53 protein-coding genes (2 of these 53 cut by a window edge) are annotated in these 57,671 nt (G+C 47.8%); 42 read left to right on the forward strand and 11 right to left on the reverse strand.

Going from position 1 to position 57,671, the window contains the following annotated elements; translation table 11 throughout:
* From BM082_RS03530 to BM082_RS03590, 13 genes are all read left to right on the forward strand, one after another.
* Nucleotides 1-472, forward strand: partial view of a formate--tetrahydrofolate ligase gene (locus tag BM082_RS03530; RefSeq protein WP_074925328.1) — the 3' portion only. The gene continues 1,259 nt to the left of window position 1, outside the view; only the last 472 of its 1,731 coding nucleotides appear in the window; the start codon falls outside the window, past its left edge; its stop codon occupies nt 470-472.
* A 151-nt stretch (nt 473-623) separates the two neighbouring features.
* Nucleotides 624-1,802: a sterol desaturase family protein gene (locus tag BM082_RS03535; RefSeq protein WP_074925330.1), complete on the forward strand. Its 1,179-nt coding sequence runs from the start codon at nt 624-626 to the stop codon at nt 1,800-1,802.
* Between the two features lie 150 nt (nt 1,803-1,952).
* Nucleotides 1,953-2,945 carry a dipeptidase gene (locus tag BM082_RS03540; protein WP_017010992.1) on the forward strand — a complete coding sequence of 331 codons (993 nt, stop codon included), beginning with the start codon at nt 1,953-1,955 and terminating at the stop codon, nt 2,943-2,945.
* 67 nt (nt 2,946-3,012) lie between these two features.
* The gene (locus BM082_RS03545) at nt 3,013-3,543 is read left to right on the forward strand and encodes a DUF5943 domain-containing protein (RefSeq protein ID WP_074925333.1); all 531 of its coding nucleotides are present in this window, start codon (nt 3,013-3,015) and stop codon (nt 3,541-3,543) included.
* Between the two features lie 223 nt (nt 3,544-3,766).
* Nucleotides 3,767-5,827 (forward strand): NADH:flavin oxidoreductase, encoded by a 2,061-nt coding sequence (locus BM082_RS03550; RefSeq protein WP_074925336.1) that lies wholly within the window; start codon nt 3,767-3,769, stop codon nt 5,825-5,827.
* Nucleotides 5,828-5,847: 20 nt separating this feature from the next.
* The gene (locus BM082_RS03555) at nt 5,848-7,743 is read left to right on the forward strand and encodes a (Fe-S)-binding protein (RefSeq protein WP_074925339.1); all 1,896 of its coding nucleotides are present in this window, start codon (nt 5,848-5,850) and stop codon (nt 7,741-7,743) included.
* Nucleotides 7,744-7,748: 5 nt separating this feature from the next.
* Complete coding sequence (locus BM082_RS03560; protein WP_074925400.1) at nt 7,749-9,023, forward strand: electron transfer flavoprotein subunit alpha/FixB family protein; 1,275 nt, start codon at nt 7,749-7,751, stop codon at nt 9,021-9,023.
* On the forward strand, nt 9,013-9,783 hold the full coding sequence (locus BM082_RS03565; RefSeq protein WP_074925341.1) for an electron transfer flavoprotein subunit beta: 771 nt from the start codon (nt 9,013-9,015) through the stop codon (nt 9,781-9,783). The genes BM082_RS03560 and BM082_RS03565 overlap by 11 nt, the downstream gene beginning before the upstream one ends.
* 112 nt (nt 9,784-9,895) lie before the next feature.
* The gene (locus BM082_RS03570; RefSeq protein WP_017017008.1) at nt 9,896-10,141 is read left to right on the forward strand and encodes a glutaredoxin family protein; all 246 of its coding nucleotides are present in this window, start codon (nt 9,896-9,898) and stop codon (nt 10,139-10,141) included.
* Nucleotides 10,142-10,245: 104 nt separating this feature from the next.
* Nucleotides 10,246-10,590 (forward strand): metalloregulator ArsR/SmtB family transcription factor, encoded by a 345-nt coding sequence (locus BM082_RS03575; protein WP_017015231.1) that lies wholly within the window; start codon nt 10,246-10,248, stop codon nt 10,588-10,590.
* Nucleotides 10,591-10,659: 69 nt separating this feature from the next.
* Entirely contained in the window at nt 10,660-11,673 is a 1,014-nt protein-coding gene (arsB, locus tag BM082_RS03580; RefSeq protein ID WP_017015232.1) for an ACR3 family arsenite efflux transporter, read from the forward strand.
* A 364-nt stretch (nt 11,674-12,037) separates the two neighbouring features.
* The gene (locus tag BM082_RS03585; protein ID WP_017015233.1) at nt 12,038-12,958 is read left to right on the forward strand and encodes an arginase family protein; all 921 of its coding nucleotides are present in this window, start codon (nt 12,038-12,040) and stop codon (nt 12,956-12,958) included.
* A 160-nt stretch (nt 12,959-13,118) separates the two neighbouring features.
* The gene (locus BM082_RS03590; RefSeq protein WP_017017007.1) at nt 13,119-14,735 is read left to right on the forward strand and encodes a CHASE domain-containing protein; all 1,617 of its coding nucleotides are present in this window, start codon (nt 13,119-13,121) and stop codon (nt 14,733-14,735) included.
* 248 nt (nt 14,736-14,983) lie between these two features.
* On the opposite strand, the gene BM082_RS03595 is transcribed toward BM082_RS03590, so the two are convergent.
* A complete protein-coding gene (locus BM082_RS03595; RefSeq protein ID WP_017017006.1) occupies nt 14,984-16,216 on the reverse strand; it encodes a DEAD/DEAH box helicase in 1,233 nt (410 codons plus the stop codon).
* A gap of 219 nt (nt 16,217-16,435) precedes the next feature.
* Between BM082_RS03595 and BM082_RS03600 the strand changes: the two genes are divergently transcribed.
* The 5 genes from BM082_RS03600 to BM082_RS03620 all read left to right on the forward strand — a co-directional run bounded on the left by BM082_RS03600 (nt 16,436) and on the right by BM082_RS03620 (nt 22,017).
* Nucleotides 16,436-17,905 (forward strand): glutamate-cysteine ligase family protein, encoded by a 1,470-nt coding sequence (locus BM082_RS03600; protein WP_017015236.1) that lies wholly within the window; start codon nt 16,436-16,438, stop codon nt 17,903-17,905.
* A gap of 51 nt (nt 17,906-17,956) precedes the next feature.
* The gene (locus tag BM082_RS03605) at nt 17,957-18,967 is read left to right on the forward strand and encodes a M14 family metallopeptidase (RefSeq protein ID WP_017015237.1); all 1,011 of its coding nucleotides are present in this window, start codon (nt 17,957-17,959) and stop codon (nt 18,965-18,967) included.
* Nucleotides 18,968-19,006: 39 nt separating this feature from the next.
* Nucleotides 19,007-19,327: a hypothetical protein gene (locus BM082_RS03610; RefSeq protein WP_017010359.1), complete on the forward strand. Its 321-nt coding sequence runs from the start codon at nt 19,007-19,009 to the stop codon at nt 19,325-19,327.
* A gap of 493 nt (nt 19,328-19,820) precedes the next feature.
* Nucleotides 19,821-20,375, forward strand: coding sequence for a TFIIB-type zinc ribbon-containing protein (locus tag BM082_RS03615; RefSeq protein WP_017015238.1), 555 nt, complete (start codon nt 19,821-19,823; stop codon nt 20,373-20,375).
* Between the two features lie 700 nt (nt 20,376-21,075).
* Nucleotides 21,076-22,017, forward strand: coding sequence for a class I SAM-dependent methyltransferase (locus tag BM082_RS03620; RefSeq protein ID WP_017017005.1), 942 nt, complete (start codon nt 21,076-21,078; stop codon nt 22,015-22,017).
* Nucleotides 22,018-22,169: 152 nt separating this feature from the next.
* Here the strand turns inward: BM082_RS03620 and BM082_RS03625 are convergent, their stop codons facing one another.
* Together BM082_RS03625 and BM082_RS03630 are read right to left on the reverse strand one after the other, a co-directional pair.
* Nucleotides 22,170-22,787: a histidine phosphatase family protein gene (locus tag BM082_RS03625; RefSeq protein WP_017015240.1), complete on the reverse strand. Its 618-nt coding sequence runs from the start codon at nt 22,785-22,787 to the stop codon at nt 22,170-22,172.
* 59 nt (nt 22,788-22,846) lie between these two features.
* Nucleotides 22,847-24,547 carry a Na/Pi cotransporter family protein gene (locus BM082_RS03630; protein ID WP_017010363.1) on the reverse strand — a complete coding sequence of 567 codons (1,701 nt, stop codon included), beginning with the start codon at nt 24,545-24,547 and terminating at the stop codon, nt 22,847-22,849.
* Nucleotides 24,548-24,822: 275 nt separating this feature from the next.
* On the opposite strand from BM082_RS03630, the gene BM082_RS03635 reads away from it, so the two are divergent.
* From BM082_RS03635 to BM082_RS03680, 10 genes are all read left to right on the forward strand, one after another.
* Nucleotides 24,823-25,602: a DeoR/GlpR family DNA-binding transcription regulator gene (locus BM082_RS03635; RefSeq protein WP_229491708.1), complete on the forward strand. Its 780-nt coding sequence runs from the start codon at nt 24,823-24,825 to the stop codon at nt 25,600-25,602.
* Nucleotides 25,599-26,618 carry an ABC transporter ATP-binding protein gene (locus BM082_RS03640; protein WP_017010365.1) on the forward strand — a complete coding sequence of 340 codons (1,020 nt, stop codon included), beginning with the start codon at nt 25,599-25,601 and terminating at the stop codon, nt 26,616-26,618. Before BM082_RS03635 ends, BM082_RS03640 begins: the two co-directional genes overlap by 4 nt.
* A gap of 96 nt (nt 26,619-26,714) precedes the next feature.
* Complete coding sequence (locus BM082_RS03645) at nt 26,715-27,980, forward strand: ABC transporter substrate-binding protein (protein WP_074925344.1); 1,266 nt, start codon at nt 26,715-26,717, stop codon at nt 27,978-27,980.
* Nucleotides 27,981-28,074: 94 nt separating this feature from the next.
* Nucleotides 28,075-28,968, forward strand: a complete 894-nt coding sequence (locus BM082_RS03650) for a carbohydrate ABC transporter permease (RefSeq protein WP_017015243.1) — start codon at nt 28,075-28,077, stop codon at nt 28,966-28,968.
* A complete protein-coding gene (locus tag BM082_RS03655; RefSeq protein WP_017010368.1) occupies nt 28,965-29,774 on the forward strand; it encodes a carbohydrate ABC transporter permease in 810 nt (269 codons plus the stop codon). The genes BM082_RS03650 and BM082_RS03655 overlap by 4 nt, the downstream gene beginning before the upstream one ends.
* Nucleotides 29,775-29,786: 12 nt before the next feature.
* The gene (locus BM082_RS03660; protein WP_017015244.1) at nt 29,787-30,587 is read left to right on the forward strand and encodes a phosphodiesterase; all 801 of its coding nucleotides are present in this window, start codon (nt 29,787-29,789) and stop codon (nt 30,585-30,587) included.
* A 205-nt stretch (nt 30,588-30,792) separates the two neighbouring features.
* Nucleotides 30,793-31,218: a GFA family protein gene (locus BM082_RS03665; protein ID WP_026025000.1), complete on the forward strand. Its 426-nt coding sequence runs from the start codon at nt 30,793-30,795 to the stop codon at nt 31,216-31,218.
* Between the two features lie 355 nt (nt 31,219-31,573).
* Complete coding sequence (locus BM082_RS03670) at nt 31,574-32,704, forward strand: S-(hydroxymethyl)glutathione dehydrogenase/class III alcohol dehydrogenase (RefSeq protein ID WP_017015246.1); 1,131 nt, start codon at nt 31,574-31,576, stop codon at nt 32,702-32,704.
* 140 nt (nt 32,705-32,844) lie between these two features.
* Nucleotides 32,845-34,101, forward strand: coding sequence for a dicarboxylate/amino acid:cation symporter (locus BM082_RS03675; RefSeq protein WP_017017001.1), 1,257 nt, complete (start codon nt 32,845-32,847; stop codon nt 34,099-34,101).
* A 601-nt stretch (nt 34,102-34,702) separates the two neighbouring features.
* Nucleotides 34,703-35,233 (forward strand): hypothetical protein, encoded by a 531-nt coding sequence (locus BM082_RS03680; RefSeq protein WP_017015247.1) that lies wholly within the window; start codon nt 34,703-34,705, stop codon nt 35,231-35,233.
* Between the two features lie 270 nt (nt 35,234-35,503).
* Here the strand turns inward: BM082_RS03680 and BM082_RS03685 are convergent, their stop codons facing one another.
* Both BM082_RS03685 and malI read right to left on the reverse strand, forming a co-directional pair.
* The gene (locus tag BM082_RS03685) at nt 35,504-36,586 is read right to left on the reverse strand and encodes a site-2 protease family protein (RefSeq protein WP_017015248.1); all 1,083 of its coding nucleotides are present in this window, start codon (nt 36,584-36,586) and stop codon (nt 35,504-35,506) included.
* A 69-nt stretch (nt 36,587-36,655) separates the two neighbouring features.
* Nucleotides 36,656-37,702: a Mal regulon transcriptional regulator MalI gene (gene malI, locus BM082_RS03690; RefSeq protein WP_074925347.1), complete on the reverse strand. Its 1,047-nt coding sequence runs from the start codon at nt 37,700-37,702 to the stop codon at nt 36,656-36,658.
* A 199-nt stretch (nt 37,703-37,901) separates the two neighbouring features.
* Between malI and malX the strand changes: the two genes are divergently transcribed.
* The 5 genes from malX to BM082_RS03715 all read left to right on the forward strand — a co-directional run bounded on the left by malX (nt 37,902) and on the right by BM082_RS03715 (nt 45,046).
* Nucleotides 37,902-39,485, forward strand: a complete 1,584-nt coding sequence (malX, locus tag BM082_RS03695) for a maltose/glucose-specific PTS transporter subunit IIBC (protein WP_074925350.1) — start codon at nt 37,902-37,904, stop codon at nt 39,483-39,485.
* 121 nt (nt 39,486-39,606) lie between these two features.
* Entirely contained in the window at nt 39,607-40,788 is a 1,182-nt protein-coding gene (locus BM082_RS03700; RefSeq protein ID WP_074925353.1) for a MalY/PatB family protein, read from the forward strand.
* A gap of 314 nt (nt 40,789-41,102) precedes the next feature.
* Entirely contained in the window at nt 41,103-42,731 is a 1,629-nt protein-coding gene (locus BM082_RS03705) for a carboxypeptidase-like regulatory domain-containing protein (protein ID WP_244275920.1), read from the forward strand.
* Nucleotides 42,732-42,983: 252 nt separating this feature from the next.
* Nucleotides 42,984-43,715 (forward strand): glycosyltransferase family 2 protein, encoded by a 732-nt coding sequence (locus BM082_RS03710; RefSeq protein WP_017015253.1) that lies wholly within the window; start codon nt 42,984-42,986, stop codon nt 43,713-43,715.
* A 53-nt stretch (nt 43,716-43,768) separates the two neighbouring features.
* On the forward strand, nt 43,769-45,046 hold the full coding sequence (locus BM082_RS03715; protein ID WP_017015254.1) for an LssY C-terminal domain-containing protein: 1,278 nt from the start codon (nt 43,769-43,771) through the stop codon (nt 45,044-45,046).
* A 101-nt stretch (nt 45,047-45,147) separates the two neighbouring features.
* Here the strand turns inward: BM082_RS03715 and BM082_RS03720 are convergent, their stop codons facing one another.
* Nucleotides 45,148-46,491 carry an ATP-binding protein gene (locus BM082_RS03720; protein WP_017010381.1) on the reverse strand — a complete coding sequence of 448 codons (1,344 nt, stop codon included), beginning with the start codon at nt 46,489-46,491 and terminating at the stop codon, nt 45,148-45,150.
* Nucleotides 46,481-47,140, reverse strand: coding sequence for a response regulator transcription factor (locus BM082_RS03725; protein ID WP_017010382.1), 660 nt, complete (start codon nt 47,138-47,140; stop codon nt 46,481-46,483). Before BM082_RS03725 ends, BM082_RS03720 begins: the two co-directional genes overlap by 11 nt.
* 294 nt (nt 47,141-47,434) lie before the next feature.
* On the opposite strand from BM082_RS03725, the gene BM082_RS03730 reads away from it, so the two are divergent.
* On the forward strand, nt 47,435-47,902 hold the full coding sequence (locus tag BM082_RS03730; protein ID WP_017010384.1) for an Sbal_3080 family lipoprotein: 468 nt from the start codon (nt 47,435-47,437) through the stop codon (nt 47,900-47,902).
* Nucleotides 47,903-47,974: 72 nt separating this feature from the next.
* Here BM082_RS03730 and BM082_RS03735 read toward each other — a convergent pair whose 3' ends face one another.
* The gene (locus tag BM082_RS03735; protein ID WP_017010385.1) at nt 47,975-48,442 is read right to left on the reverse strand and encodes a DUF2846 domain-containing protein; all 468 of its coding nucleotides are present in this window, start codon (nt 48,440-48,442) and stop codon (nt 47,975-47,977) included.
* Nucleotides 48,443-48,677: 235 nt separating this feature from the next.
* Complete coding sequence (locus BM082_RS03740; protein ID WP_017010386.1) at nt 48,678-50,084, reverse strand: tryptophanase; 1,407 nt, start codon at nt 50,082-50,084, stop codon at nt 48,678-48,680.
* Nucleotides 50,085-50,718: 634 nt separating this feature from the next.
* Here BM082_RS03740 and BM082_RS03745 point away from each other — a divergent pair.
* Nucleotides 50,719-51,777 (forward strand): GTPase family protein, encoded by a 1,059-nt coding sequence (locus BM082_RS03745; RefSeq protein WP_017010387.1) that lies wholly within the window; start codon nt 50,719-50,721, stop codon nt 51,775-51,777.
* A 62-nt stretch (nt 51,778-51,839) separates the two neighbouring features.
* A complete protein-coding gene (locus BM082_RS03750) occupies nt 51,840-52,799 on the forward strand; it encodes a GTPase (RefSeq protein WP_017010388.1) in 960 nt (319 codons plus the stop codon).
* Nucleotides 52,800-52,948: 149 nt separating this feature from the next.
* Here the strand turns inward: BM082_RS03750 and BM082_RS03755 are convergent, their stop codons facing one another.
* Nucleotides 52,949-53,974, reverse strand: coding sequence for an ion channel (locus tag BM082_RS03755; RefSeq protein WP_017010389.1), 1,026 nt, complete (start codon nt 53,972-53,974; stop codon nt 52,949-52,951).
* A gap of 257 nt (nt 53,975-54,231) precedes the next feature.
* Here BM082_RS03755 and BM082_RS03760 point away from each other — a divergent pair, with 257 nt between their 5' ends.
* From BM082_RS03760 to BM082_RS03785, 6 genes are all read left to right on the forward strand, one after another.
* The gene (locus BM082_RS03760; protein WP_017015257.1) at nt 54,232-54,600 is read left to right on the forward strand and encodes a YkvA family protein; all 369 of its coding nucleotides are present in this window, start codon (nt 54,232-54,234) and stop codon (nt 54,598-54,600) included.
* Nucleotides 54,601-54,621: 21 nt separating this feature from the next.
* A complete protein-coding gene (locus BM082_RS03765) occupies nt 54,622-55,014 on the forward strand; it encodes a cupin domain-containing protein (RefSeq protein WP_017015258.1) in 393 nt (130 codons plus the stop codon).
* Nucleotides 55,015-55,130: 116 nt separating this feature from the next.
* A complete protein-coding gene (gene rlmF, locus BM082_RS03770; protein ID WP_074925355.1) occupies nt 55,131-56,165 on the forward strand; it encodes a 23S rRNA (adenine(1618)-N(6))-methyltransferase RlmF in 1,035 nt (344 codons plus the stop codon).
* A gap of 407 nt (nt 56,166-56,572) precedes the next feature.
* Nucleotides 56,573-56,788, forward strand: coding sequence for a DUF4177 domain-containing protein (locus BM082_RS03775; protein ID WP_017010393.1), 216 nt, complete (start codon nt 56,573-56,575; stop codon nt 56,786-56,788).
* Nucleotides 56,789-56,814: 26 nt separating this feature from the next.
* The gene (yidD, locus tag BM082_RS03780) at nt 56,815-57,015 is read left to right on the forward strand and encodes a membrane protein insertion efficiency factor YidD (RefSeq protein WP_258186763.1); all 201 of its coding nucleotides are present in this window, start codon (nt 56,815-56,817) and stop codon (nt 57,013-57,015) included.
* On the forward strand, nt 57,015-57,416 hold the full coding sequence (locus BM082_RS03785) for a hypothetical protein (protein ID WP_017010394.1): 402 nt from the start codon (nt 57,015-57,017) through the stop codon (nt 57,414-57,416). The genes yidD and BM082_RS03785 overlap by 1 nt, the downstream gene beginning before the upstream one ends.
* Nucleotides 57,417-57,513: 97 nt before the next feature.
* Here the strand turns inward: BM082_RS03785 and BM082_RS03790 are convergent, their stop codons facing one another.
* Nucleotides 57,514-57,671, reverse strand: partial view of a DUF3087 domain-containing protein gene (locus BM082_RS03790; protein WP_074925359.1) — the final stretch only. It continues 349 nt past the right edge of the window; 158 of the gene's 507 nt are visible here — the last part of the coding sequence; the start codon falls outside the window, past its right edge — the gene reads right to left on this strand; it ends in the stop codon at nt 57,514-57,516.

A 57,671-nucleotide genomic window follows, 5' to 3' on the forward strand; every position in this document is an offset into this window, starting at 1 on the left:
TGCACCCGTTGAAGAAGCTCAACACTGGGCGGAAGGTGGCCTCGGTGCCAAAGCTGTCGCGGAAGGTGTGAAAGCCATGTTGGATGGCGAAAAGCCCGACGTAAAATTCCTCTACGACAATGCACTGCCGATTGACGACAAAATTCGCACTGTCGCGACGAAACTCTACGGCGCTTCAGACGTGCAATTTAATATCGCCGCACAAAAGCAACTGGACGAAATCCAGGCGCTAGGCTTTGGTGATTTGCCGATTTGTATCGCCAAAACGCCTTACAGTTTCTCTGCTGACCCCACACTTTTGGGTGCGCCAAGCGACCATATCTTGCCCGTGCGCGAGCTTCGCTTAATGGCAGGCGCGGGTTTTGTGGTCGCCATCTGCGGCGATGTCATGACCATGCCTGGCCTACCAAGAAAACCTGCAGCGTTGAGTATCTCGTTGGATGACAACGGGGAAATTGTTGGGTTGTTCTAAACCCATCTAAAACGTCTTCGCCAATATTGCTACAAAAGTGACAAATAGCGCGACGAGAGGTCGCGCTTTTTGTTACTTGGCTTTTGCCGGTGTTTGTCAAAGCTTCAAGCATGTAGAGTGCTCCCAAATCAAGAAGTAATGGGGAGATGTTATGTGCAAAAAGGAAAGGCCGTATCAATATCGTGAGCGAAACGTCGAGTTAGATGCCGATCGGGCATTTCGATTTGGTGAAGGGAAAATCAGTGGGTATTTGTCTGTATTTCTCGGTGCTTTATCGCTTCTTGCTGTGCTTGCTTATCTGTTTCCTTCCTACCTAACAACCACTGAACTTCGCAAAGCGTATGACGCTGAAAGCCTGCAACAGGTCTTAAAATACGGCATGTACTTCTCCCTCTTTTTCGGTGCAATGACCCATTTTTTAAAGAAGTACCGTCGCCTCGGATGCACGGGCATGTTGCTGACATTGATCGCGTTTGGTCTTGGCGGTTACACCGTCCCGGTTGGGCCAGTAGAACCCAAATCGCTGTCACTTGGTGTTGATTGGCTCATTCTGGCGTTTTTAGGCTCGGCATTAGTCTTTATTACGCTAGAGAAGCTGTTGCCTAAATACAAAAACCAAGTGATTTTACGCGAAGAATGGGAGACGGATTTCTTTTACTTCTGTTTCAATCATCTCGCGATTTCCGCCATTTTGATTTATGCCAACTACCATACCAGCCACTTTAGTTGGGCGGTGAGCGGCTCTTTTCAGGAAACCATTCAATCTCTGCCAACGATTGTGCAATTCGCGATGATCGTGATTGCGGCTGATTTCGTGCTGTATTGGGAACACCGTTTGTTCCATGAAGTGAAGCTACTGTGGCCAATACATGCTGTGCATCATTCCGTGAAGAATCTCGATTGGTTGGCAGGGTCGCGTGGGCATTTTCTCCAAGTGTTCTCTGAGCGCGCAATGGTCATGGTGCCATTGTATTTATTGGGTCCGTCTGAAAGTGCGTTGAATGCATACGTCATCTTCGCTGCGCTCCAAGCGGTACTGATCCACTGCAACACACGTATGCATTTTGGTGTGCTCAAATACATCTTCGTCACGCCGCAATTTCATCATTGGCACCACAGCTCTGAAAAGCCGGCGATTGATACCAATTACTCTGCGCACTTGGTTCTGTTTGATTGGTTGTTTGGCACCATGCACATGCCCACTCAACATTGGCCAGCGGAATATGGCACAACAAAGCCGTTGCCGAAAACCATCATTGGACAATTGTTATATCCCATTAATGTATTGAGAAATATAACAAAAAACGAAGAAGACGAACGCGTAAATTAAAGGCAAATTCTCTGGAATTTTCACGGCATCGTAGAGTGTGTTTTTCCCTGACGCATTCCCGCCATAAGTTGTCGCAATCGTGTCGCTGAAATTAGAGCTTGTTGGTTAACTTGGAGGACATACAAGGATAAAACTAACAAGGACAGCGCAATGTCGGACATCAATCCAGCCGCGGCGAAACTTCATAGTGACTCTATCATCATTGATGGACTCATCATCGCCAAGTGGGACCGGGCTCTGTTTGAAGATATGGCCAAGGGCGGCTTAACGGCCGCCAATTGTACTGTATCTGTATGGGAAGGCTTTCAAGGCACCATTGATAACATCGTTGAATTTAATCAACTCTTTCAAGAAAACAGCGACTTAATTCGTCCTGTTCATACCACGCAAGACATCCTCCGTGCGAAAGAAGAAGGAAAGACGGGGGTTATCCTCGGCTTCCAAAACGTACACGCTTTCGAAGATAAACTGGGCTACATCGAGATCTTCAAAAAGCTCGGTGTGGGCATCGCGCAAATGGCGTACAACACCCAAAACTTGGTTGGCACAGGCTGTTACGAACGTGATGGTGGCTTATCGGGGTTTGGCCGTGAAGTCGTTGCTGAAATGAACCGTGTTGGCATCATGTGTGACCTTTCACACGTTGGGCCAAAGACATCGGAAGAAGTCATCCTCGCATCGAAAAAGCCTGTCTGTTATTCCCACTGTCTGCCGCTGGGTTTGAAAGATCATCCTCGAAACAAGTCTGATGAAGAACTTAAGTTTATTGCCGATCACGGCGGCTTTATCGGCGTCACCATGTTTGCTCCTTTCTTGAAAAACGGCATTAACTCAACGATTGAAGATTACGTCGAAGCCATCGATTACATCGTGGATCTGGTGGGTGAAGATTGTGTTGGTATCGGCACCGATTTCACGCAAGGTCACGGGCAAGATTTCTTCGAATGGATCACACATGACAAAGGCTACGCCAGAAGACTGGTGAAGTTCGGTGAAATCATCAACCCGAAGGGGATGCGCACTGTGGGTGAGTTTCCAAATCTCACGGAAGCCTTGCTTGCCAATGGCTGGTCACCAGAAAAAGTACAGAAAGTGATGGGCGGGAACTGGGTCAATGTCCTTAAGGATGTATGGGGCGAATAAGTTCGTCGCATGACCTGTTGAATTTAACCAAGCCAAACCGGAATAACCAACTTATAAGGAAAGTACCATGGGGCATCATCCACCAGAATTACCCATCAACGTCGATGACGAAACCGGCGTTTGGAGTACCGATGGGCTACCCATGCTGTATGTGCCGCGCCACTTTTTCATCAACAATCATGCGGCGGTTGAAGAAGCATTAGGCGCAGATGTCTACGCTGATTTGCTCTACAAGGCGGGCTACAAATCCGCTTACTTTTGGTGTGAACAAGAAGGGGCAACCCACGGTATTTCAGGCGCTGAAGTGTTTGATCACTACATGAAGCGTTTGTCGCAACGCGGCTGGGGGCAGTTCTTTATCGAACAACTTGATGTGTCCCAAGGCACAGCGCGAGTGCGTCTCGAGAATTCCGCATTCGTGTATTACTACGGAAAAAATAACCGCAAAGTGGATTACATGTTCACGGGGTGGTTCGCAGGCGCGATGGATCAAGTGTCTGAAAGTGTTGGATTCCCATTGAAAACGCAAGCAGTCCAATTGCAAAGCGGCTCAGAAGAAGGCTGTGATGTTGGGGTGTTTGAGGTGAAGCCGATTTAAAAGCAGGTGCGAGAGAGGGTAGAGAAAGAGCAGAGTTGAGGTACGAGAAAAAGCAAAAGCAAAAGCTACAGAGCTTGAGTCGATGCGTGGCTTCAACACACTCTTTCGAAACTCGAAACTCGAAACTCGAAACTCGAAACTCGAAACTCGAAACTCGAAACTCGAAACTCGAAACTCGAAACTCGAAACTCGAAATCTGCATTCAAAATAATAAGGAAGTGCAATGTCCCAGTTTGATGCCATTTTTCAACCGCTTGCTATCAACAAGCTGATGATCAGAAATCGCGTGATCAGTACGGCCCACGCCGAGGTGTATTCGACGGAAAATGGCATGCCGACTGAGCGCTATATCCAGTATTACGAGGAAAAAGCCAAGGGCGGTATTGGACTGTGTGTCTGTGGCGGTTCTAGCCCTGTGTCGATTGACAGCCCCCAAGGTTGGTGGAAATCCGTCAACATGGCCTCTGACGATGTGGTTCCTCATTTACAAAATCTTGCAGATGCCATGCACAAGCATGGCGCGGCGATCATGATTCAAATTACGCACATGGGGCGTCGCTCGCGGTGGGATGGTGGCGAATGGCCATCATTGATGAGCCCTAGTGGCATTCGTGAGCCAGTGCACCGTGCGACGTGTAAAACCATTGAGCCGGAGGAAATTTGGCGCGTTATTGGCGACTTCGCAAAAGCCACCAAACGTGCAAAAGATGGCGGTTTAGATGGCGTAGAGCTCTCGTTTGCTCACCAACATCTCGTTGACCAGTTTTGGAGCCCGCGTGTCAATAAGCGTACAGATGAATGGGGGGGCAGTTTCGAAAACCGCATGCGCTTTGGTGTTGAAGTGCTAAAAGCCGTGCGCGACGAAGTTGGGCCCGATTTTGCGGTCGGCATTCGTATGACGGGCGATGAGTTTCACCCTGATGGTCTCAACCAAGACGACATGAAAGAGATTGCCGCTTATTACGATAGTCTGGGCATGATCGATTTCTTTAGCATCGTGGGATCAGGGTGTGACACCCACAACACGCTTGCGAACGTTATTCCGAACATGACGTACCCGCCAGAGCCGTTTATTCACTTGGCAGCAGGCATTCGTAGTGTCGTTAATGTGCCAGTGATGCATGCGCAAAACATCAAAGATCCAGTACAAGCGGCGCGTGCCTTAGAGAGCGGCTTGATTGATTTTGTGGGTATGACCCGTGCCCACCTTGCCGACCCCCACCTCATCACCAAAGTGAAACTGGGACAGACAGATCAAATTCGCCAATGTGTCGGCGCGAATTACTGCATCGACCGCCAGTACCAAGGCATCGATGTGCTTTGTATTCAGAATGCCGCGACCTCTCGCGAGCAAACCATGCCGCACATCATCCAAAAAACAGACGGTCCAATTCGCAAGGTAGTGATTGTTGGTGGTGGCCCTGCGGGCATGGAGGCGGCACGCGTCTGTGCGGAGCGTGGGCATCAAGTGACGCTGTTTGAGAAAAACAGCGAGCTAGGCGGGCAGATCACCATTGCAGCACAAGCGCCACAGCGCGAACAAATTGCGGGTATTACGCGTTGGTTTGATCTTGAACTTCGCCGCCTTGGTGTGAACTTAGTGTTTGATGTGACCGCTGATGAAACGATGATCTCGGCAGAAAATGCTGACGTGGTGTTACTCGCTGTGGGCGGTAAACCTTTCGTGAATCAGATGCCTGAATGGGGCGCAGACGATGGTTTGGTCGTGAGCAGCTGGGATGTGCTCAGTGGTGCGGTTGAGCCGGGTAAAAACGTCGTAGTGTATGACACGATTTGTGAATTTAGTGGCATGTCAGTAGCGGATTTTCTCGCCGCCAAAGGGGCACAAGTTGAAATGGTCACTGATGACATTAAACCCGGGGTGGCAGTGGGAGGCACCAGCTTCCCTACCTACTACCGTAGCCTCTATACCCGAGATGTCGTGATGACCTCTGATTTGATGTTAGAGAAAGTCTACAAAGAAGGCGATGCCTTGATCGCGCACTTTGAAAATGAGTACACGGGTGTGAAAGAAGAACGTGTGGTTGACCAAGTGGTGATTGAAAACGGGGTTAGGCCGGATGAAGCACTTTATTACGCGTTCAAAGACGGTTCACGCAACAAAGGGCAAATCGACATTGAAGCGCTGTTTGCAGCGCAGCCTCAGCCTACTTTTTCCGAACAAGGCGAGGGCTATTTGTTGTACCGTTTGGGTGATTGCAACGCGCCGCGTAATATTCATGCGGCGATTTACGACGCCTTACGCCTTTGTAAAGACCTGTAGCATTTGGCGAGGTGAGCGATATGTCCGCAGCGCTAATTGGTCCTCTTCTCCTCCTTGTGATCGTGCTTGCTGCGATTGGCGCAGGGAGAAGAATCAACATGTGGCGTCAGGGTAAGCCTGATCACATTCCCTTTTTTAAAGCCATCACCGCCATTCTGCCTCGTTATCTTCATGACTTGCATGATGTGGTGGCGCGAGACAAAAAATTTGCCAATACCCACGTGGCAACGGCGGGGGGCTTTGTTGCCTCCGTGCTTGTCATGCTGGTGGTGTATGTGTTTGGCGGTGACGCGTCAATAACCTATGGCTTGCTGGCGGTGACCTTTTCTGTCATGAGTGTTGGCGCGTATCAGGTCAAAAAACGCCGCGAAAACCCGCCGCCGAATTTGTCTAAAGGTGCTTGGCAACGCCTTCCTTATAGCTTGTTGGTGTTCTCACTCTCAGGCCTTTGTATCTCCATCATCCAACTTCTTGGCTTCGTCAATATATCCATTGTCGTCACCTTCTTTTTGATTGCGGGTGTACTGCTTGGCTTAACGGAACTGATATTTGGCATGACGTGGGGGGGCCCGATGAAGCATGCCTTCGCGGGTGCGCTTCACTTAGGTTTTCACCGACGCCAAGACCGTTTTGCGGAAGGACGTTCCACAGGGCTTAAACCCATTGATTTGAATGAAAGCAAACTCGGCGTCGAAATGGCGACGGATTTCCATTGGAATCAGCTATTGGGGTTTGATGCCTGTGTGCAGTGTGGGCGCTGTGAAAAAGTCTGCCCTGCGTTTGCAGCAGGTCAGCCGCTTAATCCGAAAAAGCTGATCCAAGATCTCGTGGTGGGCATGGCGGGTGGCGATACTTCTCACTATGCCGGTAGCCCTTATCCAGGAAAGGAGGCGAGCAAAGAAAGCGCGAAATGTGGCGCACCGGATACGCCGTTGTTTGAAAGCTTGTTGGACACAGACACCGTGTGGTCTTGCACCACATGTCGTGCGTGTGTTGAAGAGTGTCCGATGATGATTGAGCATGTTGATGCCATCGTGGACATGCGCCGTCATTTGACCTTGGCCAAAGGTGAAACCGCAGGGAAGGGGTCGGACTCGCTCGATAATTTGATCGCGACGGACAACCCGAACGGTTTTTCTCCATCGAATCGCGCCAACTGGTCAATTGATTTGAAGCTTGATGCGATGTCAGACGTGGGTCGTGCCGATGTCCTCTTGTGGGCGGGAGACGGCGCGTTTGATTTAGCCTATCAGCGCACACTTCGCGCCGTGGTGGCACTGCTTCGCCAAGCCAAGGTGAACTTCGCCATTTTAGGCAATGAAGAACTAGACAGCGGCGATCTTGCGCGTCGATTAGGCGACGAAGCAACGTTTCAGCGTCTCGCAAACGCTAACGTTAACACCCTGAATAAATACAGCTTTGAAACCATAGTCACGCCTGATCCTCATGCCTTTCATGTGTTGAAAAATGAGTATGGCGATTTTGGCGGCGACTATCAGGTCATGCACCATACCGAGTTTCTAGCCGAACTGGTAAAAACCAACAAACTGACGCTCACCGAAGCCAAAACGCAAGACGTCACCTATCACGATCCTTGTTATCTTGGCCGTTACAACGGTGGCTATGACGCACCACGATATCTGCTCACCGCCATGGGGTTTACCCTTAATGAGATGGAACGATCAGGTTTTCGTTCACGCTGCTGTGGTGGTGGCGGTGGTGCGCCAATCACGGACATTCCTGGCGAGCATCGCATCGCTGATATGCGCATGGACGATGCACGAGAAACGGGGGCGGATCTGGTCGCCGTTGCTTGCCCTCAGTGTGCAGTGATGTTGGAAGGTGTGGTGATGCCACGACCAGAAGTGAGAGACGTGGCCGTGATGCTGTTGGATCGCATTGAGAAAGAGGGGTAGCTGTGATGAGCGATGATACAAAACCAAGCGTACCTCTGAGGCGTAATCGACGACTCGAATGCATCGCGCGTAATCGCCTGCATCCCGAACATGCCGCCCTCATGGCATCGCAAAACATCATGCTCGGCGGCACAAACCGAAAAGATCCGCACCATGTTGGGTTCTTTACCCCTGAAGGCATTAAGCGTATTGATCGATCTGGCGAGACGTCAGCGGGTGCGGGCATCGCGGCAAAATCGGTTGAACAAAGTTTGCCAAGAAAACACATCGCATCGCCGTCGGGTTATGTGGTGGTGGTGTCAGATGGCGACAGCGAAAAACTGTCAACGCTCGATAAAGACATGCTGGGTTTGGCGCAGCAATTGGCGGCGCGACACGGCGATGATACCGCCGTGTTGTTGGTCACTGTTTTTGCGCGACACGATGATTTTTCAGCAGCGGGCGCTGACCGTGTATTGGCGCTCAATGCCCCTGCCACTTACTCTCCTGAGCAGTGGCTTTCAGCGTTACTTTCGCTTGAATCGTCTCTTATGCCCGTTCACTGGATTTTCCCCGATTCGGGCTTGGTGGGCGGTGATTTAGGGCGAAAACTCAGTGTCGAATTCAATGAAAGACCCGCTACGCGCGTTCGAGGCTTGGTAGACACACAAGCAGAGAATGTGCAGATCGAGTGTGGTAGCGGTGATGCAGGGCGAACGGTGACCCGACAACTCGCTCGCGTCTTGTTGGTAGAAGAACAGGTGGCAGATCCGATTTCCGGCTACGTCACGGATGCGTCGTCAATGGAATCATCACTGATAGACACTTTACTAAAGATCGCCTTTGACACTGATCAGGCTTGTGCCATTGAAGATGCTGGCAGCGTGGCGGTTGATCCCAAAAACATCCCGCTGCCCGAAACAGGTTTTATCCTTTCTGGCGGAAACGGCGTGCGAAATTGGGCGTTGTTTCATCAATGTGCAGACGCGTTAGGCGCAACCGAAGGGGCAAGCCGCGTAGCGGTCGATAATGGGCATATGCCCAGAACGACACAAGTGGGCGCATCAGGGACTTATGTTAATGCCAAGGTGTATATCGCAGTAGGTATTTCTGGCGCTATCCAGCATCTTCAAGGGATGACACAGTGCGATACGGTCATTGCGATAAATGCAGATCCTGCTTGTGACATGGTAAAACGCGCAGACCTTAGCATCATTGCGGATAGCTCTGAGGTGATGCAAGCCCTCGTGGATGCGGTTCAAGGTTCGACAACCAGCAAGGAGCTCAGTGATGCAAGTTAGTGACGACATCATGGTGTTGGTTTCCTGCGGGCATCACCCGCTTTCTGGCAGAGAACGACGTGCTGAGAGAGATGCAAAAGCGCTCGACATCGCGCTGCAATATACGGCTTCACCACGTGTGGTGTTTGCGGGTGATCCCGAATGCTCGGCATTACGTGACTATTTGGGCATGGGCGTGCCTGAAATCGATGTGCTCTCCCAAAAGGCAGATGCCGATGTGAGTGTTGCGCTTGCCAGTTACGTACATCAAAAGTCACCGCGTCTAGTCCTATGCGGTCATCGTGCAGAGCAAGGTGAATCGTCGGGAATGGTGCCGTATTTGGTGGGAAAACGTTTGAATGCCGCAGTGGTGCCAGACGTGGTTGATATTTTGGCTCAACATGCAGAATCCGTTGAAGTGTTGCAAGCGCTCGCGGGTGGTCAACGCCGCCGATTACAGGTTCAACTTCCCGCCGTGTTGATTGCCAGCGCATCCGCACCTGCGGCGCGGCAAAGTGCGTTTACTAAGGCGAGAGATGGCGTGATTCATTCATTGAGTGTGGTTGAAATTGAAGACGCAGAGTTGAATACGTGGCACTGGCAAGTGGCAAAAAAACGGGCCAAACGTGTAAAAACAGTGGCAGCAGCTTCATCGAGCCGGGATCGATTTCGCGCGGCAACAGCAGCGCCTGCTTCATCCGGTGGGAAGGTCATGCACAACCCCACACCTGAAGAAGCTGCTGAATCAATCATGCAGCTACTCAAAGAAAAGGGCGTCTAGGTCGCCTTGAATAAACTGTCGTGTTCTTTGCTGTAATTCATTAGACTTTCGCAATTCCCAGCCAGCCTTGATGAGCGCATCTTCAGGTTGCTTGGGGTTGCATTTGAACATGATGAATTCTGGAGGCCGCGTGAAGCGCATTACAATATATACCAGCCGACAATGTGCGCACTGCAACGCGGCGAAACAATTTTTTGATAGTAAGAAAATTGCTTATCGAGAATGCGATGTAGGCACACCTCGTGGGAAAAAAGAACATGCAGCATTGGGTGCACGCGGTGTACCCGTGATAAAAATCGGCGATAAAGTACTGCATGGATTCTCCCCAAAAGCTGTCGAACAAGCCCTTAAATCGTAACCCTCTTCTGCCCCTAATCTTTCTGCTGCAATGTAATCGTCACTTTACATATGGAAAAACATATATAAAGTGACGTTATTCAATCAAATAATCCCGAAGGCCTCATGTCTCCTGTCAATTTCTATAAATGCTTAGCTGATGAAACGCGCTTGAAAACCCTGTTGTTGTTGGAGCGAGAAGAAGAGTTGTGTGTCTGTGAATTGATGGCAGCGTTGGATGAGAGTCAGCCTAAAGTGTCTCGTCATCTTGCCCAACTGCGAAAGTGTGGCCTTTTGACAGACAGACGCCAAGGTCAGTGGGTGTTTTATCGAATCAACGCTGATTTGCCTGCCTGGGCAAAAGATGTATTAACGACCACGATGAAAGCTAACGCTACGTTTTTAGAAGACGACATGGCGCGTTTATGCCGCATGGGTGATCGCCCAGCGCGCGCTTCCGCATGCTGCTAAAAAATTTGAATTGATATATATGAAAAATCATATATATCGGATTAATGAGATAAAAATGAGGACGATGTAATGGGAATGTTTGAACGCTACTTGTCGGTTTGGGTAGCGACGTGTATTGCTGCTGGGGTGATACTGGGGAACCTTGTTCCTTCTGTGTTTGCATCTATCGCCAGTTGGGAGTTTGCACACGTAAATCTTGTTGTCGCTGTGCTTATTTGGGTCATGATTTTTCCCATGATGGTTCAAGTCGACTTCAGTGCGGTGAAAGATGTCGGGAAAAAACCAAAAGGGCTTGTGCTGACGCTGATCATTAACTGGTTAGTGAAACCTTTTACGATGGCCGCGTTAGGTTGGTTGTTCTTCAAAGGAATATTTGCTGATTGGGTCGACCCGCAAACCGCCAGTGAATACATCGCCGGGATGATCCTGCTTGGCGTCGCGCCGTGTACCGCGATGGTGTTCATATGGAGTCAGCTTACCAAAGGGGATGCAAACTACACCTTGGTGCAAGTGTCGGTGAATGACATCATTATGGTGTTTGCGTTTGCGCCAATAACAGCATTGCTACTCGGTGTCAGCGATATCTCTGTGCCTTGGCAAACCCTCACCAGTTCCGTGTTTCTTTATGTTGTGCTGCCTCTAGTGACAGGCGCGATTGTTCGCAAAAACCTGCTTGGCAAGGGTGAGGAGACGCTCAACACGTTTCTTGCTGCCACAAAGCCTTGGTCGATTGTCGGATTGCTGGGAACCGTTGTGCTGCTCTTCGGGTTTCAGGCCGAAACCATTGTTAGCCAGCCACAATCTATCCTCTTGATTGCCATTCCTTTGTTGATTCAAACCTATGGCATTTTTGCCATTACCTATGGCGTTGCAAAGTGGATGAAGTTACCGCATAACATTGCCGCCCCCGCAGGTATGATTGGCACATCAAATTTCTTTGAATTGGCGGTCGCCGTCGCGATTTCTCTCTTTGGCTTACATTCCGGCGCCGCGCTTGCAACCGTTGTGGGTGTGCTGGTGGAAGTGCCAGTGATGCTGTCATTGGTGTGGTTTGCGAATCGGACGCGCCACTGGTTTGTCTAGCATGAAATGCCAACACCAAGGATTTTCGTCATGTTGAAATGTGCGTAATGCCTGTGTGAAAAGTGTACTAAGCCCCAAATTCTTGGGGCTTTTTTGTCTCTATGAATGAGGGGAGTGGTGAATGTGAAGGGCTATTTGCGTATCACTTCACGATTGTTGGATTTTGTTACTTATAACGCTATCAATGTCTTTTGAATAGGTGGTAATTCTGATTATTCGGCAATATATCAGTAGCTTATGCCTTGTATTGTAAATTGACAAAGTCATGTCATTTAGCGGGCTCATTGAATTTTTCACTGCCGAACACATCAGAATCTCAAACAAAAAAATCCCAAAAATAAAAAGACAACTACAGGAATTCACTATGAAACGATCCTTCGATCTTATCGGCGCACCTTTCAATCAGTTTGGCTCTGTAAAAACAGAGAAGAACACGCTGGAAGCGTTGCGACGATTGGACGAAGAGCGTTGGTTAGGTCTTTCTGAATGGCTCGAAATGCGAAACAAACGCTGGGAAGCCGATATCGAAGACAAAGGTGATGTATTACCTGATGACGAGGCAAAATTTCTCGTGAACCATGGTGAAGATCTGCAAGGATTAACGCGCTACTGTGAACAATTGAAAACCACGGTGTTGGATTCGTATCGTGCTGGCCGAACCCCGGTTGTGGTGGGCGGCGATCATGCCGTCACGCTTGGCACCATGCAAGCCACATTGGAGTACTTTCAAAAAGAGCAAGGCGAACATGTTGCTGTTGTGTGGGTGGATGCACATGCCGATTGCAACACAGGACGTGGAAATCTGCACGGTAAGCCTCTCGCGTTGTTGATGGACAAATACCCTCATGACAATTGGTCTGTACCCGCCGACATTCGTTTATCGCCCCAAGACATCTACTACGTAGCGGTTCGTGATTTGATGTTGCCAGAAGCGGAACTGATCAAAGCGGAGGGAATTGATCTCAATAGCCCAGAAGTGATCGATGCGATTGGTTTTCGAACCATGCTCGACAGGCTGATCGCCGAACTTGAAGGCAACTACGACCGCTTTTTCGTTTCGTTTGATTATGATGCACTTGATGGTGCGATTTTCCGCGCATGCGCAACACCGAATGTGGGTGGTTTGTCTGCGCGAGAAGCACTCACACTCGTGCATGAATTGGCGGCGCACCCTAAGTTTGTCGGCATTGATTTTCTTGAGTATTTACCGGAGAAAGATCCTGAGGGAATATCGAAGGAGATGATGATCAAGTTGATTGATGCTGCGTGGGGTTATCGTATCTAAGCGACGCATTGTCTTCGTTAGCACGCAAGTTTACGCCTCGATTTTTGGTCGGGGCGTTTTTTTTATGCAAAAAGTAACGCTATTACATATCATAATTTATTTGTCTCACAAATGATTCAAACATTAATGTGTCGAATTTTTTATGTTTAGGAGGTGAAGCATGGCGCTGCTCAAGCGACGTTACATTAGGATGTTCGTCGTCATTATCGGAATCGTATTTTCCGCCAGTCTCTCTGCCCTTTTTAGCGCCTCTGAACATGAAAACATTGTGTCTGATTTTGAATTTGAGGTTGAAAGAAAAGCCGCTGCATTCTCTCAAACGTTAGATATGAACTTCGAAGCGCTTCAATCGATTAGCACGCTTTTTAGAACTTACCCCGATACCGGGTATTTGATGTTCAAGCAAGAAGCACAACGTGTTTTGCAAAGGCACTCGGGTATCCAAGGCCTTGAGTGGGCGCCACGTATTTTTCAAGAGGAACGTACAGACGCTGAACGTGTGATGCAACTTCACTTTCCTGAATTCTCGTTTACGCATATTTCGCCTCACGGCAACATGGCGATCGCCAAAGAAAGCCAAGAATACTACCCCATTTATTATGTAGAGCCTTATTTCGGGAATGAAAAAGTCTTAGGTTTCGATCTTGGATCAAACCCTCGTCGGATGTCGACGCTAATTGAGGCAAGGGATTCCGGTCAAGCTAAGGCAACCGCCAGTATTCGATTGATTCAAGAAACCGAGAACCAACGTGGTTTTTTGACCATGGTACCTATCTACCAAGGTGCCGTATCAACCCTCGCGCACAGACAAAAGAACATCATTGGCATCGTGCTTGCTGTGAATCGCATTGGCGATATCTTTGTTATGTCCCAACATGGGGAACTGCCTACAGATCTATCCATTCGGCTGTTCGATATCACTAACCCCAAGCAGGTGGAGTTGCTGTTTGATAGGACTCCGAAAGACGCCATCTTATCTGACGATTTACGTTACACCACGTCATTGCCCACGGTTCTTGGGCGTCAATGGAAAATGGAAGTGACCGCCACCAAAGCATATCTTGCGGGAAAAAAGAGCATGACTCCGATCATTGTTTTCGCTTCTGGCATTATGTTGACGGCCTTTTTTACTGCCTATTTAAGCTTGATGTTTCGCCATTCTGGGTTGGTTGAGAAAGAGGTGATTGAACGGACCAAAGACCTCGATTTTGCTAACAATGAACTGAGGAAATTGTCGCAGAATGATGCTCTGACAGGGTTGTATAATCGGCGCTATTTTGATGAGTATGCGAGTCGAGAGTGGTTACGTGCCCAGCGCACGCAAACCCCTTTGTCGCTCCTCCTGATTGATGTCGATCACTTTAAAAGATACAACGATTGTTATGGGCACCACGCGGGAGACGTGTGTTTAAAGCAAATCGCATCTGCGCTTCAACATGCGCTAATGCGTTCGCAGGATATTGTGTGTCGTTATGGGGGGGAAGAATTTGTGATCGTATTACCGGATACCACAGAGCCCGGTAATGTGGCGGAACGCTGTCGCGCGAAAATTGCCGCGCTCGGGATTGAGCACAACGGAAATGAAGACAAAGGAAAAGTCTCAATCAGTATTGGGGCTGCAACTGCGGTACCACGCGGTGCTAATCAGTTTCAAGATCTCTTTAATGCCGCAGATGAAGCGCTGTATGAGGCCAAATCTAGTGGGAGAGATTGCACGGTGATTCGAACGGGCGATGTTGAGAGCGATCCTTTGCCTGATGAAGATTTGAGAGCGTAGAACAGACAATGCCCCGATATCGGGGCATTGTCCTTCGTCGCTCTTGTATTTACCGGAAGATTCGCGTCAAACAGTGTTCACCTGTCGTGAAACGTTTTCGATAAAAGCACGAATATCCACTCAAACTGCGAGTGCGTTGTCGCTTAAGCTGTGCGGCACATCCGCATCGGCTTTACATCCGCGACTACCGAATTCGCCGAGTCTGGCAAGGCGCGTTCTATGGCAGAACAACTCCGACTTTCTGGCCTTTAGCGACGGGCTTTTCCCGATTTTTTAATTAGCTGGCGCTTCAAACGACGCTTCTCGCCACCTCGACCACCGCGTTTTTCGTGATGTTCTTTGTCTGCGTTCAAGTCTGGTTCATAGCCTTCCAACCATTCTTGTGGCAGACGCTGATCGATCAGTGTTTCAATGGCAACTAACATCCCTTCTTCTTCGCGGCTAACCAGTGAGATGGCCTTGCCGCTTTTACCTGCACGGCCTGTGCGACCAATTCGGTGAATGTAATCTTCGGGTTGATGTGGCAGTTCATAGTTGAACACGTAATCGAGTGACGGAATATCTAGCCCACGAGCAGCCACATCTGTCGCGACGAGTACTCGTACTTCTCCAGACTTAAAACCTTCTAAGGCACGATTGCGAGCACCTTGGGTTTTCTCTCCGTGGATCGCTTCGGCCTCCAATCCATCCAGTTTTAGCTCATTGGCCAAGGCCTCGGTGCTTTGGCGCGTTTTGGCAAACACCAACACTTGTTGTAGGTTTTTGCTCCCAATAAGGTAAGAGAGCAGCTCACGTTTACGCTTTTTATCAACCGGGTGAACAAGTTGCTCCACGGTATCAGCGGTGCTGTTGCTGGTGGAAATCTCAATGCGAACAGGGGCGTTCAGTAAACGATAGGCCAAATCCATCACTTGTTTTGGATAGGTGGCAGAGAAAAACAACGTCTGGCGCTCTTTTGGCATTTTTTTCATCAGGCGTTTGATGTCTGAAATAAAGCCCATGTCTAACATACGATCGGCTTCGTCGAGGACAAGCGTATCTAAAGCACCGAGATTCAGCGTGCCGATGTGCAAGTGATCAAGCAAACGCCCCGGCGTGCCCACCACAATTTCAGCCCCTTTCGCCAAGGCGTTTTTTTGTGGATTGATGTTAGCGCCGCCATAAAGTGCAACACACTTCAGTGGTGTGTTCTGGCTGTATTCCGCCACCTTTTCTAGCACTTGTTGTGCAAGCTCGCGCGTTGGGGTGACAACAAGAACACGGGTTGAGCCTTTCACGCCTTTCTCAAGCAACTGATGAATCAATGGCAAGGTGAAGGCGGCGGTTTTTCCTGTGCCTGTTTGGGCTGCGCCCATAACATCTTTTCCCGCCAATACTTTCGGGATCGCCTGTTGCTGAATGTCAGTTGGTTGAGCGTAACCAAGCGCACTTAGCGTCGATTGAAGCGTCTCATTGAGAAGAGTGAAAGCGTTGTCAGACATTATGTTTCCGGAACAGACCAAAATAAAGGAGCGCGAGTTTACCAGATTCTGCCTGAATGTGCAGAGCAGTCACGAAACCAGATGCGTAAAAATCGGAGAAGAAAAACTCATTGTTAAGACGATGAAATCATCCATCACCAAGCCCTCAACTCCTGCACTGTAATCGCTGCAAAATTGTTCTATGTTAAAAATTCAATCACGCGAGGAGAGGGCTGAGCAGTGGGCCAAAATATAATTAAAACCTCGTTTAGTGCAAGTGACCATACACGGTTTGCTTTGCAACTAAAATCCGAACTGGAACAACTGGAAGCGTTACTCAACACACCAGGATGGGGCGTTGGAGAGTGTACGTTAGGCGCAGAGCTCGAATTGTACCTGACAGACAAACACCATCGGCCTGCTCACTACAACTTAGATTTGCTCGAAAAAGCCGCGGACCCTTTAATGACCGCAGAAATTAACCGATTTAATCTCGAATACAATTGTCCGTACACCACCTTTAAAGGCGCGCCGTTTTCCTTCTTAAAACACCATATGGATGACAGATTACTGTCACTTCAATCGCTTGCTAGCGAAACGGGGATAAACGTCACGCCAATCGGGATTCTTCCCACTTTACAACATGGTGATTTCGGTTTGGCCTCCATGACGGACTCTCCGCGTTATCACGCGCTAACAGAAATTCTGTGTGAGTCTCGTGGTGGCCCATTTCATATCCGTATTCACGGTGCAGAAAGCTTAGAGATAGATGCAGACGACCTAACACTTGAAGGGGCAAATACCTCATTCCAGGTGCATTACCGCGTCAAGCCAGATGAATTTGCAACTTGGTACAACGGCATTCAACTTGCCACCATCTTTACCATTGCCATGGGGGCGAATTCGCCCATTTTCCTTGAAAGAAAACTGTGGCATGAAACCCGCGTGCCGCTCTTTAAACAATCCATTGATAGCCGAAACCTGTGTGGCATGAACTGGCACACCCCCGCACGCGTCTCGTTTGGTAAAGGGTATGTGCGTAAAAGCGCCCTTGAGCTGTTTCGTCAAGGCGTAAGCTTGCAACCCGTGCTATTACCAGACATGTGCGATACCCAAGCCAAAGAAGGCTGTGGGCCGCCGCTTGAAGCGTTACGTCTACACCAAAGCACCATCTGGAGTTGGAACCGAGCAGTGTATGACGACGCTGACAATGGGCATTTGCGCGTTGAGTTGCGAAGCTTACCTGCAGGGCCAACAACGATCGACATGGTAGCCAATGCAGCCTTGTGCATTGGATTGGCGCATGCGCTCAGAGATGATCTCGATCGATTGATGGATCTGCTGCCGTTTGAGTTTGCCAAATACAACTTTTATCGCGCCGCGCAATTCGGTGTTGATGCCAAGATTTTGTGGGAATCGGAAAACGGCTCGCTAGCAGAGTTTGCACTGACGGATGTGTTGGTCAAATTGTTGCCGAAGGTGGCGGACTCACTCATCCAACTCGGTGTCTCTCGTCAAGAAGCAGACATGTTGATGATGGTGATTGAGCATCGTCTCGCCAAGCGTCAAAACGGGGCGAGTTGGCAGCTTGCTACCTTGACGGCGTTGGAGAAAAAATATTCTGCATCAGAAGCGCTTGGCAGGATGTTCGGTTTGTATCAAAAGCAATTTTTATCAGGAGAGCCGGTTTCGCATTGGTCCGTTTTGTGATGGAGTATACGAATACACATTGCAACAAAACGGATTGAAGAGAGGAAATGGATGAAGTTACACGATGTCAGTTGGCCAAGCGAAGCAGCGTTGAAAGGTGGTCTGCTTCCATGGCTAGAAACGCTCCCGGGCGCAAGCTGGCTAACATTGCCGGGGCGCGATCCGAACAGACATCGTGTGATTGTTACCTTGCTTCATGGTAACGAGCCTTCAGGCACGAATGCGTTCTGGCACTTTGTTGAAAACACACCTGAGTGCGCGGTCACGACGCATTTTTGCTTGGCGAACGTCAATGCTGCCAAGACGAATACGCCGTTTACGACGCGGCATTTAGACGGCAAACCGGACATGAACCGTTGCTTTGGACGACAAGGTGAGGACGACAGCTATGAGATCGCCGATGAGATCTTGGCGCGGATCACCTCCCTCGCACCGGAAGCGGTCGTGGATTTACACAACACATCGGGCACGAGCCCTGCTTTTGCTGTGTCGATACGCGATGATGATACCCACAAACAAATTGCGTCGCTGTTCACTAAGAATATGCTTTGTTCGGACGTGCGTCTTGGCGCGTTAATGGAGATGACGAGTGAAACATCGCCCATTGTCACTATTGAATGTGGTGGCGCAGGTGATCGCGCAGCCCATGATGTGGCAAAGAAGGGTTTGAATGACTTCATGACGGCAGAAAACCTTTTCCAAGGTCACACTGGTTTTTGGCCGATAGAGATGCTGTATCGTCCTGTGCGCATTCAAATGCAACATGATTCGGCGTTGTGTTATCACGATCAAAAGATCGACGACGCTGACCTGACACTCGCGCCAGATATCGACCGACATAACTTTGGTCGGATGGCTGCGGATACGCATATCGGTTGGTTAGGCGGTCGAGGGTTGGATGCGTTAAAAACGGATGATGGTAAAGGCGGCCATCCGATTGCCTCGCTTTTTTACGAAAAAGACGGTGAACTCAAACTCAAAGCCGCAAGTAAGCTGTTTATGATCACAACGCGACATGATATCGCTTTGTCCGATTGTTTGTTTTATATGGTGGTGGACTAAGGACATCCTGCCCCGAAACTGTGTCTATGGAGTACTAAAATGCATGATTTCATTGGTAAATGGCGTATCAAGTGGATGTCTAACTGGTCGCAAGAATATGTTGATCTTCTTGAGCCGGGTTACATGGAATTTTCGCGAGATGCGCTAGGAAATTTTGTATTCGGTGCTGTCAAAGGACACCTTGATGTTCGCATTTCATCGAAGGAGCCTAGCCTCGAGTTTTCATGGCAAGGGATCTGCGAAGGCAAGGAAATGTCTGGTAGAGGGAAAGTGGATTTCTTGAATGAACAATTAGGTGAAGGTGAACTATTCATTCATAACAGCGATGAAACCGACTTTATTATCGAGCGTCTTCATTAACTGCTCTGTTGCTGCGCTGCTTTGATTCTGTCGAATAAGGTGGTGTCATTTTCAGTGCACTGAACCTGTGCTTTCACAAGCTAACTCAGGTGTAACGTTGGGTTTGAGCGCTATCCACTCATCGATTGATAAGGCAAGCCTGAAATGGCTTGCCTTTGTCGTTTCTAAGCTTGGTCACGAAAGTTATTCCCGCCAATGTGGTTGCTGTTGGTTAGCCTTGCAAGGCATGAAGAGATACAGGAGATCACGACAAGAGCCTTCTATTTCCAAGCCCTACCTCTCGCGTGCAATGCCCTTGAATGGGTGAGTTAACGAGATCAAAAGCGGATTCTATTTGTACTTTCAACGTCGGATCAAATTCACATGTAATCACTTGGTTTTTAGTAGATCTTTCAGATTTAGTCCGCGGAAATTCCAATGTTTGATATGGAACTTGAGCAATGATTCGTGAGAATGTAGGGTGAATAAACACGGATAATTAAAGAGAGCTAACATGGATTGTACAAGCTGTAAACGCGGCGTTCTGAAGCCAAGTTATATAGAAGGCCAGTTTCGCGCGCACACCTGTTCGCACTGCAAAGGCGATTGGATTCTGATTGAAGATTTTATCGCTTGGCGCGAACGAAACCCGGGCTATGAATTCGCAGAAAACGCGACGTTAACCCTGGATGCGTCAGAAACAAAAAAAGCCATGCTGTGTCCGCAATCGGGCGTCATTATGTCTAAATTCAGAATTTCAGCTGCGCATGATCATAGGGTTGATTACAGTGCGGCGGTTGGCGGCATCTGGCTCGATCATGGTGAATGGGAGTTGCTGAAAGCTGAAGGTTTAGCAACTTCTGTCGGTGGCGTAGTGACAGAGCAGTGGCAGCACAAAGTGCGTGAACAGAGCGCCAAGCAAAGCTTCACTGATTTATATGTGTCTAAGTTCGGCGAAGAGGACTACCAAAAAGTGAAAGCGCTGAGAGAATGGATACTTTCACACCCACAAAAAGCCGATCTGCGTGCATTTTTATTGGCTGAAGATCCCTATTCTGCAGAAAAATAATCATACAGCGCGGCAGCTTGCTGTCGCGCTCGTACTTCTACCTAGGCTGCATTTTTAAAATTAATACGCGACTGCGCTTAAATTCCCCCTGTAAACATAATGTTAACGTGCTGTTCAAACGCATTTCTCTGAATTTGTAAATTTCCCCGCTGTTTATATGCTACTTAGTTCATACTTCGACTTAGATAAAATCACTATTTGTTCGTGAAATATCATTAGATAAGTGTTGTATATATAAGGCATTTATATATAGATTTATATACAAAAATAACTAGAAAAAGCTCAATAAAAGTCTACGGGGTGACTTAACAGAATGACGATTAGTAATGACTGATTAGTAAGTGAGAATAAAAAGTGTCAATATGTGCAGCGCTGTAAAGTGACTTGAATAATAGACATAAAGAATGTGGTTTATTTGCATATTGTGCATATTGTGCATATTTTGGGCGTTATCTGGAAACTTTCTATTTTGAAAAATTTGAATCACCTGATTTAGAAGATGCTTATATATCTTTGTTATTCGTGAAAATATAGAAAACTCAGACACTCTCAAGATAATGTACAGAAAAATAATCTAAGCCATAAATTAATGTGTATTAGAAATGGAAATGTTAGCGTTTACTATTTTTACAGCTGTAAATTGATTTAATATGTGTGTTTTTCTGGCTATTAGGAATGTGGCCAAAGAGCAGGAGTTAAGATGCTACTAGGGCAGGAAGCCGTTTTAGAATTGTTGTGTTGCCCAGTGTCTGGGGTAAGTCTTGAGCCATTAGATACTAATGTATTAGTTGCATATTCGACGGATGGTACTCACGAATATGATGTGGTTGATAGTTACCCTGTGTTAATCCGATTTGAGAACAGCATTCTCGATAAATCGGATATTCAACGTCTTTCATCAACAGTACACCGCCAGTCTTATGGTGGTGTGTTCAGTGTTGCTAAGCGTCTCGCGTGCCCTCCAAGCCATGTTACCAAAGGCAATGTTGAACTCCTTTTAGACACCCTTCTTTCCCAGCAGAACTCAGCGCGTGTATTGATCGTCGGTGGTGGCACCGTGGGCTGTGGCATGGAGCCTTTCTACACAGACCCTCGTATCGAGCTTGTTTCTTTTGATATTTATGCGTCTCCCTCCGTGCAATTTTTGGCAGATGCACACAATATTCCGCTGGTTAGCGAAAGCTTTGATGCCGTGATCATTCAAGCCGTGTTAGAGCATGTGTTAAGGCCGGAAGAAGTAGTGGCAGAAGCATATCGCGTATTAAAAATTGATGGGTTGGTTTACGCAGAAACACCCTTTTTACAGCACGTTCATGAAGGTGCGTACGATTTCAAAAGATACACAGAGAGCGGTCACCGTTATCTGTTCAGGTGTTTTTCTTTGATTAAATCGGGGGCATCAGCAGGGGCGGGTACGCAATTGTTGTGGGCGCTTGATGGTTTTTTTTGTGGCCTCTTTCGTTCCAAAATAATTGGAAAATTCATCAAGTTGTGTTTATGTTGGTTACAATATTTCGATCGCTTAATTCCTGAAGCCTACAATGTCGATGCGGCGAGTGGGGTATATTTTCTGGGCCGAAAAACCCGTGAAGCCATAAAAGATCTCAGCATCGTCGAATATTACAAAGGTGCGCAGCGGTAACATTGAAGGAAAACGGAACGAGAATAACCACATTATACTATACGTTTGAAACACTTGAGTTTTCCTTTATTACCATATGGGGTATAGGAAAGCGCCAGCTGTTTGCCGGCGTCGTTATCGTAAATACTGGAAACGCGCAACTTAGAAAGTGATTACACCACCTCTAAAGCAGAAAATGCGTGAGGCAACGCTTCTCCTTTCGCCGCAAGTGGCTTGATGTCACCTGTCTCATGGTGCGGTAATGTGCGGTGCTGACCGGGTGAAAGCGCATTAAATGCGGTGGTGAGAATTTGCAATGCATCCCCATGAGAGACCAACAAGATCACCTGATCGTAAAATTGGCTTTCAAGCGCGAGAATCGCACCCATGGTGCGTCTTCTCACCTGCTCAGTGCTCTCGACGTGATTCTCTGTTTGGGATGATGATACTGCATCTTTCGCCCAGACCTGCTCATACGCTTCGGAAGACTTGCCCTCCCATGTACCAAAAAACCGTTCTCTTAATCGAATGTCTTGGATGGGTTCACCGATAGACAGTGTTTCTGCCACCAGTGCTGCGGTTTCTCGCGTACGCGTGAAATCGGAACACACAATCACGGAAATACCCGCGTCTTTAACTGCCAGAGCAGAAGCAACAGCTTGCTCCTCGCCCAATGGAGACAAACCATACTGATGGCAACCAATGCTTGGATCGCTTACCACTATATCTGCGACGTTGGCCTTGCTTTGCCCATGACGCATCAGAAAATAGCTGTTTTTAAACACGGTCATTCGATGTCCTCGTTCGAATTAGATATTGCACATAAAGTTCGTGGCTTATAGCTCAAAGCTTATAGCGAAGAACGATCAGCGTTGACGGAAAGTGTAGGTTCCTTGGTGTCTGCAGGCATCGCTTTTAAACGATTTGACCGCAATTCGCCTGCTTGCTCAAGCAAGGGATAGGCGATGGAAGAAAAGTGCGAATTAATACGATTTAGGTCTCGCAAGAGATCTAAATACAGGCTGCTACCTTCAGCCGGTAACCCTGTTTGATCGCGTAACCCTTCTTGATGTGCCAAAGCGGCACGTCTTTCAATGTCCTTCACGACACTCTTTTGTTCCAGCAATGCGCGGGCGTTTTTAATGTCACCGGTGAGTAGCACACTGCAGGCAAGCTCCATATTGCTGTTGATGTATTTTCGCAATGCATCAATGGCTTTTAGCTCATAATCGGGCAGCACCACATTGTTGGTAATGATTTTTGACACCACATCAGTGAGGCTGCATTCAAGAATATCCCCTGCATGCTCTAAGTTAGTGGTGTACGCATAAATACGGTAGCAACGACGTCGATATTTTTTGGGGATATCTTGTCTGCTTAGTTCCGTGAGATACAAACTGATTTTGTCATGAAATTCATCCACCAAATCGTCTGAACGCTTCACGCTCTGCAATTTTGCACCATTGCGCGTACTTAACGCGTCGAAAGTCGTATCCAGCATGGTTCGCAGTAAATCTCCCATCCTGAGCACTTCACGCACACTGTTTGATAGGGCGACAGACGGTGTTTTGAATGCATTACGATCGAGATAGCGTGGTTTGTTATCCACGTCGGGACTTTCCTTATTGGGAAGCCAACGTTCCATCATTTTTCCTGAGGTTTTCACCCATGGAAGAAACAGCAATGCTAAGCCGATATTGAACAAAAGGTGAAAGTTGACCAATTGACGGGCGATGTCGGTGGAGGCAAAAAACGCATGGTCTGCGAGTTGATTGATCATGGGAAGACATATCAAGACACCCATTAATCGGAACAACAAATTACCCATTGGGGCACGCCTTACCGAAGGTTCTGCACGTGATGTGTTTACGACAGCGGGGAGTGCGGCCCCCAAGTTTGCGCCTAAGATCAGGCCAAACCCCACATCCAATGCAATCACACCTGAGCTGGAAAGCGCGGCAATCAACAGCACAGTCGCAAGGCTAGAATGCGCGAGAAAGGCAATGGATACGCCGACCAATACTGCGAGAACAGGCTCGCCGCTAAGTGAACCCAACAAGGATTGAATCAAAGGGGACTCACGCATGGGTTCAGAGGCTTGCAAGATCAGGCTTAGGGCTAACAACATCAAGCCTAAACCTATTGCTATGCTCGCTGCGTGTTTGGTTTTTTCTTTTTTAGCGCGTGTAAACACACCGACGCCAGCAAGCATAACAATGGGTTGAAGCCAGGAAAGATCGAGTGTGAGCACTTGCGCGACGATCGTTGTGCCAACATCTGCACCTAATAACAATGCCAATCCCGATGCCGTTGCAACGCCATGGGTCGCGAAAGAACTGGCGAGAAGCGCCGTGGCTGTGCTGCTTTGAAGCAAGCACGTCACGCCCATTCCCACGAAAAAGGCATTGAAACGGTTAGACAAACTTCGTCCGAGAAGGCGACGCATCTTGCCGCCATACGCTTTGATGACACCTTGCTTAACAAGGTGTAACCCGAAAAGAAGCAGCGCAACCCCTCCGAGTAATTGAATGAGAACTGACGTTCCGCTCATGTGACATCTCTTTTTAATATTTTTTTGTTATCACTCTCTCATCTAAGTGAAGGATGGGCATGTGCTCATTTTGTCGCTGATTTGAGTCATATGAGGCGACAAATGAACAATTTAATTGAGCACATGAACATAAAAGTACTCGAAAGTGAGCATTTGATCAACAAACGAACATAATAATTAACCATTCGCTCAATAAATGTTGGCAAGTTGTTAATTTTGAGCCTAGAGTGAATAAAAAATGGCCGATGTGAACAGTTATGAGTCTCGATTCGAAAATGAAATCTAAAACGAAAGCACGCAGAGACCAGATCATCGAATTGACACAAGATCGCGGCAACGTGTCTGTCGAAGTGCTAACGGAAACGCTGGGTGTGTCGGCGCAAACTATTCGTCGAGACATTAATCAACTGTGTAGCGATAACTTGCTTCGTCGTCGTCATGGCGGCGTTGAACGGTTTGAACGTCAGTTGAACACGCCTTATGAACTGCGTGCTGTGACGAACTCTGAAGAGAAACATGCGATTGCAAAAGCTGTCGCGGAAATGGTGCCGGACGGATCAACCGTGTTTATTTCAATTGGCTCAACGCCCGCGATCGTGGCTGAAGCCTTGATTGAGAAAACCGGACTGACGGTCATGACGAACAATTTGAACGCGGCGATGGTACTGAGCAACGAGCCAACCAATCGGATCATTATTCCGGGAGGCGAGGTGCGCATGCCTGACCGCGATGTATTGGGCGATGAGGTATTGAATTTCTTCAATAGTTATCGTGCTGAGTTTGGCATTTTCGGGGTGGCGGGCGTCGATGAAGATGGCGGCATGCTGGATTTTCATGCTTCTGAAGTGCGGGTACGTGAAGCGATTCGTACGCATTGTAAAACCTCCATTCTCGTGATGGACAGTACCAAATTAACGCGCACTGCACCGGCGGTGGGCGGCAGTATTTTTGATGTGGACCAAATCATCATGGATCGACATCCAGGGGATGATTTCTCGGCGCTCAGCGAGCGGGTGGGAGATCGTTTGAAGTTAGTTGGAGGCAAGGCTTCATGAACGTAGAACCTTTTGTGACGTTTAACAAAATTGGCAAACGATGGAACGGTCAGTTGGGTGTGGAAGACATCACAATTCAGATCCCTGAAGGCGCATTTGTCGCATTACTAGGCCCGTCAGGGTGCGGAAAATCCACCACATTACGCCTGCTAGCAGGGCTTGAAACGCCTGATGAAGGCGAAATTATTATCGACAGCGTAGACGTGACAGAAATGGCACCCTCCGCGCGCAATCTCTCCATGGTGTTTCAGTCTTATGCACTATTCCCTCATCTCTCAGTGGCAGAAAACGTCATGTTCGGGATGAAGGTAAGAAAAGTGCCAAAAGAAGAGTGCATGGAAAAGCTGCATAACGCGTTAGAAATTACTGGCCTGCTTGGTTATGAAGAGCGTAAACCTGGCGAATTGTCGGGCGGTCAACGCCAACGTGTCGCTTTGGCGCGCGCCATTGTTGCAAGGCAGCCTCTGTGTTTGATGGACGAACCGTTATCAAACCTTGATGCCAAGCTGCGTAACTCCGTCCGCAGAGACATCAAGAAGCTGCAACGTAGTCTTGGTATGACCGTGGTTTACGTTACGCATGATCAAACTGAAGCCATGAGCATGGCCGACATGATCATCTTGATGAAAGATGGCCGCATCATGCAAATCGGTTCTCCACAAGAGCTTTATAGCGAGCCGCAAAATACTTTTGCCGCAGAATTTGTGGGTGCACCACCCATGGCGTTGATTTCAGGCTCTGCCATTAAAGGGGCAGAGCATGCGAGCAAAGTCGGTGTAAGAACAGAAGATGTCACTGTGGTGGAGGCAGGCAAAGGCCGCCTGACGTGCACTGTGTCAGAAAGCGAATATTTGGGTGTGGAAACGCACGTTCAGTTAGAACACCCAGAAGGGAAAGGCCTAGTGGTGAAGCTTCATGGCTATGCCTCGCTGGTTGAAGGCAGTTCGGTGGACATCGATTTTGATGATTCGGCGCTGCATTACTTTGATGAAAACGGTAACCGCATGGCTTCGTGAAGCATGCTGACGATGCTGAGGATATGTGTGCATTCGCATATATCTCCACAGCCAACTAACTTGAGATTAATGTTCAACTAAAACAATGGTGAAACTATGAAGTTCTCTACGTTATTCAGTTGTGCCTTTGCAGGTGCATTTGCGATGTCTGCACACACGGCTTCTGCACAAACCGAACTCAACATGTATTACCCGATTGCGGTGGGTGGATCACTCACGAAAGTGGTTGATGGCATGGTGACTGAGTTTGAAAAACAAAACCCAGATATCAAAGTAAATGCTATCTACTCAGGCAACTATGATGACACGCGTGTTCGTGCGTTGTCAGCGTTGAGTTCCGGCGAACCTGCACAACTGGCTGTGATGTTTTCTATCGATGTTTATGACCTTATCGAACAAGACTTGATTACCCCTTTTGATGACGTCATGAATGGTGAAGAAGACCATGCGTGGTTGAACGATTTCTATCCAGCATTGATGGAAAACGGCCAAGCGGAAGGCAAAACATGGGGCATTCCATTCCAACGTTCCACCATTGTTGCTTACTACAACAAAGAGATGTTTAAGGCTGCTGGATTAGACCCTGAGAAGCCACCTAAAACGTGGGACGAATTGGTAACAATGGGCAAAAAGCTCACCAATGATGATACCTATGGCTTGATGATTCCATCGACGGGTTACCCTTACTGGATGTTCCAAGCGCTGGCGATTCAAAACGGCCAAAAGCTCATGTCTGATGACGGTCTAGAAACCTACTTTGATGATCCAAAGGTGTTAGAAACCCTCAAATACTGGAAATCACTGTCTGCGGAACACGGCATTATGCCAACAGGTACGGTTGAGTGGGGCACCCTGCGCCAAGCGTTCTTAGAAGGCAAAACCGCGATGATGTGGCACTCCACGGGTAACCTGTCATCGGTGAAAAAAGGCGCGAAATTTGATTTCGGTGTTGCCATGTTGCCAGGTAAAGCACGTTTAGGTTCACCAACAGGTGGCGGTAACTTCTACCTGTTCAAAGACACGTCTCAGAAAGAAAAAGAAGCGTCACTCAAACTGGTTAAGTTCATGACATCGCCAGAACAAGCGGCTAACTGGTCGATTGCTACAGGCTACATGGGCGTATCGAAAAGTGCTTATGAAACGGAAGCACTCAAGAACTACACCGTTGAGTTCCCACCTTCATTAGTTGCTCGCAACCAGCTCGAACACGCCGTGGCTGAGTTTTCTACCTATGAAACGGCACGTGTCCGTGAAGGGTTGAACAACGCGATTCAATCGGCACTGACAGACAGTAAAACGCCAGAAGAGGCGTTGGGCGAAGCGCAAAAATCTGCAAAACGCTTACTGCGAGATTATCAATAACTGCATCTTGCTCCGCTTGACCACAAGCGGAGCCATTTCTCGCTTAGCGTAGCGGTACTAATTTAGCGCAGCGGTACAAATAACGAGTAATACTATGAATCGATACGCAGAAATGGAGCGTCGTCGGCAGCACCTTTATGGGTGGTTTCTCCTTACGCCAGCGGCAATTCTGTTAACCCTCTTTGCTTTCTATCCATCGATAGCGACGTTCTGGGAGAGTCTGTTTTCGCGCGGCACGCGCAGACGGCCTTCGGAATTCTCCGGTTTAGAAAACTATACCGACTTATTCAACGATCCAACGTTTTGGATTGTGGTGAAAAACAACCTGTTTTATGCAGGGATTACCATTCCTGCATCTATCGCGATTGCACTTGCTATGGCGCTCTGGGCGAACTCAAAGATTCCCGCCACGGGGTTTGTGCGTACGGCTTATTTTACGCCGACCGTGTTGCCGATGATCGCGGCGGCCAACCTGTGGTTGTTCTTCTATACCCCAGATTTAGGCGTGCTTGATCAGATTGGCGCACTGTTTGGTTTGCCATCCATGAACTGGCTAGGGCGACCTGATACGGCGCTTTGGGCCATTATCATTGTGACGATTTGGAAAGAAGCTGGCTTTTTCATGATCTTCTATCTGGCCGCTTTGCAGACTATCCCCGTGGACTACAAAGAAGCGGCTGACATTGAAGGCACAAGCCGTTGGACTTATACGCGCCGCATCGTGTTACCTCTGTTGATGCCAACCACCATGTTCATTGTGGTGAACGCGATGATCAACTCGGTCAAACTCATTGACCATCTGTTCATCTTGACCAAAGGCGGGCCGTCAGACGCCTCCAAACTTATTCTTTACTACATCTGGGAGATGGCGTTTGCCTTCTTTGATGCCCCACATGCCGCCGCGATGACCGTAATGGTATTGCTGGTGTTGGGTATCGCAGCTGCCATTCAGTTTTTGTACCTTGATAGAAGGACGCATTACCAATGAAATCGTTTAATAAGTTTATTGATTCCTTTGGTGCACACCTTCTTGCCGTTATCTGGATTTCCCCGCTGGTGTTTGCGTTTTGGGCGGCTTTCCATACCACGTCTGACGCAGTTAATTTCAACCTTCTGTCAGGTTGGACGCTGGATAACTTCCGTGAAGTGTGGAACGGCGCACCGTGGCTTCGCTACTTCTGGAATACCTTTTGCCTCGTGACGATAGTCCTCATTGGACAGTTCATCATCACCACCTTGGCGGGGTTTGCGTTTGCACAAGTGAAGTTTCCAGGTAAGGACTTTGTGTTCATTCTGGTATTGCTTCAACTGTTTATCTTGCCGGAAGTGTTGATCGTCGAAAACTATGCGATAACCTCAAAATTGGGGCTGTTTGATACCATTCTCGGTGTCGGTATGCCCTATATGGCGAGTGCCTTCGGGATATTCTTGATGCGACAATCCTTCAAGTCTGTGCCTTATGAACTGCATGAAGCGGCGAGTGTAGAAGGTTGTTCCATGTTTGGCATTTTGATGAAAGTCTATGTGCCTCTCGCGAAGCCAACCTACCTAGCGTATGCCTTGGTGTCAGTGTCTACACACTGGAATAACTTCCTTTGGCCGCTCATCGTCACTAACTCTGATGACACGCGTCCATTGACCGTCGGGCTATCTATTTTCGGCGCACCAGAAAATGGTGTAGATATTTCGGTGATTTCGGCGGCAACCATGATGTCGATAGCACCACTGTTGATAGCATTCTTAATTTTCCAACGTCAGTTTGTTCAGGCATTCTTGCGTGCGGGTATTAAGTAACAGGGTAGAAATATGGGTTCTCGTGTTATTCAGTTAACTGACATTCATCTTGTGCCGCGCCAACAGCGGGTTTCTAAGGTGCTCGATACATATACCTTGTTTGAGCAGGCTATCGAAAAGATTGCAGATGATCTGCCAAGGCTTGGTCAGGTGGATGCTATCGTGGTGACTGGGGATGTCTCGGACCACGGCGATGAGGAAAGTTATCGCGATTTTCATGCGATCATTTCTCGGCTTAATCTGCCTTATGTGGTGATACCCGGCAATCATGATAAGCGTGAAGCCATGGTATCAGCCATTGATGGTCTGTCAGTGTGTGGGGAGACAGGGGAGTTAAACAGTGTTTACCCCCTTAGTGCATTTGACATTATTGCGTTGGACACGGTCATACCTGGGAGTGGTGCAGGTGCGTTGAGCGACAATACACTCGCGTTTCTTGAATCTGCTTTAGCGACAGATTTAGAGAAGCCGGCGTTGATTACGATGCATCATCCACCGTTTGATTCGGGTATCCAGTTTATGGATAACATCGGGTTAAAAGGCCGAGATGACATGGCGCGTATTTTGGCGCAGTCGCCGCGAGAGAAGCGGGTGATTTGCGGGCATTTGCATAACAGTATTGTGTGTAACATTGGCAATGCGACCGTACTTTCTGCCCCTGGTGTTGCGAGCTCATTTCTGACGGACTATCGCGATGATGCCCCCGTCGGCTTCACGCAAGATCCCGGCGGTTATATGGTGCATGATTGGTCTCATGGCTTCAGAAGTACGTATGTTTCTCTCTCGCGTCACGGCGGTTTGTTCGCGTTTTAAAGGGGAAAGCTTAGCCCTATCAATAAGAAACTACGTCAGAAATGGCGTGTTTTTTTTGTTTATGCGCCAAAAACTGAGTATTGGTGAACGTTAACATGTTTTGTTCACTCAGTGAGATCTTGCCGATTTGGCGAGGTATTGTGTAGATAAAATAACTGTTTTTATATACAGTATTTCAGTTTTTTTTATTGGATGAGGATGCAGTATGAGTGAGTCTGAAAACTATACAGGGCAGTGCCTGTGCGGCAGCGTAAAACTCCATGTCGCTGAAATAAATCCTAAATTTACGGTGTGTCACTGTGGTACATGTAGAACGTGGACAGGTGGGCCATTGTTTGCGGTGCAGTGTGGCACCGGTGTGGTGCTGGAGGGAGACGAAAACATCACGATTTTCGACTCTTCGCCTTGGGCAGAGCGTGGGTTTTGCGCGAAATGCGGCACTAATTTGTTTTATCGCGTTAAGAGTACGCAGAGCTACAACTTATCGCTTGGGCTGTTCCCAACGTTGCCAGCGCTTGAAATGGACATGCAGTACTTCAGCGATCTCAAACCGGATTACTATTGTTTCTCTAACGAAACTAAAGCGATGACTGAAGCCGAGATCATGGCGTACTTTGCGAGCCAAACGTAGCCACCATCCTTCTTTGTGCTGCGTTATTCTCTGGCTATGGGACTAACGCAGCTTACATCGTCCATTTTTCTAACAAAACGTCCGTCCTTTGTTGTGTTTATCGTATTTCACGCCTTTCGATTATTACCCACAGGTAAAAGTTCTTTTCAATTTTGATGGATTATCAAATCTCAGTAAAAGCCTAAAATGCGCCCCATCGAAACGCGAAACGGTGTTGACTCGTTTTGGCGGTTTCTTCCTGTTTAAGTCCAAACGAACTGAACACTGTATTTTCAGGTTGTTTGGATATATCGATGCAGACGTATTTAACCTGATTTGTTTTTAGTTCTGCTGCATGAATTATTGAGAGATAAAAATGACTGACCAATTTATTAAATCTAAAGCGGCCATTGCTTGGGCACCAAACCAACCACTGTCTATTGAAGAAGTGGATGTGATGCTGCCACGTGCAGGCGAAGTGCTTGTACGTATTGTGGCAACCGGTGTTTGTCATACGGATGCCTTCACTATGTCAGGCGATGATCCAGAAGGTATTTTCCCTGTCATTTTGGGTCACGAGGGTGGCGGTATTGTTGAAATGGTCGGCGAGGGTGTGACCAGCGTTGAGGTGGGTGATCATGTTATCCCGCTTTACACACCTGAATGTGGTGAGTGTAAGTTCTGTAAGTCTGGCAAAACCAACCTTTGCCAGAAAATTCGTGAAACCCAGGGTCAAGGCTTGATGCCTGACGGCACAACACGCTTCTACAAAGACGGCCAGCCTATCTTCCATTACATGGGCTGCTCGACATTTTCTGAGTACACCGTATTGCCTGAGATCTCTCTGGCAAAAGTCAACAAAGAAGCGCCCCTAGAAGAAGTGTGTCTGCTGGGTTGTGGTGTGACGACAGGTATGGGCGCGGTATTGAACACCGCGAAAGTACAAGAAGGCGACACGGTGGCAGTGTTTGGTCTGGGTGGTATTGGTCTTTCTGCCATTATTGGCGCTCAAATGGCGAAAGCGAGCCGCATCATTGCTATCGACATTAACGAAAGCAAGTTCGAGTTAGCGCGTCAGCTAGGTGCGACAGACTGCATCAACCCGACACAATTCGACAAGCCTATTCAAGATATGATCGTTGAATTGACAGATGGCGGGGTTGATTATTCTTTTGAATGTATCGGCAATGTGAATGTGATGCGTTCAGCGCTTGAGTGCTGTCACAAAGGCTGGGGTGAGTCTGTGGTTATTGGCGTTGCCGGTGCTGGCCAAGAAATCTCTACGCGTCCGTTCCAGCTTGTGACTGGCCGTGTGTGGCGTGGTTCCGCATTTGGTGGTGTGAAAGGGCGTTCTGAACTGCCAGAAATTGTTGAACGCTATATGGCTGGAGAGTTTAAATTGAACGATTTTATCACCCATACAATGGGCTTGGACGACATCAATCATTCGTTCGATCTAATGCATAAAGGCGAAAGCATTCGCACTGTGATCCACTTCGATAAGTAATTCTCGTTCCAATACTCGAAAAACGGCCTTTATTCGAAGGCCGTTTTTTGTTGTTGTCGGCCCTACAAGGTCAAGCGGTGAGCAGCATCGCTTTGTACATCAAGATTAACCATCAGCTCTACGCCTAACGGATATTCGTTATGAACCGCAAATTACTCTCATCTCTTCCTGTTCAATTGCTTCTCGCCGGGATTGCGGCTTGGTGCTTTACGGCACTTTTACCTTCTGATAGTGCGTTTACTGACAGCGCGTTGTATTCCCTGATCGTTCTGGCAAAAACCACCTACATCGGCCTGCTCAAAATGGTTGTTGGTTTGGTGGTGATGCTATCTCTGCTACAAGGCATTACCAGCATTGGTTCGACTGTTAAGTTAAAAGCACTCGGCATGAAAACGGTCGTGTTTTACTTCATGACGTCATTGCTGGCGATTTCTCTTGCGCTTGGGGTATCGCTTTCATTGCCTGAATGGCCAGCACTCATCGAGCCGTCATCCGTGGTTGTTCAACCGGGCGTTGAGTTGATCAGTGAAGCATCCAGCAGTGCGGGCTCGATTGCGACCAAGTTGTTTTCTATGGCGCTGGTCAACCCCGTTGATGCGCTTGCCAACACCAACTTGCTTGCGATTGTCGTTTTCTCATTGATGTTGGGCATGGCATTGTTGGCAACCTTGCCACGCGAGCACGCGGTATTTGAAGTGATTTCAGGCCTCAACACCGCGGTGAATTATGTAGTGTCTGGTATCATTCGACTCGCGCCACTTGCGGTATTCGCGATTGTTGTTGAGTTCACGCTGAATAGCGGGGATGCCCTGTTTGGACAACTTGCCTTATTTGCTTTGCTCGTCTTTGTGCTTACCGCGATACATGGCGGTATTGTATTGCCATTGATCGCGAGGCTGATGACGGGCATTCGGTTGGGTCAGCTCTTCAAGGCACTATCTGCACCGATGGCAATGGCATTCGCCACCTCTTCAAGCTCTGCGACATTGCCATTGTCGATGCAGGTTGCGGAAGAGGAGCTGGGTGTTTCTCAATCTACAAGCAGCATGGTGTTACCGCTGGGCGCGATCATGAACATGGATGGCACAGCCTTGTTTGAGGGTGTGGCTGCCATCTTCCTCGCTCAGTTGTATGGCATCGATTTAGGCACGAGTGGTTTGGTCATGATTTTTATTATGGCGATGGTGTCTTCCATCGGCGCGCCAGGTATGCCCTCGGGCTCGATGTCAGGAATGCAATTGGTGCTACTTGCGGCGGGCATCCCCTTAGAAGCCATTGCTATATTGCTGATCATTGAACGCCCGCTTGATACTTTTCGGACGGCGGTGAATGTAGAGGGTGACTTGATTGCAGCCTTGGTCGTGGACAAATGGCAAGAAGGCAAGGCCACCGTTTAGAGACGTTATCTCACGCGTTGTTGGTGTGCATCCCGATAACGCGTGAGATAGATAGGTCTGCCATTGGAGATTTTTAATTACTGTTTTATTTACAATAGGTTAATTAAAATTTTATTGATTCGCATTGAAAAATAACTTTCTAATATATCCAGTGCAGTTACATACGAATATGCACTTTGTTTTGTTTGAAAAGTGCGTGTGATTTCAGGCTTTAATACGTTAAATCAGGAAATTAGGAGCATGACTTGATTAATGAAAATTTTGAAAGTTGACAATGAGTAGTTTGTATTAGCTTAATAATAACAAGGTGTTGAGTTGTGTATTGTATGCTTAACACCTTGTCTGATTCTTAATGTACCTGGCTCTTTGTGTCTGTTTTTCTCAAAATGTGCAGTTGTAAATATATATGTGCCAATCCGACGTGTTTTCTATGCAACTCCAGCTCAAGTGTCTCTAATATAAAACAGATCTCATTAGATATTTAGCTTTGTAAATAAAGAGGGTTGTAATTTCAAACTCTCATAGCTAGCCTCTCACTAACTCGAGTTGTTTCGTCAATTCGCTAAAGCTTAAATGTAATAAAGTGAGTAAGGATCTGGTTATGAATATTGATTTCTTTTCGCTGAGCCAGGACGCTAGAACTTCATTACTGAATGCAGTCCATGCATTGAGTACATTAGGGACCTATTCGGAAGATCAAAATAGAACAGCAACTACACCTTTTTTAGATACGATCAATGTGTCGCTTCTTTCCATTCAGATTGAAACGGCTAACTGGAACAATAAGCTCTATGAAATCATTCATTCAGAGATCCCATCCGGTTACTTTGATGAGGAAAGTGCACACGTACTCGTAGATGCGGATGCATTCTCTCGCAGTGCAGAAGAAATGTTGCGTATTCAATCTGAAGCGACGTTCAACTCAAAAGACATTAAATTGGCGACGGACGTGTTATCCGTTATCGGTCAGTTGAAAGTCGCGGTGTTCAAATTGCGCAAATCAATCGAGAACGTCATTAAACTCGAAATGCGCATGCAAGGCGCCGAATCTGTCGATGAAGCCAGTTTTGATGCCATGGCAGACGCACTCACTTCTGTCAGAAAAAGCAAAACACCGACGGTTCTTCATTAATTTTTTGAAGGAACCGATTAACATGAGCGTTTCTCGCATCTGGCGAGGCGCTCTCGTTAATTCTTTAGTCTCTCAGCACTGGCTTACTCAAGTTCTGAATATTATGTGAACTTCGAAACAGGGCTGACATCGGAAAACATCACGTCAGCAATGAGCGTGATTAAAATGCAAACGGTGCAACAAACAAACTGATTTGCTGTTTTCGTCTTGATTAGACACAAAAAAACGCCAGCAAATGCTGGCGTTTTTCATGTGCGCGTTCCGAAAGCGTTAGCTTTGCAGGATCATCAATGGCAGCGCCAGCATGTCATCACCTTTGGTCGCAAAGTAAATGATCACGCCAATCAATGACGCTACCGTCACCAAATACCATGCGGTACTGAATAGCTGCCCATAGCGGGTGAGCGGCAGTAGGTGAGAGTGGTGACGATACTTCCATTCAAACACAATCTCCGCACTACCTATCAACAGCAAGAAGCCGAGTAGGGCGAGCCCGAAGGTATAGCTAACAAACACACCGACTGCTGCGCCAGCTACACACGCAATCAAGCCTGCGATACTGTTCATCGAAAAGCTGATGCTTTTGAGTATGTGCCCTCCATCAAGCGGCAAGATGGGCAGTAAGTTAAACAGGTTCAACAGGGCGTTAAATGTCGCAATGCCTGCAAAGAAAATGTTGCCAGTGATCCAATAAGCCACCATGGCGGCTAACGACATAAACAAACCGAATGTCGGGCCCATGATAGAGATCACCACGTCTTGCCAGCGTGTGTTTATTTTTTCATCACTGAGTGCCGCGCCGCCGACGAACGGAATCAGATAGATTCCTTTGGTTTTCATGCCGAAGTATTTCATGGCGCGAATATGCCCATACTCGTGCACGACCAAACACGCGATCAACGTGACGGCAAATTGCCAAGAAAAAAGCCATGAATAGGCAGCAACACTTGCACCGGCAAGCACCACTTTAATGACCTTGGCACTTTTGAATAGCTTCATGCCGAGAGACGCTAAACCAATCAGACTAAATTTTGTCTTGCCTTGCGGTTCAACTACCGGCGTTTGACGCTCGATGTCTTTTTCATCGCGAGAACCTGATTCCACCACTTCGTCGTTAACGGTAACGCGATAGTCGATCGTAAACGGCTGCCAGGTTACGGTGGAAGCGACGTTGACCGTTAAGATCAGTTCGTCTCTTGCGAGTTGAAACGAGTGAGTTTTTTCTTCTTCGCTGTCCGCACTTGCTGCCAATTGAGAGACAAGTTGATTATCCCAGTAAAGCGCTTGCCAACCTGCGAGCGAGCCTTCTAAGCGAAGCGGTTTGCCCAGGCAAGAAATATTGAATAATTCCAAAATGATGCAAAGAGTAGTGAGTGATGGCGCTAATGTACCAGTTTTTGCTTCCACCTTACATCAGGCTGACTACGCATTGGTGAGTGTGGGGGCAACAATGACTTTGCGCGGAATCGTGTCACTCTCCTCAAACTGCTCAATCAGGCGCTTCGCAGCCTGTCGGCCGATTTCCTTCGCATCGGAATTTACAAAAGTAATCGGCGGTTCGGTGAGTTCGGCGTCTTGTACCGCATCAAAGCCCACGATGCTGAGTTGCTTGCCGATAAAAATGTCTTCCCCGACAGAGCGGCCCACGCGCGCGATGCCTTGAACCGCGCCCACTGCCGTTGACGAGTAATGGCACAACACCGCGGTGATTTGCGGGTGCGTGGCTAACAAGGCTTGAACGGCATCGGCAGCAGGGGCTTGGCCTGCATCACATTCAATCACCCATTCTGGTTTGAGCGGCAAGCCAAATTGCATCAAGGTGCTGCAATAGCCACCAACACGTTCAGCACGACAAAGAGAGCTGCTTTTTCCGCCGACGTACGCAATGCGTCGATGGCCTTGATTGATCAGGTGCTCGGTCGCCATTTTGGCCGCGCTGGCGTTATCAGGGCCGACATAGTCAATCTGTTGATTCAATGATGCGCGGGAAATGCACACCATAGGTAATTTGTGCGCCTTTAATACATCAGCATTGACGTGCTGGTTTTCGTTGTTTGGACAAAACGCGATACCGCCGACGCCTTGGCGCGCCATGGTCAGCATGCAATGCTCGAACTTTTCGTCACTCTCGCCACTTTGTGCGAGGAAAACCATATAGCCTTGCTTTTCTGTTTCTTCGCAAAGCCCTGCAGCAACTTGTGCGTAATACGGGTCACTGATGTCTTTTAAGATCAGCCCGATGATTTCGCTACTGTTGGAGCGAAGGTTAGCGGCAGATCGGTTCTTCACGTACCCCAGTGCTGCAACTGCGTTATTTACCTTTTCTATGGTGTCGGGCGAAATGCGCCCTTTGTTGCTAAGTACCATAGAGACAGTGGTAACAGAGACGCCAGCGTGTTCAGCCACTTCCGTGATGGTCACTTTTTTCAACAGATTCCCTTTTTCAGCATAGGTAAAACGTTTTATCACTCAAGCATACGGTTATTTTCCCGTTTTTTAAAGCCGATCAAATTTGCTGACTATGCAATCATGCACAGATCACAAATGTTTTGATAAAACGTTTTATCAAAATTTTTCCTTCCCTATTATCCGCGTAGAAAACACATAGTCCTAACGATAGGGCTGTAACCAGCACAACTGTCATGTTTCTCAATTTCGGAGAGTGGTTATGACGAACAAAGCAGCGACAAAATCCACCATGTGGGAATTCCTACAAAGCCTTGGCAAAACCTTCATGCTGCCAGTGGCACTTCTTGCATTCTCAGGCATTTTATTGGGTGTGGGCAGTTCACTGTCGAGCTCAGCGATTCGCGAAGCGATCCCATTTTTAGATAACACCTTGCTTCAATACCTGTTTATGTGGATGACCAAGATTGGCTTGGTGGCATTCATTTATCTGCCAGTGATGTTCGCGATTGCGATTCCACTGGGTCTGGCACGTGAAGAAAAAGGCGTGGCAGCATTCGCAGGTTTTGTGGGTTACGCAGCGTTCAACTTGGCGATTAACTTCTACCTGACTGTGGCAAATGTGCTGGGCGACCCTGCGGCGAGCAAAGCTTATGGCGTGAAGAGCATCATCGGCATTGAATCTATCGACACAGGCATCTTGGGTGCGGTGTTGGTGGGTATTATTGTTGCCAAACTACACATACGCTTCTACAAATTCAAAATGCCTGATGCATTGGCATTCTTCGGCGGTGCGCGCTTTGTTCCTATCATTTCAGCCATCACGCTGGGTGTGGTTGGTGTGCTTATTCCTTTTGTTTGGCCTTACTTTGCTGCAGGCATCAACGGTATCGGTAACTTGATTGCAAGTGCGGGTGCGTTTGGTCCAATGCTGTTTGGTACGGGTGAGCGTTTGCTTCTACCTATCGGTTTGCACCACATTCTTGTTGCGCTGGTTCGCTTTACTGAAGCGGGCGGCACCATGGCAGTGTGTGGCGAAACTGTGTCTGGCGCGTTGAACATCTTCTACTCAGAGCTTGCGTGTGCAGAAACCAACGGCTTCACGCCAGAAGTCACGGCGTTCCTTTCACAAGGTAAGATGCCAGCTTTCCTTGGCGGTCTACCTGGTGCGGCGCTGGCAATGTACCACTGTGCAAAACCTGAAAACCGCTCAAAAATTAAAGCGCTGCTTATCTCGGGTGTGGTTGCATGTGTCGTGGGTGGTATCACTGAGCCGCTTGAATTCCTGTTCCTGTTCGTTGCGCCAGCGTTGTACTTCATTCACGCTATCTTGACGGGCCTTGGTTTCATGGTGATGGGCCTGCTGGACGTGACCATCGGTAATACCGACGGCAATATCATCGACTTCTTGGTGTTCGGCGTGCTTCAAGGAACAGCAACGAAGTGGTACTTGGTGCCTGTGGTTGCAGCAGCTTGGTTCGCGGTTTACTACGGTGTGTTCAAGTTCGCGATTTTGAAGTTCAACCTAAAAACGCCGGGCCGTGAAGTGGATACCGCAGAAGTGGATAGCGAGCTAGAAGCTGCATTCATTAACGAATCAGGCAAAGGTGCAGCCATCCTGAAAGCACTAGGCGGTAAAGACAACATCACGTCTCTAGACAACTGTATTACTCGCCTTCGTCTGACGGTTGATAACATGGATTTGGTCGATGCAGACAAGCTAAAAGCTTACGGCGCGCTGGGTGTGGTGAAGCTCGATGCGCACAGCCTGCAAGTGGTTATCGGTACGCAAGTGCATTTGGTGAAGAATGAAATGCAAGCCCTGATGACAGCAACAGCGAGCTAAATTAACGATTCCCCCACATGAAATCCCCGGTCTGATAGGTCTCTAACAGGCTGGGGTTTTTCAGTTTTATTCGTACAAAACACACCGTATTAAGACGGTGTGAGTTCGGAAGATACAAAGCATGACCAAGACCTTTGATTTTGACACCACGATTGACCGCATGGGCACGTACTGCACGCAGTGGGATTACGTGCAAGACCGCTTTGGGAAAGCTGGCTTGTTGCCATTTACCATTTCAGACATGGATTTCGGTGCACCAGAGGCTGTGGTTGAGGCGTTGAAAGCGCGCCTAGAGCACCCAGTGTTGGGTTACAGCCGTTGGAATCATGATGATTTTAAAGGCGCGATCGTGCGCTGGTATGCCTCTCGATTTAATGTCGAAGTGAATGCTGAACACATTGTTTACGGCCCCTCGGTGATTTATATCATCGCTAAATTGATTGAGAAATGGAGCCATGTCGTTGATGGCGTGGTATTCCAAACGCCTGCTTATGATGCCTTCGATAAGTTGGTTGAAGGGTCAGGTCGTCGCTGTATTCGTAATCCGCTGATCAAAACCGATTCAGGGTGGGACGTGGATTGGACGCGTCTTGAAGAACAGCTTGCCCTGCCAGACACGACGATTTTCCTACTGTGCAGCCCTCATAACCCAACGGGGCGTGTATGGCGTAAAGAGGAGCTTACCCGCATTGCAGCGCTGTGCGACAAACATGCGGTGGCGGTCATATCCGATGAAATCCACATGGATGTCGCGTTTGAAGCCCACACGCCTTGGCAAGGCTTTGGCATGCAGACGCGTTGGGCGCTCGTCACGTCGGCCTCGAAGTCTTTCAACATTCCTGCCTTGAATGGGGCGTATGCGTTTATTCCTGATACGCAGTGCCGAGAGCATTACTTGTTCAAGTTAAAAGAGGTGGATGGTTTGTCGTCGCCTTCAATCATGGGCGTGTTGGGCATGATGGCGGCGTACGAGCAAGGCGAGCCTTGGTTGAATGCCTTGAACGACTATGTGCGAGAAAATCACACGTATGTCGCGTCACGCCTGAATACGGCGTTTCCTTCCGTGAATTACCGCACACCAGATGCAACGTACTTGGCGTGGATTGACCTGTCATCGTTGAACCTAGACATGGACAGATTGCAGCGCGACCTTATTGATTCGTTTAGCGTTGCCATCATGAATGGCAGTGTGTACGGCGACGCAGGGAAGGGCTATGTGCGTCTGAACTTGGGGTGTTCACGCTCGAAAGTCGAAGCCGGTGTTGATGCTTTGATTGGCGCGATCAGGCTTCAACAGCAATAGCATTCGCGCAAACGAACAAAGAAAAACGCCATGCATCATGTGTGGCGTGCTTTTTTAAACTTTTCGCCATGTTGAGCTTCAAAAATCCTCTTTGTCTCTCTCTTCCTCGCAATAACAGATACCTGATTTACCATTGACATCAGGTTCTATGGACGGGGCTCAGACATGATAACCCTCTATTTCATAAGTGATCTCACCCTAATGTGAATATTGTCATTTAATTGATATTAATTTATCAAATGATAATTGTTTTCATATTCATATAAACTATGGTCGCATAGTCGAGATGTGCATATGCTCGGTTTGTTCGGGCTTTGTATGTTTATTTTCTCTTTCTCGCCTTTGAAAAACGCAGTTTTGTTTTGGTGTTACCGGTAATGAGGAGTAACTCGATATCTCAATTCTTACAATTTGAAGGGAATGAAATGCGTAATAAAACATGGCTCTTACTATTAGGGTGCGTCACTTCATTGGCATGGGCTCAGGAAAAGGTGTCTGATGATTTGATGAGCCGCATGATACCGCTGAATCAAGGGAAGCATGCTGCCTCTGTGCATGGCAATACAGCGCTTGTGGGGAATCAACTCTATAAAAAACAAGACGGTTACTGGACGCTCGGTAAAATGTTACCTGTTTCAGTCTCGAACCAAGGGTCGAATAAAAACATTGCCGTTCATGAGCATAATATTGCAGTTGGCGAGCCTTCTATTTATGGACCTGCGGGGAAAATATCGCTTTTCAAACGAGACTACACGACTTGGCCTTATCAATGGGAGGCGTCACAAGAAATCGCTCAGACTTCGTCGTCACAAAACCGATGGGGGCAGACGGTATACGTAGATAATGATCTGTTGGCGTTTACTGTCTCTGTGCAACGTGTAGATGTGTATAAGAAAAATAATGGGCAATGGGTGTTTAATCGGTCATTGGAATTGCCTGAAGGCGCTGTCGGTGAGCTTGGAACTGACATTCGACGTTCAGGAGACGATCTCCTCGTCAGTGTTTATAAGGCAAACAAGGTTCATGTTTATTCCATTTCTAACCAACTTTCACTCAAGCAAGTGATACGCAAACCCAACGCCATAGGAGAGTATCAAAGCTTTGGGTGGTCGTTTGATGTTGAGGGTGACTTACTTGCCGTCGCGGCATACGGATCCCCCGGTAACGTTCAAACATATCAAAGAAATGAAGTTGGTGAATGGGAGGAAGAAGCGCTCATCACGGCGTCTAATCCAAATGGCTACTTTGGGCATGATGTAGAGCTCAGCGAGGGTCAATTGTTCGTAGGCGATGATGAAAATACAAGTATTTATCACTTTGCTCGCGATAACGCTGATGCATGGAGCATGGTGGATACGATTAGGGGGAGCGAATACAGCTTTGGGTATGCATTTGATGTCGACAAGGGCGCGATGTTTGTTGCTAGCAGCTTTTCAGCGTCGCTATTTACCAAAGCTATGTATGAAGTGTCGTTAACTGGGCGTGTTATCGACCGTCTTGGCGTGTCGCTGAAAAATGTCGATGTTTCGGGATACTTGTATGATGTAAAAACGGACGAATCGGGTATTTTTCAATTGAACGTTCCTGTCAATTGGAGTGGTCAGTTGACTGCATATAAACGCGGCTTTGATGAGGCAGATTCGCAGGCTATTCGATGGGTTGGCAGTGATACTGTACTTTCTGATTTTTCGTTGACCTCCTCGAGAGAAACACTAACGATCAAAGCGTTTCTAATGAACGATGGATGCGATCTCAACAAGGTCAAATTTGAAAATTTATCCAGTAAACGAAGAGGAAGGGCACAATATCTGATCGCTATCCCCTACGGTTGGTCTGGTGAAATCAAACCAGTTGCTGAAAATTGTGAGTTTTTCCCTGAATCTGAATATATCGATTACGCTTCCGATGATGAGGTGTTTGGTTTCTTCGCCTCAGGTTACTAATATCTTGCACTAAAAATAAAGTCCGCAAACGCGGGCTTTTCTCTTTAAACGCTGCCATAAATTTGGCGCAGGTATGCATTTTTTGGACATGCCCGCTTCATTATGCTTGACCGACATTGTACCTCACAGTGACGCGCTGAAATCGAACCTGAACTGAATATGAACAACCTCCTCACGCTGGGTTAAGGGTCACCCCGTTAAGCTTCTTATCAACTTAAGCAAACATATCAATTGCAAGGTAAGGAGCAACACATGGAATCAGTTAGCGTCGTCATTATTACTCTGAACGAAGAGAAACGAATTGGTCGTCTGCTGGACGATTTGTGCCAACAAACTCACCGCGATTTTGAAGTCATCTTGGTGGATTCAAACAGCGACGATGCAACCTGCGACGTTGCCCGTTCCTACGCGGAAAGCCTGCCAGCTCTGACCATTCACCGCATGGAAACCCGTGGTGTCAGCCTTGGCCGTAATACGGGGGCGTCGCTCGCTAACAACGAACGTTTACTATTCTTGGATGCCGACGTTCGTTTGTCTGCGGATTTCCTAACAAAAGCCGTCAATCAACTGAACGACAAAGACCTCGACGTCGCTGGCGTTTACATGGGCGCAACCAACCTGCCGATGGTGCAAAAGCTATGTTATGCGGCGTTCAACGGCGGCATGTTCGCCACCCAATTCTTCTTCCCAACCGCGGTCGGTGCTTGCATCTTTTCGACACGCGCTGCCCACGAAAAACTGAACGGCTTTGATGAAAGGATCACCTTGTGTGAAGACTGCGACTACGTGCGCCGCGCCAGCAAAAATGCGCGTTTCCGGTTCATCAATACCACGTTTGACTTTGACCCTCGTCGACTCGATCAAGACGGCATGATGGCGACAGGCATGACGTACGTGAAAGCCAATGTGCGTCGTTTCTTCTTTGGCGAAATGCGTAACAACGAAATGGAATACAAGTTCGGTCACTATCACGAGCAAAAGTAACGTGAATGGATTTGTTAGCGAAACAAACATAAACACGGTAATTCGAGGCAATCATGTTTGAGTCTTTCGGTCTGTTTCTGGGTGCATTTTTCGATGCGCTGATTGGGCCTAACCTGTTTGTGCCAGCAGAGCCATTTCTGCTGGCCGCAGGATATCAGCTTTACGATGGCATCGTATCAGGCGTTCTTATGGTGTTGCTCGGTGGGTTTCTTGGCGACCAATTGAGCTATTTGACGGGTAGAAAGTTTGGTAAGCCTGCCCAACAAAAACTGATGAAGTGGCAACCTAAAACCCGACGCGCATTCGCTCGCTGTCGTCATCTCATGGCAACCAAAGGCACGGCGGCACTTACCTTTTCACGCTTGCTGGGCCCCGTTGCTTGGGTTGTTCCCTTTATGGCAGGCACACAAAAAATTTCATGGGCACGATTTACGATCTTCTCCAGCATTGGCTTAATGCTTGGCGCGGGGCAGTTTATTTTCTGGGGCTATTTACTCGCTGCAGGCGTTGAGCAATACCCTTATCTCGATGCATTCATGACCATGTTGGTCGAACACAAATACAGCTTAATGGCCACGGTAGCAACAATCGTTCTGGCGTGGGTAGGGTATGTTTATCGCTGGAAAAAATTACTACCTAAAGTGAGTGCGTTTTTCCTCGCGGCCATGCTAACCGTGAATTACAGCCACTATTTCTGGTTTGCCGATAACTTTATCGATACGACGCCAACAACCACGGTTACGCCTTTATCGTTGAACTACAAAGCGTACCCAGGGAAATCGCCGATCTTTGATGCGCAGGGCGTCAATGTACTGTTTGTCGGCGAGACACCAAGGACCATGATGACGTCTTTAGGATGGATAGAGAATCAGACCTTTTCTCGCAACGACATTGATTGGAATGACTATGTGGGTTTGCTGAAAGGGCAAACACCGCCTGTGTCTGATTTGTTCTGGAATGGTCGTCCGCAAGACATGGCATTCCAACTGCCGGGTGATTTGCTAAAGCGAGCGCATATTCGTTGGTGGCAAGCTGGAATCGATGAAAGGTTGAATCAACCGATGTGGGTGGGCGCAATCAGTTATGACGATGGACTAACGCTCACCATGTATTCTGGGATCATTACCGTATTACATAGCATTGACCCTAACATAGATGCAGAGCGAGACAAGCTAGCATCGTTGATCAACACAGAATTGCCCGAGATGACGACTGCCTATTATCAAGCCATGCCTGCCTTGGCGGTCGATGAAGACCATGATTATTACAGCGACGGACGTGTGCTGGTGGTGAACGATCCTCAGCTCGTGCTCACGCATCAAGCCCACTGATTTTCCGGTGATAACGGGGTAACACTCAGAGCGATAAAGCGTCGAGTGTCACCCCGCATAGTGTGAGTAGATGTGGAGACTGAGACGGTAAAGAGAGAAAACTAGCGTGCTCGCTTCACGGTTAACACCACTTTCAATCCACCCATGCGCCCGTTACACAGGTCGAGTTTACCGCGATAACTGTGGGCGATTTCCTTCACAATGTTTAACCCCAACCCTGTGCCAGGAACGGATTCATCCAGACGCACACTGCGCTCGAGCACATTTGCCATTTCTTCTTTGGGAATGCCGTCGCCATCGTCTTCAATACACAGCTGAACCGTTTCTCTCCCTGCATCAATCTCATACACACGAACGAGCGATTTCGCCCATTTGTAGCCATTTTCCAGCACGTTTCCGAGCATTTCGTCGAGATCTGCAGGGTCAACCGCCACATCCAATGCATCGTCGAGCTCGTTAACCACGATGATTTCCCGCGAGGCATAAACCTTATCAAACGCCATGGTGATGGCATCGACACGCTCACAGGGGTTCGATTTCACCGCCAGAATGTTCATTGATCCCGCCACCCGAGCGCGCCCCAAGTGATAATCAATTTGGGTTTGGATTTGCGTCACTGAAGGCAGCAGCTTCTTCTGGGTTTCCTCGTCGAGGGTGAGAATGTCATTTTTCAGCACAGACAATGGCGTTTTTAGCGCATGGGATAGGTTACCTGCGTGGTGTCGCGCCCGTGAAAGCAGCTCGTGATAATGGAAAAGCAAGGCGTTCAAATCCGATACTAAAGGCGACACTTCCTGCGGATAATTGGTGCTCAGCGCATCCTGTTTTCCTTCTTTCAGCGCGACCAATTCTCGTTGCATGTCGTTTAAAGGCAACAGCGACCACGCGACTTGCAAGCCGATAAGGACCAACACGCCAATAAACAGCATCGACAAAATAACCCATAACTTACTGGTAAGGCTTTTAAGCACATCTTCGGTTGGGTCTTCATCAATGCCGATCATAACCTTGACGGGATGTTGACTGCCGTCAGGTAGCCATGAATCCGAAATCGTAATCAGGGTTTCTTTGCGCGCGCCATGTATTTCTTTGAGGGGGCCTTTCACGTCCTCATAGAAATCTTTGCCTGCGAGAGAAGGGGAGCGAAGCTGTTGGCTGCCTGCACTGATAGACCAATACAAACCGCTGAAACGTTGTTGGAATCTTGGATCTGAAAGCGGTTGGGAGAGGCTTAGCGTTTGATCTTCAGCAAGCTGTAAGTTGGTCGAAATCTCGGTCATCGAAAGCTGTAAGCGCTCTTTGGTGGCGTCGACGAGGTAGTCATTCACCAACACAGGAATGCCCACGCCAGCGATGGACACCATCACGGTCAACCAAATGACAGTGGCTAATAATAAGCGACTTTTTAAGCTCAGTTTTCCAATGTAACTGACTCTACTGCGCATTAAATTGATACCCCAAGCCGCGAACTGTCTTGATGATGTCGGGCGATATTTTCTTTCTGATACGGCCGATGAACACTTCAACCGTGTTCGAATCGCGTTCAAAATCTTGCTTATAGATGTGCTCAGTGAGCTCCGTTTTGGAGATCATCTTTTCGGGGTTATGCATGAAATGCGCGATAACTTTGTATTCTAATGCCGTCAGGCTAACGGCTTCGCCATGCCAAAGAACGGTAGAGGTACGGGTATCTAAACTTAGATTGCCCAGTTGCAACGTCGGGGAGGCACTGCCTGAAGCGCGTCTAAGGTGTGCTCGTAAACGTGCGGTGAGCTCGAGCATTTCGAAAGGTTTGGTGAGGTAATCATCTGCGCCAGCATTTAGCCCTTCAACGCGCTGCGACAAGGTATCGCGCGCACTGAGGATAATCACAGGCGTGTTGATGTTCTCGTCACGGATGCTTTTTAGCACGGTTAAACCGTCTATTTTCGGCAAGCCGAGATCGAGCACGATGGCATCCCACGACTCAGACGTTGCGCGATAGAGGGCATCAATGCCGTCTTGAGAAAGCTCAGGCATCCAATCATTTTTTTCTAGCGTTTCGAGTATCTGTTCACCCAAACGTGGCTCGTCTTCTACCACTAAAATTTTCATTCTTTCACTCTCACGAATTCGTGTTTTCTATCCTGCCTGAACACGGGAGTAAAGTACGTCCCATTGCTGAAAAGCGACATAAATCAATACGTACTGGATATTGCTCATAACAAAAGTATGGTCGAGAGAATGTGAAAAGAAGGTCGAAAGTCGAAGAAAAATCCAACGATTTGAGTGGTATATAACACTGATTTCGCCACGAACAACTTTTGATGCACCTGCTTCTTTGAACATACGGTCATAATTCAATGCGCGCTAAATATCGGAATGTGTTGAGACCAACAAGGACGAACAATGAAGAAATGGTTAGTTATCTTATTCGCATGTTTTGTTTTGGCGGGCTGTTCAGCGCCTAAATTCACAGTAACGCCTATTGCGACAGACATACCGCAAGACAAAGTGACGATTGTTGAACACAAGCGCACACGTGCCGTTTTTCTCGATAACATGCTGGATTGGTGCAGAGATTCAGGAAAAGACTGCAAGGTTGTGCGTCAAGCAAGCGCCCAAGGTGATGCGCCTTTAACCTTGAATTACATCTCTCGCTGGAGCTGGGATTTACGGACTTACATTGCAGACGCAAAAATCACAGCTTTCAAGCAGAATGAAAAAGTGGGAGAGGTGACCTTTGTTGCGCCTTATAGCGCGAACCTCGATAAGTTTGGCAATGACAACAAACGCATTCAAGCCATGATGGCATTGCTCTTTGGAGAACTGACGGAAAAAGAAGCACAACGCAAAATTTCCGACGGTGAAATGTAGTCGCACAAAACGCTTAAGAGGATGTAAAAAAGCCCGCAGAAGCGGGCTTTTTAGATATGAGTCAATAGGTTGTTATTTTGCCGAGCAAGAACCTTTCACTGCCATGTTGAGCTTTTGGACTTCAGCTTTACCTGTTGCTTCATCCGCTAACTCTACGCCAGCACCACCGACAAAAGCCCCCATTTTGATGTATTGCTCAACGAAATAGAGCTTTCCTTGTTCTGTGTCTATCAGAAGATCGTTGGGAGAGAATTCTGATTCAGTCGAGACTTTGGTTCCTTTGCCAGCAAGGACTTCATGATAGAAGAAAATACCAGGAGCTGTCTCACCTACACACTCATCATTGATAAACACATCTTTTTTCAATGCGGCGCCAATAGCAGAATCGACACGATAAACATAAATGCCCGCATTGTCTGAAGAGATGGGCGCTTTAAATTCTTTTGCTGCGCTTGTATCGGCATCTGACACCATAGGTACAGATGCACAGCCAGAAAGACCAAGTGTTGCTATCAAAGCCAAACCGAGTAATTTTTTCATTGTTATTCCTTTAACGAAAAGAGTTCATTGTTATGAAAGGCATTGGATCTTTTTGTGATTGGCGTTTGCTGCCCTGCAAATACCGGTAATCATTCCAGCACAAAATAACAACAAATCGACAGTGTGTGGTGACGAGTTTTTGATATAGGTATGTAAGAGAATTTAAGAAATGCGATCTAACAAAAGTTGAAGCGATGCCTCTTCCTCTCAGTAGGAGGAAGAGGAGTAATAATCCTTATGATTTAGTTTGTTGCTTAAATCGTGCAGTAAAGTGCCTCAATACTGCAGGTTCGTAGGTGAATGCCAATCCCTTGAGCGACGCTGCTTTGTCTTTGAGTTCAATCAGCGCGTCGGCGATGTAATCCATGTGGTCATTGGTATAAACGCGGCGTGGAATAGTGAGTCGCATCAGTTCCATCGGCGAGGCTTTTTGTTCACCCGTGGTTGGGTTTCTGCCAAGCAGTAAAGAACCAATCTCGACGGCGCGAATACCCGCTTCCACATAAAGTGCGTTCGCAAGCACATGGCCTGGGAACTGATCGCCAGGAAGATGAGGCAGCATTTTCCCTGCATCAACAAATACAGCGTGCCCACCGGTTGGATACTGAATGGGAATGCCGCCTTCACGCAGACGCTCGCCCAAGTATTCCACCTGACGAATACGGTAATTGAGGTAGTCTTCGTCAGCGCCTTCATACAGACCGCGTGCGAGGGCTTCCATGTCTCGGCCTGCCATGCCGCCATAGGTAACGAAGCCTTCCATCGGAACGCAGCGTGTTTGCACGGCTTGGAACAACTCTTGGTGATCACGCACACAACACAAGCCGCCGATGTTCACGAGCGGATCTTTCTTCGCCGACATGGTGAGCATATCGCCATAGGTATACATCTCACGGATGATGTCCGTGATGGAGGCATTTTCATACCCTTCTTCACGCTGTTTGATGAACCATGCGTTTTCGCAATACCGGGCGGAATCAATCACCACGGGGATGTCGGCTTCTTTGGCGATGTCATACACTGCGCGCATGTTTGCCATGGATACCGGCTGACCGCCTGAACTGTTACACGTCACTGTCGTGATGATTGCGGCGATGTTTTCTGCGCCATAGTGCGCAATGGTTTCGCGCAGTTTGTCGAGGTCGAAGTTGCCTTTCCAATCGTCATAAGTGTTGGTGTCGAAGGCTTTCTCGGTTAACACGTTAACGGGAATGCCGCCATTCAGCTCAACGTGACCTGCCGTGGTGTCAAAGTGGTAATTCGAGATGAACACCGGATCGGTGCCGCCGCGTACTTGGCGCATTCGCTCGATTAAGCAGGGAAACAAAATCTGCTCAGCGCCGCGACCTTGGTGTGTCGGTACAGTGAGCTTGTAACCAAAGAAGTGCTCTACTGCGTCGCAGAGATGGTAATAGTTTCGGCTACCTGCATAAGATTCATCACCCATCATCATGCCTGCCCATTGATTATCACTCATGGCACCTGTGCCTGAGTCGGTGAGCAGATCAATGTAGACATCTTCACTGCGCAACAAGAAAGGGTTTAACCCCGCTTCTTGCAGTGCCTTAGCACGGTATTCAGGCGTGGTCATTTTGATGGGTTCAACCATCTTGATGCGGAAAGGTTCTGGTAATCGTTTCATTGTTTTGATCCTATTTTTTGCCCAAAGCTGCGCCCTTATTGGTCACGAAGAACTTGTCGCTAAGCATTGTTTTTAAATAACTTATTGCCAAGAACTTACCGTAAAGTGCGGAGCGCGTATGGCATTGGGCGTATCGATCACAAGAGGTGGCAATTCGCAGGGCTCTACTGCTTGAATGACAAGACGAAGAGATCACAAAAGAAAGCGCTAAACACTCAGTGAACGAGAAAATTAAAAATGTGAAGGTGACGCGAAGGCGTCAAACAGGATCAAACGCGAGGGAAATCGTAGGCGAGTTGAATATCATTGTTGTACCAGTGTGACAGCAAAGCGCTGTCAGAATGATTGCTGCAAAGGTTGCAGTAAAACATCAGCACTATCCTCCTTGTCGTTGGTAAACATGTCTTTAATGGCCACATTTGCACAGTTCCAAGTTATTCACACCTTGCGCCGCACAAAATACGTCTCTATCCATTTACCCTAGCTGAACTTTCCTTTTTGTGAAACACCGAGTGTTAAAACAAAAGTATGAGTTTCACGCTGGTTTCAATTCCGAGACACGTTACTAGGTGCTTTCGTGCATATAGTGTTCGTAGGTTCAGTTGTGAGTTTAGCCAAAGGGAGCGCCTACTTTATGTTACCAGACCAATTTCAAATGACGGTGGATAATAAAGTGTTTAAAAGGGGGCGCTTCGTTGATGCATCCCATGCTTCAGGGACAAGCCCGAAACAGCGTCTTTCATTCTTTGATGATGTTCGCGCGCGAATTTCTGGTCATGCACACATGGATGATGCGTTTAAAGCTTCGTTAACTGATCGCTTGAAAACATTATCTCAATCTTCGTTAAATATACTCGTCGTGGGGTCGCAGGGGGTGGGGAAAACCGCCACCTTAAAGCAACTGTTTGGCCAACATGAATGGGATCATGATGCTATTCAGTCATCGTCTGAGCTTATTCGTCATGAACTAAATCAATTGACCTGCTGGGAAGGCTTGTTGCCGAGTGAAAGTGAAAAGCCCGAGCAGACAGATTGCGAAATCAGTGCATTGCTTTCAGAGACTGCGGCAAATGGCTTGCCGTTGGTCGATTTGGTGCTGGTGGTCTTGGATTCAAGTAGCGCCAATATCGATAACGCCTATGTAGACATTCAGAAAACCCTTATCGCTAAATTGGGTGAGCATGCAGAGCAGCGTTTGGTTGTGCTGATGAACAAGGTGGATAAAGTCGCACAATGTATCCGTGGTGAATATGTTGAAGATATGATGCCACTGGATGCGGAAGTTTGGCTAGATTGCACCTCAGCCGCGATTCGATTCCACCTTCGAGAAAACGTAGGCATTCATATCACGCCATTGCTTTACAGCGCCGTTGCAGTGCAAAAAGGCGAAGCGGTACGCTCTTATAACCTCATTAAATTGATGGCGCGATTGATGGTCGCGCTTCCGCCAGAAAAACGCTTGATGCTGTTGAATCAGCCGTTGTCACAAGGTGATGAAACATGGCGTTACCACGATGAAAGAAAGATTTACATGCAATCAATCGAAAACCTGTGTTTCGACGCTTTGCATAAAGGGGCTCGAGATGGCGATCGTTTTGGTGGTCAACTTGGTGCATTTTTAGGTCGACATGGTCGCGCGCTTGGTGACATTGTGAGTGATGGATTGAGAAAACAATTCGGCACGAGTGTGTAACTGATCCTAAATGAAGGCGAGCAGACCGTTGCTCGCACTTCCTAGCCATAGAGGATAATCCTATGGAAAATAACAGCGCTTTTTCACGCCAACTTTCTCGCTATATCAGCCAATCTCCCATTCTTGATGAATGGAAGACATCAAGCCTTCAATTACGCCTTCATCAACTCAATGACCAACCGTTAAACATCCTGTTTGCTGGACCATCGGGTGTGGGCAAAAGTGCCACCATCAACGCGCTTTTTGCGACCGAAGAGTTTGAAACATCAGGGGCGGAGGATGAAGGTGCGATCGTGCGTTTCTCATCTGGTGAGTTAGTGCTTTGGGATTTCCCCGGTTACCGATTAGAAGACACCCAGTCGGCCATGCAACTTGCGGCGACGTTGAGTGAATATGATGAAGCGGGAAAACCTCTCATTGATTTAGTGGTTGTGGTGTTGGATGCCGCGCAGCAAAACCTGAATGATGGGTATCAGTTGATCAATAAAGTCATTGCGCCTGCACTTGGTGAGTCAACCGAGCAACGCATGTTGGTGATGTTGAATAAAGTGGACGCTGCGAACCACAGCTATGAATGGGCATACGTGAATGAATCCTGTTCGTCTGAGGTTGAAATTTGGCCAGAAAGCACTGCCTCTTTACTTCGCCATTGCTTACTGAGGGATGCAGAGCTTGAGGTCGCCCCTGTGTCTTATGCTGCAGAATTCTCTCGTAAGGCAGATACCATGCGCCCTTACAACTTGCTCAAAGTGATGAACGAAATATTGGTGCGCTTGCCTGAAGAAAAGCGTTTAACGCTGCTTGATGCGCCGCTAAATCAGCGTGCCTTGAATTGGTGTGACAGCGACAATCGATGTAATTATCTCACGCAGCTTGAGAATACCCTGTTTGATTTGGTGTATCAGGATGCAAAAGACGGGGCGCGATTTGGTGGCTTGCTCGGTGCGCACAAAGGCAAACAAGGGCGTGAGCTTGGGTATTTGTTACGACGACAGCTGCATGCGTCGTTGAAGATTGGCTAATTCTATTCGTGATGAGATAGAGGCTAGATACGAGAAAGCGAATAAAGCCAAGTGATGCGATAGATCGTATCGGTGCACTCAAGGCTAAAGGAAAACAAAAAGGGGCTGTTTAGCCCCTTTTTTATTCGTGTTTTGTCATTGCGTGAACGCTAGTCCCATTTGAAATCATCAATACGCTCATCGGCGATATAGAACAACAAGTCATTCGGCTTGATGTCTGCATCAAGTGCTGGGTTTAGCATCACTTCGTTGTCACGGCGCAGCCCGATCAACGTCGCATCGTAGTCCGTTTTCATGCGGAGGAACAATGCATTCACTGTGGTGTGGTGAGCGTTGGCAGGGTATTCGACCGCGTATTGTGTCATGCCTTTACGCGTGTTCAATAGCTCATGGTGAAGTTCTGAAGAACCGGGATCGACTGCGGCTTTTGCCATCATTTCTACCGACACGGAAGGCACGCACTCGGCATTCGGGCAGTGAGATTTCAGCAAGTTGCTCAGCACTTCATCTTGGAAGTAAGCAAGAATGTGAACGTCAGGGTTCTTGCTGGCACAGAAGAGTGCGGCAGAGAAGGTGATGTCATCTTCTGGATTATCGATGATGATGCAATCGGCATCTTTTACACCGGCGCGCGCCATGCTGGCTTCGTCGGTAAAACTGGCGGTGCGAACAAACTCTATTTCTTTGGGAAGCGGATTTTCCATTTCAGGCCGCACACAAAGCACGATAGGACGTCCGTCTTTTTCTTCATGAAGCAACATGTCAATGAGATGCAGAGTACGATGCTCATTCCAACCCAAAATCAAAATGTGTCCTGACACGTCAACACTCCTTTTACCTAATAAACCGCGACGCCAATAATTGATTGCAACCCCTGCTAATCGACCCACTGCGATAGCAAAAATACCGAGACCTATAGGGATCACAAACAGTGCGACCACCCATTTTCCCGCTACCGTGGTAGGGGACATATCGCCATACCCGACCGTTGAGGCGGTGACGAACAAATAGTAAATAAAATCCACGAAAGGTGTGGTGAGTGCTGTTTCGCCCGCAAGCGTCAACATCACCCAACTCAGTAACGCATAGGCGAATACTGCCATGGCAACATGTTTGCCACTCAATCGTTGAAACTGCGAGGTTATCCACCTGCGCACCATGTACCACTTTAACATTGACGCACTCCACATCCTTGTGCGGAGACGGTAGTTAGATACGTCATATCGCAAGAGAAGTTGATCCTCTTCGATGTCTTGATGCCTGTCACGAAAGCTCCGTTTTGTGATGATTGAATGCCACAACTATACCAGTTGCCGGCGGGGTCACTTTTCTCAAAGTTGCTGAATGTGAATAAGTTCTCATCCTCATTCATGGCGAATTATAGCATTTGCCAGTACAGTCATTGGCAGCAAGAGGCATAGAGGTAACGTGTATGAGTGATAACAAATACCTAGACGAGTATTCAGACGCCAGCTTTTGGAGCAAGGTGAAGGGTTTTGCGCAGAAGGCTGGGTACGATGTGCTTGAAAAGGCGCTGAAGCTTTATTATTCAGCAACAGATGATGACACACCAAAGTGGGCAAAAACCACGATCTTTGCTTCCTTGGGGTACTTCATTACGCCGATTGATGCGATTCCTGACCTGACACCTGTCGTGGGTTTTTCTGATGATTTGGGTGTGTTGGTTGCTGCTGCAGCCGCTGTGGTGATGCATGTGAAATCGGAGCACTCTGACAAGGCCAATGAAAAGCTAGGTCAATGGTTTAACAAAGACGGTGACACCGAAAAATCAGATGAATAGCTATGTTTAAGGAGACCGACCATGTCTAAAGCGCCGCGTATTTCTCTCAGTGATGCCTTTTCCAAGGTGTCATTTCTGGATGGCAGAACTCCAGAGCATTCTCTTTCAGGTGATGGACAAGATTGCTTTGGTACGCTGTCTGACTACCGTGATGGCGGCATCTTCATCGCGCATTACTCTGGAAGCAGTGAATGGGAACGCCATCCCGGCGATGAATTGGTCCAAGTGATTGAAGGGGAAACCACAATCTATCTCTTGATCGACGGAGAAGAAAAGCCCGTTTCACTATTAGCGGGGGAGCTCGTGGTAGTGCCGCAAGGTATTTGGCACCGCTTTAGCACGCCTGTGGGTGTGAAAGTGATGACCGTTACTCCGCAACCGACAGAACACAGCATTGCTTTTCCAAGCACCTAGACGTGTGTTGGAGGAAATAGTCAGCCCCTGCGCGATTTATCGCTGTCACGCTGCTGCGTGAATGCGTAGAATGCCAGCCCTGCGTTTCCCAGACCAAGCTGCAACTGGATTTCAACATGGTAAAGCCAAGTAACAATAGCCCTCAACAGAAGAAAGGTTTGCACCCTCGCAACCCGCATCGTGCCCGTTATGATTTTCCTGTCCTAATGAAAAGCACCCCCGCGTTGGTGCCGTTCGTGAAGAAAAATCCGTTCGGTGATCTGTCTGTAGATTTCTCCAATCCAGACGCAGTGAAAACGCTGAATAAAGCATTGCTGCATCATTTTTATCACGTTGAGTTTTGGGACATTCCGAAAGGCTATTTATGCCCGCCCATCCCTGGGCGTGCGGATTACCTGCACTACCTTGCGGACCTGCTCGCAGATACTGCGGATGGTGAGATCCCTCAGGGTAAAAAGGTGAAAGGGCTGGATATCGGCATGGGGGCAAACTGCGTTTACCCTATGGTGGGACACCGTGTTTACGGCTGGCAATTCGTTGGTGCAGATATTGACCCGGTTTCGGTAAAAAGTGCGACCTTACTGGTGGATGCAAACGTATCTTTAAAAGGCGGTATTCAGTGCCGTTTACAAAAAGATGCAGACAACATTTTTACCGGCATGATCAACGCCGACGAGCGTTTTGACTTCACCATGTGTAATCCTCCCTTCCATGCTTCAATGGAAGACGCGACGAAAGGCTCAGAGCGCAAAGTGCGCAACCTTGCCGCTAACGCGAAGAAAAAAGGGTCAGAAAAATTCAAGGTTCAACCGTTTGAGAAGAAAGCCGGAAACACGCCACATCAGAAAACCAAACCTGAACTGAATTTTGGCGGCCAAAACGCAGAGTTATGGTGTCCGGGCGGAGAAGCGGCGTTTATCAAACGAATGATCGAACAGAGCGCCACGTTCAAAACGCAATGCTTATGGTTCACCACCATGGTATCGAAAAAAGAAAACCTGCCCGCGATTAACCAAGCGTTAAAAGCCGTCAAAGCGAAAGACATTCGCACCATTGAAATGGCACAGGGCCAGAAAATCACCCGCGTGGTTGCATGGACCTTCTTGAATAAAGAAGCCCGTGATGAATGGTGCGGTGCGTGGAAAGGGTAAACATAAAATCTGAAAACAATAAAAATGCAGGTACGTCCTGCATTTTTATTGCCTAGCATTTATAAAATACATGCATGTTGATTTTATTATGTGCGTGAAATGAATGTATCTTTGATGCACTCGAGTAGGGTTGCCTTCGAACGGAGAGATGATCTTTCTCAGTTTCATCACTCTCTCCTCATGTATCTCACTGTTAAATATAAATATTGTAAACAGTGCATGGGTCATTTATTATGCGCTCGACCTTTATTCAGGGTGGTATTTATTCACTTTATGACATGGGATTTTCAGTGTTTATGTCTATACCCAAACAACCTGAATCTTGCATCATCAGGTTGTTTGGGTATATGGATGCATAAGATCTTTGTATCAATAAGTTGGCTTGTATTATAAAAAATGGATGAAAAATGACAAAGTTCACGGAATTTAAAGTTGTGCATATTGTTGAAGGCGGTTGCGGAACACTTCTATTGGGCGCAAGTGGTCTACCTATTCAAAAAATGGAAGCGGATCTTAATAAATATGCTCAGGATGGATGGCAGGTTGTTTTCCAAATCGTCGAGCAGAAAAGGTTCATGTTATTTTGGAAACGTGAAGCGGTGATCGTGACCTTAGGTCGCTAAAATTGTTGAAGTTTATCTCTTTAACATTGATCCATCGCTACCAAGCGAGCGGTGGATCAAAAAAGTTGCTAAACATTGAATGCAACTTCGTCCCTACCTGCTCTGAATACACAAAGCAATGCATTATTAAGTATGGCGCAGTGAAAGGATGGAGACTCGGCCTGTCGAGAATCAAGCGTTGCAACAAACCTGACCTAGTAGAAAAGATCCATGATGAGGTGCCGTAGTGAAGCTATTAGAGCCTTTGGCTGAGTTAGAACAGCGCGAAGAAACGCTAAGACAGCGCGTCAATGCGTTGTCAGTAGAAAAGAAGAAAGCGTTTTACGCGGCCCAAGGGGAAAATCTAAAAGATCCTGATACCTATGCCTCGTTGAACTGGTTCTTTCTCGGCGGTTTTCACCACATCTACCTTGGGAAATACACCATATTCTTTATCGAATTCTCGATACTCGTTTTCAGCATTATTGGGTTGTTTGCGGGTGTGTATGCCGTTGTTTATTTGCTAATCGCATTGGCATTGTATGAATTGCCGCAGTTGTTTTTCTCTCAAAAAATCGCAAGGCAACACAATTACGACATGTCAGTGAGATTATTCAATGAACTACATCCCAATCAAAGATTGAAATAGCGCCGTGATTGTGTGAGAAACAAACATTGCTTAAAGCTATCCTGATATAAAAAAACGGCCATTCTCGGCCGTTTTTTATCGAAAAATCTGCTGATAACTAAAACGCGCTAAGTGACTCTGAACGGTAGTTAGCAATGTCTAACTGAACATTGTATTCCTGTGCCCACCCATCAAGCTGCGATTGCGCGGCATTAAGGCTGCTCATGGTGATGGTATTGTCATCAAGCTGCCACAGTTGGCGAGAGCCTTCATAGC

It is taken from the genome of Enterovibrio norvegicus DSM 15893 (assembly GCF_900115495.1).
Lineage (GTDB): Bacteria > Pseudomonadota > Gammaproteobacteria > Enterobacterales > Vibrionaceae > Enterovibrio > Enterovibrio norvegicus.

Excerpts from the sequence above, each read along its gene's own strand:
- BM082_RS03535 (WP_074925330.1), top strand. The coding sequence starts at position 624 with ATGTGCAAAAAGGAAAGGCCGTATCAATATCGTGAGCGAAACGTCGAG.
- BM082_RS03540 (WP_017010992.1), top strand. The coding sequence starts at position 1,953 with ATGTCGGACATCAATCCAGCCGCGGCGAAACTTCATAGTGACTCTATC.
- BM082_RS03545 (WP_074925333.1), top strand. The coding sequence starts at position 3,013 with ATGGGGCATCATCCACCAGAATTACCCATCAACGTCGATGACGAAACC.
- BM082_RS03550 (WP_074925336.1), top strand. The coding sequence starts at position 3,767 with ATGTCCCAGTTTGATGCCATTTTTCAACCGCTTGCTATCAACAAGCTG.
- BM082_RS03555 (WP_074925339.1), top strand. The coding sequence starts at position 5,848 with ATGTCCGCAGCGCTAATTGGTCCTCTTCTCCTCCTTGTGATCGTGCTT.
- BM082_RS03560 (WP_074925400.1), top strand. The coding sequence starts at position 7,749 with ATGAGCGATGATACAAAACCAAGCGTACCTCTGAGGCGTAATCGACGA.
- BM082_RS03565 (WP_074925341.1), top strand. The coding sequence starts at position 9,013 with ATGCAAGTTAGTGACGACATCATGGTGTTGGTTTCCTGCGGGCATCAC.
- BM082_RS03570 (WP_017017008.1), top strand. The coding sequence starts at position 9,896 with ATGAATTCTGGAGGCCGCGTGAAGCGCATTACAATATATACCAGCCGA.
- BM082_RS03575 (WP_017015231.1), top strand. The coding sequence starts at position 10,246 with ATGTCTCCTGTCAATTTCTATAAATGCTTAGCTGATGAAACGCGCTTG.
- arsB (WP_017015232.1), top strand. The coding sequence starts at position 10,660 with ATGGGAATGTTTGAACGCTACTTGTCGGTTTGGGTAGCGACGTGTATT.
- BM082_RS03585 (WP_017015233.1), top strand. The coding sequence starts at position 12,038 with ATGAAACGATCCTTCGATCTTATCGGCGCACCTTTCAATCAGTTTGGC.
- BM082_RS03590 (WP_017017007.1), top strand. The coding sequence starts at position 13,119 with ATGGCGCTGCTCAAGCGACGTTACATTAGGATGTTCGTCGTCATTATC.
- BM082_RS03595 (WP_017017006.1), bottom strand. The coding sequence starts at position 16,216 with ATGTCTGACAACGCTTTCACTCTTCTCAATGAGACGCTTCAATCGACG.
- BM082_RS03605 (WP_017015237.1), top strand. The coding sequence starts at position 17,957 with ATGAAGTTACACGATGTCAGTTGGCCAAGCGAAGCAGCGTTGAAAGGT.
- BM082_RS03610 (WP_017010359.1), top strand. The coding sequence starts at position 19,007 with ATGCATGATTTCATTGGTAAATGGCGTATCAAGTGGATGTCTAACTGG.
- BM082_RS03615 (WP_017015238.1), top strand. The coding sequence starts at position 19,821 with ATGGATTGTACAAGCTGTAAACGCGGCGTTCTGAAGCCAAGTTATATA.
- BM082_RS03620 (WP_017017005.1), top strand. The coding sequence starts at position 21,076 with ATGCTACTAGGGCAGGAAGCCGTTTTAGAATTGTTGTGTTGCCCAGTG.
- BM082_RS03625 (WP_017015240.1), bottom strand. The coding sequence starts at position 22,787 with ATGACCGTGTTTAAAAACAGCTATTTTCTGATGCGTCATGGGCAAAGC.
- BM082_RS03630 (WP_017010363.1), bottom strand. The coding sequence starts at position 24,547 with ATGAGCGGAACGTCAGTTCTCATTCAATTACTCGGAGGGGTTGCGCTG.
- BM082_RS03635 (WP_229491708.1), top strand. The coding sequence starts at position 24,823 with ATGAAATCTAAAACGAAAGCACGCAGAGACCAGATCATCGAATTGACA.
- BM082_RS03640 (WP_017010365.1), top strand. The coding sequence starts at position 25,599 with ATGAACGTAGAACCTTTTGTGACGTTTAACAAAATTGGCAAACGATGG.
- BM082_RS03645 (WP_074925344.1), top strand. The coding sequence starts at position 26,715 with ATGAAGTTCTCTACGTTATTCAGTTGTGCCTTTGCAGGTGCATTTGCG.
- BM082_RS03650 (WP_017015243.1), top strand. The coding sequence starts at position 28,075 with ATGAATCGATACGCAGAAATGGAGCGTCGTCGGCAGCACCTTTATGGG.
- BM082_RS03655 (WP_017010368.1), top strand. The coding sequence starts at position 28,965 with ATGAAATCGTTTAATAAGTTTATTGATTCCTTTGGTGCACACCTTCTT.
- BM082_RS03660 (WP_017015244.1), top strand. The coding sequence starts at position 29,787 with ATGGGTTCTCGTGTTATTCAGTTAACTGACATTCATCTTGTGCCGCGC.
- BM082_RS03665 (WP_026025000.1), top strand. The coding sequence starts at position 30,793 with ATGAGTGAGTCTGAAAACTATACAGGGCAGTGCCTGTGCGGCAGCGTA.
- BM082_RS03670 (WP_017015246.1), top strand. The coding sequence starts at position 31,574 with ATGACTGACCAATTTATTAAATCTAAAGCGGCCATTGCTTGGGCACCA.
- BM082_RS03675 (WP_017017001.1), top strand. The coding sequence starts at position 32,845 with ATGAACCGCAAATTACTCTCATCTCTTCCTGTTCAATTGCTTCTCGCC.
- BM082_RS03680 (WP_017015247.1), top strand. The coding sequence starts at position 34,703 with ATGAATATTGATTTCTTTTCGCTGAGCCAGGACGCTAGAACTTCATTA.
- malX (WP_074925350.1), top strand. The coding sequence starts at position 37,902 with ATGACGAACAAAGCAGCGACAAAATCCACCATGTGGGAATTCCTACAA.
- BM082_RS03700 (WP_074925353.1), top strand. The coding sequence starts at position 39,607 with ATGACCAAGACCTTTGATTTTGACACCACGATTGACCGCATGGGCACG.
- BM082_RS03710 (WP_017015253.1), top strand. The coding sequence starts at position 42,984 with ATGGAATCAGTTAGCGTCGTCATTATTACTCTGAACGAAGAGAAACGA.
- BM082_RS03715 (WP_017015254.1), top strand. The coding sequence starts at position 43,769 with ATGTTTGAGTCTTTCGGTCTGTTTCTGGGTGCATTTTTCGATGCGCTG.
- BM082_RS03720 (WP_017010381.1), bottom strand. The coding sequence starts at position 46,491 with ATGCGCAGTAGAGTCAGTTACATTGGAAAACTGAGCTTAAAAAGTCGC.
- BM082_RS03725 (WP_017010382.1), bottom strand. The coding sequence starts at position 47,140 with ATGAAAATTTTAGTGGTAGAAGACGAGCCACGTTTGGGTGAACAGATA.
- BM082_RS03730 (WP_017010384.1), top strand. The coding sequence starts at position 47,435 with ATGAAGAAATGGTTAGTTATCTTATTCGCATGTTTTGTTTTGGCGGGC.
- BM082_RS03735 (WP_017010385.1), bottom strand. The coding sequence starts at position 48,442 with ATGAAAAAATTACTCGGTTTGGCTTTGATAGCAACACTTGGTCTTTCT.
- BM082_RS03740 (WP_017010386.1), bottom strand. The coding sequence starts at position 50,084 with ATGAAACGATTACCAGAACCTTTCCGCATCAAGATGGTTGAACCCATC.
- BM082_RS03745 (WP_017010387.1), top strand. The coding sequence starts at position 50,719 with ATGTTACCAGACCAATTTCAAATGACGGTGGATAATAAAGTGTTTAAA.
- BM082_RS03750 (WP_017010388.1), top strand. The coding sequence starts at position 51,840 with ATGGAAAATAACAGCGCTTTTTCACGCCAACTTTCTCGCTATATCAGC.
- BM082_RS03755 (WP_017010389.1), bottom strand. The coding sequence starts at position 53,974 with ATGTTAAAGTGGTACATGGTGCGCAGGTGGATAACCTCGCAGTTTCAA.
- BM082_RS03760 (WP_017015257.1), top strand. The coding sequence starts at position 54,232 with ATGAGTGATAACAAATACCTAGACGAGTATTCAGACGCCAGCTTTTGG.
- BM082_RS03765 (WP_017015258.1), top strand. The coding sequence starts at position 54,622 with ATGTCTAAAGCGCCGCGTATTTCTCTCAGTGATGCCTTTTCCAAGGTG.
- rlmF (WP_074925355.1), top strand. The coding sequence starts at position 55,131 with ATGGTAAAGCCAAGTAACAATAGCCCTCAACAGAAGAAAGGTTTGCAC.
- BM082_RS03775 (WP_017010393.1), top strand. The coding sequence starts at position 56,573 with ATGACAAAGTTCACGGAATTTAAAGTTGTGCATATTGTTGAAGGCGGT.